Origin of the sequence: Mycobacterium sp. SMC-16, assembly GCF_046250085.1 — a bacterium.
GTDB classification, from domain to species: domain Bacteria; phylum Actinomycetota; class Actinomycetes; order Mycobacteriales; family Mycobacteriaceae; genus Mycobacterium; species Mycobacterium phocaicum.
Genome location: NZ_CP176427.1, coordinates 3,186,531 through 3,243,525 on the forward strand (window position 1 = coordinate 3,186,531; position 56,995 = coordinate 3,243,525).

Annotated in this window: 56 protein-coding genes and 2 pseudogenes (2 of these 58 only partly in view); 20 read left to right on the plus strand and 38 right to left on the minus strand. The window is 67.7% G+C overall.

What is annotated here, in order from left to right; translation table 11 throughout:
* The 4 genes from ACJEIK_RS15310 to mutA all read right to left on the minus strand — a co-directional run.
* On the minus strand, positions 1–502 hold the start of the coding sequence (locus tag ACJEIK_RS15310; RefSeq protein ID WP_061000834.1) for a serine hydrolase domain-containing protein. 791 nt of this gene lie to the left of the window's left edge; only the first 502 of its 1,293 coding nucleotides appear in the window; its start codon is at positions 500–502; its stop codon lies off the left edge, out of view.
* 356 nt (positions 503–858) lie between these two features.
* Entirely contained in the window at positions 859–1,833 is a 975-nt protein-coding gene (gene meaB, locus ACJEIK_RS15315) for a methylmalonyl Co-A mutase-associated GTPase MeaB (RefSeq protein WP_409429949.1), read from the minus strand.
* Between the two features lie 10 nt (positions 1,834–1,843).
* Complete coding sequence (gene scpA, locus ACJEIK_RS15320) at positions 1,844–4,093, minus strand: methylmalonyl-CoA mutase (RefSeq protein WP_409431703.1); 2,250 nt, start codon at positions 4,091–4,093, stop codon at positions 1,844–1,846.
* Between the two features lie 2 nt (positions 4,094–4,095).
* Positions 4,096–5,934, minus strand: coding sequence for a methylmalonyl-CoA mutase small subunit (gene mutA / locus ACJEIK_RS15325; protein WP_409429950.1), 1,839 nt, complete (start codon positions 5,932–5,934; stop codon positions 4,096–4,098).
* A 223-nt stretch (positions 5,935–6,157) separates the two neighbouring features.
* Here mutA and ACJEIK_RS15330 point away from each other — a divergent pair, with 223 nt between their 5' ends.
* Together ACJEIK_RS15330 and ACJEIK_RS15335 are read left to right on the plus strand one after the other, a co-directional pair.
* Positions 6,158–6,877: a TVP38/TMEM64 family protein gene (locus ACJEIK_RS15330; RefSeq protein WP_138249201.1), complete on the plus strand. Its 720-nt coding sequence runs from the start codon at positions 6,158–6,160 to the stop codon at positions 6,875–6,877.
* Entirely contained in the window at positions 6,874–7,344 is a 471-nt protein-coding gene (locus tag ACJEIK_RS15335; protein WP_409429951.1) for a nitroreductase family deazaflavin-dependent oxidoreductase, read from the plus strand. The genes ACJEIK_RS15330 and ACJEIK_RS15335 overlap by 4 nt, the downstream gene beginning before the upstream one ends.
* On the opposite strand, the gene ACJEIK_RS15340 is transcribed toward ACJEIK_RS15335, so the two are convergent.
* Genes ACJEIK_RS15340 through ACJEIK_RS15350 form a run of 3 tightly spaced genes read right to left on the minus strand, consistent with a single transcriptional unit; the run spans position 7,341 to position 9,343 of the window.
* Positions 7,341–7,703 carry a DoxX family protein gene (locus ACJEIK_RS15340; RefSeq protein ID WP_133427686.1) on the minus strand — a complete coding sequence of 121 codons (363 nt, stop codon included), beginning with the start codon at positions 7,701–7,703 and terminating at the stop codon, positions 7,341–7,343. The genes ACJEIK_RS15335 and ACJEIK_RS15340 overlap by 4 nt on opposite strands.
* Positions 7,704–7,705: 2 nt before the next feature.
* Complete coding sequence (locus ACJEIK_RS15345; protein WP_061000845.1) at positions 7,706–8,893, minus strand: SPFH domain-containing protein; 1,188 nt, start codon at positions 8,891–8,893, stop codon at positions 7,706–7,708.
* An 18-nt stretch (positions 8,894–8,911) separates the two neighbouring features.
* Positions 8,912–9,343, minus strand: a complete 432-nt coding sequence (locus ACJEIK_RS15350) for an NfeD family protein (protein ID WP_061000847.1) — start codon at positions 9,341–9,343, stop codon at positions 8,912–8,914.
* A 59-nt stretch (positions 9,344–9,402) separates the two neighbouring features.
* Here ACJEIK_RS15350 and ACJEIK_RS15355 point away from each other — a divergent pair, with 59 nt between their 5' ends.
* The gene (locus ACJEIK_RS15355; protein WP_138249199.1) at positions 9,403–10,239 is read left to right on the plus strand and encodes a hypothetical protein; all 837 of its coding nucleotides are present in this window, start codon (positions 9,403–9,405) and stop codon (positions 10,237–10,239) included.
* A 182-nt stretch (positions 10,240–10,421) separates the two neighbouring features.
* Here the strand turns inward: ACJEIK_RS15355 and ACJEIK_RS15360 are convergent, their stop codons facing one another.
* The 8 genes from ACJEIK_RS15360 to ACJEIK_RS15395 all read right to left on the minus strand — a co-directional run bounded on the left by ACJEIK_RS15360 (position 10,422) and on the right by ACJEIK_RS15395 (position 18,495).
* Complete coding sequence (locus tag ACJEIK_RS15360; RefSeq protein ID WP_409429952.1) at positions 10,422–11,423, minus strand: ferrochelatase; 1,002 nt, start codon at positions 11,421–11,423, stop codon at positions 10,422–10,424.
* 84 nt (positions 11,424–11,507) lie between these two features.
* A complete protein-coding gene (gene inhA, locus ACJEIK_RS15365) occupies positions 11,508–12,317 on the minus strand; it encodes an NADH-dependent enoyl-ACP reductase InhA (protein ID WP_061000853.1) in 810 nt (269 codons plus the stop codon).
* Between the two features lie 50 nt (positions 12,318–12,367).
* On the minus strand, positions 12,368–13,120 hold the full coding sequence (gene fabG1, locus ACJEIK_RS15370) for a 3-oxoacyl-ACP reductase FabG1 (RefSeq protein ID WP_409429953.1): 753 nt from the start codon (positions 13,118–13,120) through the stop codon (positions 12,368–12,370).
* A gap of 63 nt (positions 13,121–13,183) precedes the next feature.
* On the minus strand, positions 13,184–14,101 hold the full coding sequence (locus ACJEIK_RS15375) for a DUF58 domain-containing protein (RefSeq protein ID WP_029105019.1): 918 nt from the start codon (positions 14,099–14,101) through the stop codon (positions 13,184–13,186).
* Positions 14,102–14,154: 53 nt separating this feature from the next.
* Positions 14,155–15,303, minus strand: a complete 1,149-nt coding sequence (locus tag ACJEIK_RS15380; RefSeq protein WP_064858071.1) for an AAA family ATPase — start codon at positions 15,301–15,303, stop codon at positions 14,155–14,157.
* Positions 15,304–15,452: 149 nt separating this feature from the next.
* Entirely contained in the window at positions 15,453–16,175 is a 723-nt protein-coding gene (gene ripB, locus ACJEIK_RS15385; RefSeq protein WP_064981214.1) for an NlpC/P60 family peptidoglycan endopeptidase RipB, read from the minus strand.
* Between the two features lie 16 nt (positions 16,176–16,191).
* Entirely contained in the window at positions 16,192–17,625 is a 1,434-nt protein-coding gene (gene ripA / locus ACJEIK_RS15390) for an NlpC/P60 family peptidoglycan endopeptidase RipA (protein ID WP_409429954.1), read from the minus strand.
* Positions 17,626–17,862: 237 nt separating this feature from the next.
* Positions 17,863–18,495 carry a DUF6676 family protein gene (locus ACJEIK_RS15395; protein WP_064858073.1) on the minus strand — a complete coding sequence of 211 codons (633 nt, stop codon included), beginning with the start codon at positions 18,493–18,495 and terminating at the stop codon, positions 17,863–17,865.
* A 179-nt stretch (positions 18,496–18,674) separates the two neighbouring features.
* Between ACJEIK_RS15395 and acnA the strand changes: the two genes are divergently transcribed.
* Entirely contained in the window at positions 18,675–21,497 is a 2,823-nt protein-coding gene (gene acnA, locus ACJEIK_RS15400; RefSeq protein ID WP_061000864.1) for an aconitate hydratase AcnA, read from the plus strand.
* Between the two features lie 62 nt (positions 21,498–21,559).
* Entirely contained in the window at positions 21,560–22,126 is a 567-nt protein-coding gene (locus tag ACJEIK_RS15405; protein ID WP_061000866.1) for a TetR/AcrR family transcriptional regulator, read from the plus strand.
* A 13-nt stretch (positions 22,127–22,139) separates the two neighbouring features.
* Here the strand turns inward: ACJEIK_RS15405 and speB are convergent, their stop codons facing one another.
* Complete coding sequence (gene speB, locus ACJEIK_RS15410; protein WP_409429955.1) at positions 22,140–23,120, minus strand: agmatinase; 981 nt, start codon at positions 23,118–23,120, stop codon at positions 22,140–22,142.
* An 88-nt stretch (positions 23,121–23,208) separates the two neighbouring features.
* Here speB and ACJEIK_RS15415 point away from each other — a divergent pair, with 88 nt between their 5' ends.
* On the plus strand, positions 23,209–23,808 hold the full coding sequence (locus tag ACJEIK_RS15415; protein ID WP_064858075.1) for a helix-turn-helix domain-containing protein: 600 nt from the start codon (positions 23,209–23,211) through the stop codon (positions 23,806–23,808).
* On the opposite strand, the gene ACJEIK_RS15420 is transcribed toward ACJEIK_RS15415, so the two are convergent.
* A complete protein-coding gene (locus tag ACJEIK_RS15420) occupies positions 23,809–25,212 on the minus strand; it encodes a purine-cytosine permease family protein (RefSeq protein WP_064858107.1) in 1,404 nt (467 codons plus the stop codon).
* Positions 25,213–25,429: 217 nt separating this feature from the next.
* On the opposite strand from ACJEIK_RS15420, the gene ACJEIK_RS15425 reads away from it, so the two are divergent.
* Genes ACJEIK_RS15425 through ACJEIK_RS15435 form a run of 3 tightly spaced genes read left to right on the plus strand, consistent with a single transcriptional unit; the run spans position 25,430 to position 29,340 of the window.
* Complete coding sequence (locus ACJEIK_RS15425) at positions 25,430–26,827, plus strand: amino acid permease (RefSeq protein WP_409431704.1); 1,398 nt, start codon at positions 25,430–25,432, stop codon at positions 26,825–26,827.
* Positions 26,828–27,622, plus strand: coding sequence for a carbon-nitrogen hydrolase family protein (locus ACJEIK_RS15430; protein WP_064858076.1), 795 nt, complete (start codon positions 26,828–26,830; stop codon positions 27,620–27,622).
* On the plus strand, positions 27,619–29,340 hold the full coding sequence (locus ACJEIK_RS15435) for an NAD(P)/FAD-dependent oxidoreductase (RefSeq protein ID WP_110767044.1): 1,722 nt from the start codon (positions 27,619–27,621) through the stop codon (positions 29,338–29,340). The genes ACJEIK_RS15430 and ACJEIK_RS15435 overlap by 4 nt, the downstream gene beginning before the upstream one ends.
* Before the next feature lie 65 nt (positions 29,341–29,405).
* On the opposite strand, the gene ACJEIK_RS15440 is transcribed toward ACJEIK_RS15435, so the two are convergent.
* The 6 genes from ACJEIK_RS15440 to ACJEIK_RS15465 form a co-directional block, all read right to left on the minus strand.
* Positions 29,406–29,600, minus strand: a complete 195-nt coding sequence (locus ACJEIK_RS15440; RefSeq protein WP_029105025.1) for a helix-turn-helix domain-containing protein — start codon at positions 29,598–29,600, stop codon at positions 29,406–29,408.
* 96 nt (positions 29,601–29,696) lie between these two features.
* Positions 29,697–31,322 carry an ABC-F family ATP-binding cassette domain-containing protein gene (locus tag ACJEIK_RS15445; RefSeq protein WP_064858077.1) on the minus strand — a complete coding sequence of 542 codons (1,626 nt, stop codon included), beginning with the start codon at positions 31,320–31,322 and terminating at the stop codon, positions 29,697–29,699.
* A gap of 40 nt (positions 31,323–31,362) precedes the next feature.
* Positions 31,363–32,193 carry an enoyl-CoA hydratase gene (locus ACJEIK_RS15450; RefSeq protein ID WP_409429956.1) on the minus strand — a complete coding sequence of 277 codons (831 nt, stop codon included), beginning with the start codon at positions 32,191–32,193 and terminating at the stop codon, positions 31,363–31,365.
* Positions 32,194–32,240: 47 nt separating this feature from the next.
* Entirely contained in the window at positions 32,241–32,606 is a 366-nt protein-coding gene (gene trxA, locus ACJEIK_RS15455; RefSeq protein WP_061000880.1) for a thioredoxin, read from the minus strand.
* Positions 32,607–32,651: 45 nt separating this feature from the next.
* Positions 32,652–33,752: an NADH:flavin oxidoreductase gene (locus tag ACJEIK_RS15460; RefSeq protein WP_135355951.1), complete on the minus strand. Its 1,101-nt coding sequence runs from the start codon at positions 33,750–33,752 to the stop codon at positions 32,652–32,654.
* Positions 33,753–33,821: 69 nt separating this feature from the next.
* Positions 33,822–34,508, minus strand: coding sequence for a hypothetical protein (locus ACJEIK_RS15465; protein ID WP_061000884.1), 687 nt, complete (start codon positions 34,506–34,508; stop codon positions 33,822–33,824).
* Between the two features lie 206 nt (positions 34,509–34,714).
* Here ACJEIK_RS15465 and ACJEIK_RS15470 point away from each other — a divergent pair, with 206 nt between their 5' ends.
* Positions 34,715–35,170: a hypothetical protein gene (locus ACJEIK_RS15470; protein ID WP_064858081.1), complete on the plus strand. Its 456-nt coding sequence runs from the start codon at positions 34,715–34,717 to the stop codon at positions 35,168–35,170.
* A 6-nt stretch (positions 35,171–35,176) separates the two neighbouring features.
* Here the strand turns inward: ACJEIK_RS15470 and ACJEIK_RS15475 are convergent, their stop codons facing one another.
* The 7 genes and pseudogenes from ACJEIK_RS15475 to ACJEIK_RS15505 form a co-directional block, all read right to left on the minus strand.
* A complete protein-coding gene (locus ACJEIK_RS15475) occupies positions 35,177–35,551 on the minus strand; it encodes a metal-sulfur cluster assembly factor (RefSeq protein WP_061000889.1) in 375 nt (124 codons plus the stop codon).
* The gene (gene sufU, locus ACJEIK_RS15480) at positions 35,548–36,066 is read right to left on the minus strand and encodes a Fe-S cluster assembly sulfur transfer protein SufU (RefSeq protein ID WP_082761707.1); all 519 of its coding nucleotides are present in this window, start codon (positions 36,064–36,066) and stop codon (positions 35,548–35,550) included. Before sufU ends, ACJEIK_RS15475 begins: the two co-directional genes overlap by 4 nt.
* On the minus strand, positions 36,063–37,307 hold the full coding sequence (locus ACJEIK_RS15485) for a cysteine desulfurase (protein WP_061000893.1): 1,245 nt from the start codon (positions 37,305–37,307) through the stop codon (positions 36,063–36,065). Before ACJEIK_RS15485 ends, sufU begins: the two co-directional genes overlap by 4 nt.
* Position 37,308: 1 nt before the next feature.
* Positions 37,309–38,079, minus strand: coding sequence for a Fe-S cluster assembly ATPase SufC (gene sufC / locus ACJEIK_RS15490; protein WP_061000896.1), 771 nt, complete (start codon positions 38,077–38,079; stop codon positions 37,309–37,311).
* Positions 38,076–39,254: a Fe-S cluster assembly protein SufD gene (gene sufD / locus ACJEIK_RS15495; RefSeq protein WP_061000898.1), complete on the minus strand. Its 1,179-nt coding sequence runs from the start codon at positions 39,252–39,254 to the stop codon at positions 38,076–38,078. Before sufD ends, sufC begins: the two co-directional genes overlap by 4 nt.
* Positions 39,254–40,681 carry a Fe-S cluster assembly protein SufB gene (gene sufB / locus ACJEIK_RS15500; protein WP_061000900.1) on the minus strand — a complete coding sequence of 476 codons (1,428 nt, stop codon included), beginning with the start codon at positions 40,679–40,681 and terminating at the stop codon, positions 39,254–39,256. Before sufB ends, sufD begins: the two co-directional genes overlap by 1 nt.
* 600 nt (positions 40,682–41,281) lie before the next feature.
* Positions 41,282–41,482, minus strand: a pseudogene (locus ACJEIK_RS15505) (transcriptional regulator); the annotation flags it as partial.
* A gap of 43 nt (positions 41,483–41,525) precedes the next feature.
* Here ACJEIK_RS15505 and mptB point away from each other — a divergent pair.
* Genes mptB through ACJEIK_RS15520 form a run of 3 tightly spaced genes read left to right on the plus strand, consistent with a single transcriptional unit; the run spans position 41,526 to position 44,945 of the window.
* Complete coding sequence (mptB, locus tag ACJEIK_RS15510; protein WP_064858083.1) at positions 41,526–43,205, plus strand: polyprenol phosphomannose-dependent alpha 1,6 mannosyltransferase MptB; 1,680 nt, start codon at positions 41,526–41,528, stop codon at positions 43,203–43,205.
* Positions 43,196–44,131, plus strand: coding sequence for an ABC transporter ATP-binding protein (locus ACJEIK_RS15515; protein WP_110783723.1), 936 nt, complete (start codon positions 43,196–43,198; stop codon positions 44,129–44,131). The genes mptB and ACJEIK_RS15515 overlap by 10 nt, the downstream gene beginning before the upstream one ends.
* A 31-nt stretch (positions 44,132–44,162) precedes the next feature.
* Positions 44,163–44,945, plus strand: a complete 783-nt coding sequence (locus tag ACJEIK_RS15520) for an ABC transporter permease (protein WP_064858085.1) — start codon at positions 44,163–44,165, stop codon at positions 44,943–44,945.
* Between the two features lie 7 nt (positions 44,946–44,952).
* Here ACJEIK_RS15520 and ACJEIK_RS15525 read toward each other — a convergent pair whose 3' ends face one another.
* Positions 44,953–45,561, minus strand: a complete 609-nt coding sequence (locus tag ACJEIK_RS15525; RefSeq protein ID WP_064858086.1) for a hypothetical protein — start codon at positions 45,559–45,561, stop codon at positions 44,953–44,955.
* Positions 45,562–45,644: 83 nt separating this feature from the next.
* Here ACJEIK_RS15525 and ACJEIK_RS15530 point away from each other — a divergent pair, with 83 nt between their 5' ends.
* Complete coding sequence (locus ACJEIK_RS15530) at positions 45,645–46,226, plus strand: TetR/AcrR family transcriptional regulator (RefSeq protein ID WP_064858087.1); 582 nt, start codon at positions 45,645–45,647, stop codon at positions 46,224–46,226.
* Between the two features lie 20 nt (positions 46,227–46,246).
* Entirely contained in the window at positions 46,247–47,176 is a 930-nt protein-coding gene (locus ACJEIK_RS15535) for a heme A synthase (protein ID WP_209840990.1), read from the plus strand.
* Here ACJEIK_RS15535 and ACJEIK_RS15540 read toward each other — a convergent pair.
* The 4 genes from ACJEIK_RS15540 to ACJEIK_RS15555 all read right to left on the minus strand — a co-directional run bounded on the left by ACJEIK_RS15540 (position 47,166) and on the right by ACJEIK_RS15555 (position 49,840).
* A complete protein-coding gene (locus ACJEIK_RS15540) occupies positions 47,166–47,708 on the minus strand; it encodes a Uma2 family endonuclease (protein WP_064858089.1) in 543 nt (180 codons plus the stop codon). The two genes, ACJEIK_RS15535 and ACJEIK_RS15540, sit on opposite strands and share 11 nt — an antisense overlap.
* 142 nt (positions 47,709–47,850) lie before the next feature.
* Entirely contained in the window at positions 47,851–48,486 is a 636-nt protein-coding gene (locus tag ACJEIK_RS15545) for a hypothetical protein (RefSeq protein ID WP_234789582.1), read from the minus strand.
* Between the two features lie 161 nt (positions 48,487–48,647).
* Positions 48,648–49,361, minus strand: a complete 714-nt coding sequence (locus ACJEIK_RS15550) for a hypothetical protein (RefSeq protein WP_064858090.1) — start codon at positions 49,359–49,361, stop codon at positions 48,648–48,650.
* Positions 49,358–49,840, minus strand: coding sequence for a hypothetical protein (locus tag ACJEIK_RS15555; RefSeq protein ID WP_234789583.1), 483 nt, complete (start codon positions 49,838–49,840; stop codon positions 49,358–49,360). Before ACJEIK_RS15555 ends, ACJEIK_RS15550 begins: the two co-directional genes overlap by 4 nt.
* Before the next feature lie 88 nt (positions 49,841–49,928).
* Between ACJEIK_RS15555 and ACJEIK_RS15560 the strand changes: the two genes are divergently transcribed.
* Both ACJEIK_RS15560 and ACJEIK_RS15565 read left to right on the plus strand, forming a co-directional pair.
* Positions 49,929–50,180, plus strand: coding sequence for a type II toxin-antitoxin system Phd/YefM family antitoxin (locus tag ACJEIK_RS15560; RefSeq protein WP_064858092.1), 252 nt, complete (start codon positions 49,929–49,931; stop codon positions 50,178–50,180).
* Positions 50,177–50,569 (plus strand): type II toxin-antitoxin system VapC family toxin, encoded by a 393-nt coding sequence (locus ACJEIK_RS15565; protein WP_064858093.1) that lies wholly within the window; start codon positions 50,177–50,179, stop codon positions 50,567–50,569. Before ACJEIK_RS15560 ends, ACJEIK_RS15565 begins: the two co-directional genes overlap by 4 nt.
* On the opposite strand, the gene ACJEIK_RS15570 is transcribed toward ACJEIK_RS15565, so the two are convergent.
* Positions 50,570–51,499, minus strand: coding sequence for a RimK family alpha-L-glutamate ligase (locus ACJEIK_RS15570; RefSeq protein ID WP_135355946.1), 930 nt, complete (start codon positions 51,497–51,499; stop codon positions 50,570–50,572).
* Between the two features lie 18 nt (positions 51,500–51,517).
* On the opposite strand from ACJEIK_RS15570, the gene ACJEIK_RS15575 reads away from it, so the two are divergent.
* A complete protein-coding gene (locus ACJEIK_RS15575) occupies positions 51,518–52,492 on the plus strand; it encodes a quinone oxidoreductase family protein (RefSeq protein WP_406783666.1) in 975 nt (324 codons plus the stop codon).
* Here ACJEIK_RS15575 and ACJEIK_RS15580 read toward each other — a convergent pair.
* Positions 52,489–53,417 (minus strand): annotated as a pseudogene (locus ACJEIK_RS15580) (DUF1214 domain-containing protein). The gene ACJEIK_RS15575 and the pseudogene ACJEIK_RS15580 overlap by 4 nt on opposite strands.
* Before the next feature lie 38 nt (positions 53,418–53,455).
* Positions 53,456–54,352 (minus strand): heme o synthase, encoded by an 897-nt coding sequence (locus tag ACJEIK_RS15585; RefSeq protein WP_409431705.1) that lies wholly within the window; start codon positions 54,350–54,352, stop codon positions 53,456–53,458.
* Positions 54,353–54,698: 346 nt separating this feature from the next.
* Between ACJEIK_RS15585 and tkt the strand changes: the two genes are divergently transcribed.
* Together tkt and tal are read left to right on the plus strand one after the other, a co-directional pair.
* Positions 54,699–56,792: a transketolase gene (gene tkt, locus ACJEIK_RS15590; RefSeq protein WP_064858096.1), complete on the plus strand. Its 2,094-nt coding sequence runs from the start codon at positions 54,699–54,701 to the stop codon at positions 56,790–56,792.
* Between the two features lie 26 nt (positions 56,793–56,818).
* Positions 56,819–56,995: the beginning of a transaldolase gene (gene tal / locus ACJEIK_RS15595; protein WP_406783664.1), read on the plus strand. 933 nt of this gene lie beyond the right edge of the window; 177 of the gene's 1,110 nt are visible here — the first part of the coding sequence; its start codon is at positions 56,819–56,821; its stop codon lies beyond the right edge, outside the window.

The window sequence follows — 56,995 nt, forward strand, 5'->3', positions numbered from 1 at the left end:
TCATCGGCGCCGCCGCCAACCGCTGCTCCATGAGGCGGTGGTCCATCAGCTCGTCGCGCGTGGCGCCGTTGAGCTGCGACAGCCCGGCGCGGTGCCGCATGAGCTCGCGCACCGTCACGCCGGCCTTGCCGTTGGCCGCGAAGGCCGGCCAATACTCGGCGACGGGCACGTCGTAGCCGATCAGGCCCCGATCGGCCAGGCGGTGGATCACGGTCGAGGCCAACCCCTTGGTCGCCGAGAACACCATGGCGCCGGTGTCCGCGTCCCACCGCCGGGTGCCCCACCGGTCGGCCCACCCCGTCCACACGTCGACGACGGGAACGCCGTCGAGGTACACCGAGAGGGCGCCGCCGCCCAGGAATCGGCTGGGGAACATGGCGGAAAAGGCCCGCACCACAGTTGCGAAACTCGGGTCAGCGGCACCGTGAACACCCTGCGGAAGAGGTCCGCCGGCGGACCGGAGAGGCGCGACGTTGCGCTCCCGGCGAATTGCGTTGGTCATTACCAAATGATGACGTGCGCCTGCCGCAGATCATCTCCGACGTTATCAATCTGTTAGCTAAATAGTCTGGATACACAGGTTGGGCGTGTCCGGCATATCCACTTCAAGATCGCACTTACGCCGGCGTAAGCCGTTGCGGAGTCATCGCCATGATCGCGAATCCAGAGGTCAGACCCCCAACCCTGGCACTATTTCGATAGCCGAATGGCCATGATCGCGTTTCGCCCGCAACTCGGACCGGCGGCTGGTCCGTCCCGAATTTCGTTTCGCCAACGGCCCGCCCCAATACCCGGCGGGCCGGTTCCGATATTGCGCCGGCAAACTCGCCCGCAATCTCGGAACTGGCGCGGCCGGCGTCAGTTCGCGAGGTCGATGATGCGCTGTGCCGCCAGCGCCGGCGTCAGCTCACCCTCGCGCACCTGGCGTTCCACCTCGTCGCGATTCGCCTTGACCGCCGGATTCGAGAGCACCCGGTCGAGCACGGTGTCGCGCACCATGGTCCAGGTCCAGTCGACCTGCTGGGCTCGCCGCCGCGCCTCGAATTCGCCTGCGGCACTGAGTGTTTCACGATGTTTGAGCACGGTGTCCCACATCGCGGCAAGACCGTCGCCGGTCAGCGCGCTCATGGTGAGCACCGGCGGCCGCCACAGGGTGTCGCGCGGATAGATCAACCGGATCGCCCCGGACAGCTCCCGCGCCGCGGCCTTGGCTTCGACGGCGTGCTCGCCGTCGGCCTTGTTGACCACGATGACATCGGCGAGCTCCAGCACGCCCTTCTTGATGCCCTGCAGCTGGTCACCGGTGCGGGCCAGCGTCAGGAAGACGAAGGTGTCGACCATGTTGGCCACCGTCACCTCCGACTGGCCGACGCCGACGGTCTCGACCAGCACCACGTCGTAACCGGCCGCCTCGAGCAGCACGATGGTCTCGCGGGTGGCCTTGGCCACCCCGCCGAGCGTGCCCGATGTCGGCGACGGCCGGATGTAGGCCTCCGGCTGCACGGCCAGCTGCGCCATCCGGGTCTTGTCGCCGAGGATCGACCCACCGGTACGGGTCGACGACGGGTCGACGGCCAGCACCGCGACGCGGTGCCCCCGCTCGATCAGGTGCATACCGAGCGCTTCGATGGTCGTCGACTTGCCGACGCCGGGAACGCCGGTGATGCCGACGTGCAGCGCGCTACCGGCCTCCGGCGTGAGCTCGAGCAGCAACTGCTGCGCGGCATCACGATGGTCGGCCCGGGTGGACTCGACCAGCGTGATGGCGCGCGACAGCGCCGCCCGATCGCCGGCGCGGATCCTGGCTGCGAGTTCAGGCACCGGGGCCGTCATGCCCGCCCCCTCAGAGCTTGTAGCCCAGCCGCTCGGCGAGCTTGCCCAACAGGCCGATCGCGGCGTCGGCGATGACCGTCCCGGGCGGGAAGATCGCCGCGGCGCCCGCCTCGTACAGCTCGTCGAAGTCGCCCGGCGGAATCACGCCACCGACCACGACCATGATGTCCGGACGCCCCACCTCGGCCAGTGCGTCGCGCAGCGCGGGCACCAGCGTCAGGTGACCGGCCGCGAGCGACGACACTCCGACGACGTGCACGTCGTTGTCCGCCGCCTGCCGCGCCACCTCGTCGGGCGTGGAGAACAGCGAGCCGACGTCCACGTCGAAGCCGATGTCGGCGAACGCGGTGGCGATCACCTTCTGGCCGCGGTCGTGGCCGTCCTGGCCCATCTTGGCCACCAGGATGCGGGGGCGACGGCCGTCGGCCTCGGCGAACTTCTCGACCAATTCGGTTGCGGTGCTCACGTTTCCGGTCTTCCCCACCTCGTCGCGGTAGACGCCGGCGATGGTGCGGATCTCGGCCTGGTGCCGGCCGTACACCTTCTCCAGCGCGTCGGAGATCTCACCGACGGTGGCCTTGGCGCGGGCCGCGTTGATGGCCAGCGCCATCAGGTTGTTGCCCAGGCCGTCCTCGCCCGCAGTACCGGATTCGCCTGCCGCACGGGTCAGTTCGGCCAGCGCCGCCTGCGTGGCGGCCTCGTCGCGGTCGGCGCGCAGCTGCTCGAGCTTGGCGAGCTGCTCGGCCCGCACGCGGCTGTTCTCGACCTTGAGGACCTCGATCTCCTGGTCCTCGTCCACCTGGTACTTGTTGACGCCGATCACCGTCTGGGCGCCGGAGTCGATGCGGGCCTGGGTACGCGCCGCGGCCTCTTCGATGCGCAGCTTCGGGATGCCCTCGCCGATGGCCTGCGCCATGCCGCCGTGCTCGGCGACCTCCTTGATGTGGGCGCGGGCCTTCTCGGCGAGCTGGTGGGTGAGCCACTCGACGTAGTACGAACCGCCCCATGGATCGATGGGCCGCGTGGTGCCCGACTCCTGCTGCAGCAGCAGCTGGGTGTTGCGCGCGATGCGGGCCGAGAAGTCGGTGGGCAGCGCCAGCGCCTCGTCGAGGGCGTTGGTGTGCAGCGACTGCGTGTGGCCCTGCGTGGCGGCCATGGCCTCGATACAGGTGCGGGCCACGTTGTTGAACGGGTCCTGCGCCGTCAGCGACCAGCCCGAGGTCTGCGAGTGGGTCCGCAGCGACAGCGACTTGTCGCTCTTGGGGCCGAACTCGGCCACCAGCTCGCTCCACAACAGGCGGCCGGCGCGCAGCTTGGCCACCTCCATGAAGAAGTTCATGCCGATGCCCCAGAAGAAGGACAGGCGCGGCGCGAACTTGTCGATGTCGAGGCCGGCGTCCAGCCCGGCCTTGATGTACTCGACGCCGTCGGCCAGCGTGTAGGCCAGCTCCAAATCCGCTGTGGCACCGGCCTCTTGGATGTGGTAGCCCGAGATGGAGATCGAGTTGAACTTCGGCATCTTGGTGCTGGTGTAGCCGAAGATGTCCGAGATGATCCGCATCGACGACTTCGGCGGATAGATGTAGGTGTTGCGGACCATGAACTCTTTGAGGATGTCGTTCTGGATGGTCCCGGCCAGCTTCTCCGGCGGCACGCCCTGCTCTTCGGCGGCCACGACGTAGAGCGCGAGGATCGGCAGCACCGCGCCGTTCATCGTCATCGAGACGCTGACGCTGCCCAGGTCGATGCCGTCGAACAGCTGGCGCATGTCGAGGATGGAATCGATTGCGACACCGGCCATTCCGACGTCACCCTGTACGCGCGGGTGGTCCGAGTCGTAGCCGCGGTGGGTCGCCAGGTCGAAGGCCACCGACAGGCCCTTCTGGCCGGCGGCCAGGTTGCGGCGGTAGAACGCGTTGGACTCGGCCGCGGTGGAGAACCCGGCGTACTGCCGGATGGTCCACGGCTGGTTCACGTACATGGTGGGGTACGGCCCGCGGATGAACGGCGGGGTGCCCGGGAAGCTGTCCAGCGGGTAGCCCGCCCGCGTCGCGGCGTCCCGGTCTTCGGCGATGTACACCGGCTTGACGTCGATGCCCTCGGGCGTCGACCAGGTGAGCTGCTCGGCGGTGTAACCGTGCGCCTGCGCCGCGTCGGCCACGTGGGCGCCGACGGCCTCGGCGGTGGGCGCGGCGGGCGCTTCGCCCTGCAGCGGGACGTCGGCGAAACTGCCGATGGTGGTCACGTCGGAAGCGGTCATGGTCATGCCCCCAATCGGGTGAGCAGGGTCGAAAGCGCTTCGACGGCATCGATTTTCATGGTCAGGTATTCGTCGGGCTTGTCGGCCGCGTCGGCGACCGCCTTCTCCGGGCCGGCGAGATACACGTGCGCGACGCCGGCCGCCCGGGCGGCCTTGATGACATCGCTCGCCTCGTCGGCGTATCGAGCGTCGGTGCCGCAGACCACCGCGGCCACCTGGCCGGCGGCCGCGGCCGCAACGCCCTCTGCGGCGACGGTGCCGGGGTTGACGGCCTCGATGCCACCGGAAGCCAACAGGTTCGCGGCGAACGTGGTGCGAATGTTGTGCTCGGCCAGCGGGCCGACGGGCAGCAGCACGGCCTGCGGGCGCTTGCCCGTCTTGGCCAGGTAGGCGTCGGAGCGATTGCGCAGCGCCTCGAAGGCCGCGGCGTAGCGCACCACGCCCGGGAACGAATCCGTCTGCGCGAGCGGGGTTTCCGCCAGGTTCGGGAACTCATTGACGCCGGTGAGCGCCGTGCGGCGGTGCGCGATGTCATCGGCGCGACGGTCGGCGATCTCTGCGATCTGGGTGCGCAGCTGATCACGTGCCGCGACGAAACCGCCCAGCGACTCCAGCTCCTGGAACTTCGCCCAGGCCTGCTGCGCCAGCTGATCGGTGAGGTCCTCGACGAACCACGAGCCACCCGACGGGTCAACGACGCGGCCCAGGTGCGACTCCTCGAGCAGCAGCAGCTGGGTGTTGCGCGCCATGCGGCGGCTGAAAGTGACTGCGGTACCGGGCAATCCGCCGTCGATGGCGGCGTCGAACGTCTCGACCAGCACGGTGTCGGCGCCGCCGACGCCGGCGGCGAACGCGGCGAGGGTGGTGCGGAGCATGTTCACCCACGGGTCGCGCTGCGACATCATGGCCTTCGAGGTGACGGCGTGGATCGTGGCGGCGCTCGCATCGGGCGCACCGACGACCTCGGCCACCCGGGCCCAAAGCCTGCGCGCCGCACGGAGTTTGGCGATGGTGGCGAACTGGTCGTCGTCCGCGGCGAAGCGGAAGCTGAGCTGCCGCAGCGCGTCGGCGGTCGACAGCCCGCTCTCGGTCAGCAGCCGCAGGTAGGCGACGCCGGCGGCGAGGGCACCCGCCAGCTCCAGCGAGGCGCTCGCACCGAGGTTGTGCAGCGCGGCGGCGTCGACCGTAACGGCGCGCACTCCCCCCTCGTACCCGGTCAGCTTCGCGGCAGTGGCGACGACGTCGGCCTCGGCCGCGGCGGCACGACCCGACAGCGGCGCGGTCAGCGGGTCGGCGCCCAGGTCGATCGACAACCGGGCGCGCTGGTCGGCGTCGAACGGCTCGACCAGCGTCAGCAGCTGATCGGCGGCACCCGCCAGGTCCGCACCGGCATCGAGGAGCACCGGAACCAGATCCAGGAAGACGCCCTCGAACACGCGGTCCAGCTGGTCGACAGGTACGCCGTCAGCACCCACCCGGACCTCGACGGCACTGGTGCCGTCGGTGAGGGCGAGCAGGATGGCGCCGTTCACCGTGGCGACGTCGGCATCGCTGGCGATCGGGAAGGACTCGGTGACCTTCCATCCGGCGAGCACGTCCCGGTGGGCATCACCACCGCGGGTGAACGGCCAGTGCCCGGGCAGCGCGGGCTCGGCGAGTCCGTCCAGGCTGGTGTACAGCGGACGGACCGGGAAGCCGTCGTACGTGGGGGTATCGAGCAGACGCTCAGGGTCTGCCGGCAGATCCTCGACTGCCTTGCGGGTGCTCTTGGCGAGCACGCCGGCGACGTTCTCTTGCCACCGCGCGTAGCGGTCCCGAACGGTGGACGCGTCGACAGTCACCGGCGACTCCCAATCTTTCGGCCATCAGACATATGGCACTGCATGCAGAAATGCCTATCACACTTGATTTTCAGGCTAAATCACGCAGGTCGCTACTACCCAGTAGCTCCACCGCGCACCGGGCGCCCACGACTCTGACGGCAACCGGTCGGCGCAATCGACCGTCTCGTGGACCCGCTCCTGACAGCGATGATCGGGCGGTCGCCCCGTACCCTTGGAAAACGTGAACTCCGTTGTCAGCGCGCTGCGCACGGTCCTGTCTGCGGTGCAAGCCACTGCGGCGCAGATGCCGTTGCGACGGGCCGTGGGCATCGGAACGGCGATTGTGATTCTTGTCGCAATCGCCATCTGGGTGCCGTTGCCCAGCGCGGTACAGATGCGGGACTGGGCCGCCGCGGCCGGCCCGTGGTTCCCGCTGGCATTCCTGGTCGCACACACCGTCGTCACGGTGCTGCCGTTCCCCCGCACCGCCTTCACCCTCGCCGCGGGCCTGCTGTTCGGCTCCGCCCTCGGCGTCACGCTGGCCGTCATCGCCAGCACGCTGAGCGCGCTCATCGCGCTCTGGCTGGTCCGGGTGCTGGGCTGGCAGTTGAGCAAGCTCTCGCACAAGCACATCGACAGTCTCGACGCTCGGCTCAAGGAACGCGGGTGGGCGGCGATCCTGTCGATGCGCATGATCCCCGCGGTGCCGTTCTCGGTGCTCAACTACGCTGCCGGCGCCTCATCGGTCCGGGTGGTGCCGTATGCGTTCGCGACGTTCTTCGGGCTGCTGCCCGGCACCGCGGCCGTCGTCATCCTCGGCGACGCCCTCACCGGACAGATTCGGCCGTCGCTGCTGGTGGTGTCGGCCTGCACCGCGACCATCGGGATCTGCGGGCTGATCTACGAGATCCGGCTCCATCGCCGTGCGCACGCCGCCGCACTCGACAGCGTGGGCCCGTGACCGCAGTCGCCGGCCTCGGCGCCCGGATTCTGCGGAACCGCCACCTGGTGCGGGCGCCGATCTGGCTGTACCGCGCCCGACTGGGGGCGCTGCTGGGCCCGCGCATGCTGATGCTCGAACACCTCGGCCGCAGCTCCGGTCGGCGGCGCTACGTCGTCCTCGAAATCGTGGACCGACCGCGCGACGACTGCTTCGTGGTCGCCTCGGGTTTCGGGACCACGGCGCAGTGGTTCCGCAACGTCCGCGCCGAACCACAGGTCCGGGTCTGGATCGGCAGCCACGGCCCCGCACGTGCCACGGCACGCGTGCTCGAACAGGCCGAAGTCGACCGGACGCTCAGCGACTACCGGACCCGCCACCCCAAATACTGGGCGCAGTTCCGCCCGGTGCTCGAACAGACGCTGGGCCGGTCGATCGGCGACCGCGACGTCCCGCTGCCGATGGTCGAACTGCGGTTGCAGTCCTAACCTTCGCGCTCGGGCAGCCCCTTGGCCGTCATCGCGGTGAACAGCGCCAGGAACAGCACGGCCGGCGCGGCGTTCGCCGGCTTGTCGTGTGCCCTGACGTGCGCGCCGACGGCCAGCGTGAAGTACAGCGCCAGCATCGCGGTGGTCAGCCGGGCCAGCGCCGAATTGCGTTGTCCGGCAATCAGGCCCACAGCGGCCGCGGCCTTGGAGCCGACGAGAATCCAGCGGTACTCGAGCGGGAAGTGCACTCCGTTGAGCGCCTTCTCGATGGGTGCGACGGGCACGGCACACGCCGCGGCGTCACCGGCCATCAGCACCGCCAGGGCCGTGTAGGTCTTCGGGGAGGTCAGTGCGCTCATGGTCACCTCGAGTGTTGCCCGGCGGGCGGGTCGATTTCCGGGGTCTGCCGAGCCTCGAGCGGCTGCGTCTGCGGGGCGCCGTAACCCGGCTGCTGCACCGGCCGGCGGGCCTCGGCTTCGGCCTTCGCCACCGCTTGCGCGATGGCCGGGTCGGTCTGAGTGGAGAACCAGTCGGCGACCTCGTCGGCGTCGTCGTCGGCCCCCGCGGGCGTCGGCTCGACGGGCGACGGCGTGTAACGGAACACCCCGTCCTCGCCCGGTGCCCCGAGCAGTTTGGTGAAACCCTGTAGCGCGGAACCGAAGTCGCTGGGCACCACCCACACCTTGTTGGCCTCGCCCTTGGCCATCTGCGGCAGGGTCTGCAGGTACTGGTAGGCCAGCAGCTCGGGCGTGGGGCGGCCGGCCTTGATGGCCGCGAACGTCTTCTCGATGGCCTTGGCCTGCCCCTGGGCGTTCAGGTACTGGGCGGCGCGTTCACCCTGCGCCCGCAGGATGCGGGACTGCCGGTCCGCCTCGGCGGCCAGGATCGCCGCCTGCTTGGCGCCCTCGGCCGCCAGAATCTGCGACTGCTTCTGGCCCTCGGCCTGCTTGATCGACGCCTCCCGGGTGCCCTCGGCGGTCAGGATCATGGCGCGCTTCTCGCGGTCGGCGCGCATCTGCTTCTCCATCGAGTCCTGGATGGACGGCGGCGGATCGATGCTGCGCAGTTCGACGCGCGCGACGCGTAGGCCCCACCGGCCGGTGGCCTCGTCGAGCACGCCGCGCAGCTGGGCGTTGATCTGATCACGTGAGGTCAGCGTCTGCTCCAGCGTCATGCCGCCGACGACGTTGCGCAGCGTCGTGGTGGTCAACTGCTCGACGCCGACGATGTAGTTGCTGATCTGGTACACCGCGGCCTGCGGGCTGGTCACCTGGAAGTAGACGACGGTGTCGATGTTGACCGTCAGGTTGTCCTCGGTGATCACCGGCTGCGGCGGGAACGACACCACCCGCTCACGCAGATCCACGCGGGCCCGGATCTTGTCGATGAACGGCAGCAGCAGCGTCAGCTGCCCCGAGACGGTCTTGCTGTAGCGGCCCAGCCGCTCGATGACGGCCGCTTCCGCCTGCGGGATCAGCGCCACCGATTTGACCACCACCACGATGGCAAACGCCACCAGGATCAGCAGAAGGACAAGTGCACCAGTCAATTTCAGCTCCCCTTGCGTTCAGATGGCCCGGAAGACCACCGCGGTCGCGCCGTCGATCCGCATCACGGTGACGTGATCGCCGGGCTCGAAGACATCGTCGTCGGCCATCGGGCGCGCCGTCCAGATTTCGCCGTCGAGTTTTACCTGCCCTTCATGGCGGGTCACCCGTTCCAGCACCAGCGCCGACTTGCCTTCCAGGGCCTTCACCGGTTCGGGCAGGCCCGCAGCACCCAGCCGTTTGCGCAGCGCCGGCCGCACCAGGACCAGCAGCAGCACCGACACGATGAGGAAGGAGACGCCGTCGGCCCAGATGGGCCAGTCGGTGGCCCAGCTCAGACCTGCTGTCGCCAGGGCACCGCCGGACAGCATGAGCAGGAACATGTCACCGGTCAGCGCTTCGGCACCGGCAAGCCCGATCGCCACGATGAGCCACAGCAACGGCACCGGCATGCGACCAGAGTAGCGCCTTGCAGGCTTAATCGGCCGGAGCGTTTTACACTGCGTGCATCATGTGGTGTCCAAGTGTTTCGCTGACGGTGTGGGCCAATGCCTGGCATGCCGGCCTGGCCGCACCCGACGATGTCCTCGATGCGCTATCGCCGTGGGCGCCAAGGCATTCCATCGCCGCGTACGACGCCGTGGCGGCCAGCCGCACGGGCCTGCCGTGGCCCGACCTGACCAACTACGGCGGCGTCACGTTGCTGCAGACGCTGCGGCACGCGGCCGGCGCCGCGCGCTCGGAGCCGGCACTGAACCTGGTACTGCCCGTACCCGGGGACGTCCGGGGCCTGACCCCGGGTACCCAGTTCCAGCAGGACGCCGTCGACGTGGGCGAAGCCGTCGTCGTCACCTCCAACTACGGCGAGGCCGTCGGGCTGGTCCCCGATTTCGAATACGAGGACGACACCGACGACGCCGAGGTCAAGGCCCTGTCGTGGACGGTGTACTCACTGCCCAGCGCACCCGTGGCCGGGCACTTCGACCTCGGCGAAGAGGAGTACCGGCTGCGTGACGCGGTCCGGTCCGCGGCCGACGCCCTCGGCCGCCTGCGTGCCGAACCCGGTTCGGACATCGAGGATCCGCGCGAGATGGTCGAGCAGCTGCTCGAGGCCGGGCATCTGCACAAACTGCCGGACCACGCCCCCACCCGTGCGGTGCGGGTACTCGAGACCGCGGCCCACATCGACGCGATCATCACGGTCAGCGCCGGGCTGGCGCCCATCGGCCTGCAGAGCGCCTCGGAGATGCAGATCGCCACCGAGGCCATGCGGCCGCTGACCGACATCGTGCGGTCCGCCCGCCTGGCCGCCGTGACGGCGATCCTGCACTCCGCCTGGGAGCGCTAGGCGTCCCCTACTGGCACCGGCCGTGGCCGCGGCGTGTCGCCGGAAATCATGTGCATCGACTGTGCGCCGTCGCTGAATTTGTTCGAGAACCGAACAGCCACTGCGCACAATCAATTCGGCTCAAGTTGACCTACGCCGAGCGTGGGCCCTCGCACAGTTTCATGTCAGTTCGCGAGAGAAACTCACGAGCCGGGACACTGCGGCGAGCAGGGTGCGCCGTTGATGCTGCAGCCGTAACCGGGCACGGGATCGTCACCGTCTACCCGAGCCGGCTCGGCGCTCGTGCGCAACTCCTCGATCAGCGCTGCCGCCAGCTTCGCGTAACGCCGGTCGGCATTGGGAGTTGCGGTGCGCACCAACGTGATTCCGGCCTCGGCGGCCTGTTGGGCGAGCTCGTTGTCCAGGTCCCACACCACCTCGATGTGGTCGGCGACGAATCCGATGGGACATACCACGACAGCGCTGGCGCCCGCGTCCCCGAGCGCGGCGAGATGGTCGCCGACGTCCGGTTCCAGCCACGGCACCTGTGGCGGGCCGGACCGAGACTGCCACACCAGGTCGTAGTCGCCCACTCCGACGGCCTGAGCGACCAGACGCGCCGCATACGCCACCTGCCGGCTGTACAGCCGCGGTCCGTACCGTTCGTCGGCGGCCAGCGGTATGGAGTGCGCCGTGAACACCAGGCGCGCGCCCGAAGGCGCGGCATGCAAGGCCTGCGAGACGAATTCGGCGTACATCTCGACGAAAAGCGGATGGTCGAAGTACTGCCTCACCTTCACCAGCTCCGGCGCCTGCGGTCCCGCCGCAGCCCTGCCGCGGGCGATGTCCTCGACATATTGCCGACAGCTCGAGTAGCCGCCCCACGCCGACGTCGTGAACACCGCTGCCCGGCGAACTCCGTTGTCCCGCATGGCGATGACGGTGTCCTCGACGTACGGCTCCCAGTTGCGGTTGCCGAAATACACCGGCAGATCCGGCATCGCCGCCTCAAGCTCCGAGATCAACGCGCGGTTGATGCCGTTGATCGGCGACACGCCACCGAAATGCAGGTAGTGCTCGGCCACTTCGTCGAGCCGCGCCGGCGGGATGTTGCGTCCACGGGTGACGTTCTCCAGGAACGGGCGGACGTCCTCCGGACCCTCGGGTCCGCCGAACGACAACAGCATCAGTGCGTCGAAATCCACGGGTTTGTCCCCTCCTCAGACGCGAAACGGCGTCCCGGCAGTCGAAACCTGCTGGAACGCCGTTTCGGCGGAAAACAAATCGAATCAGAGCAGCTGGGTGCTTGCGCCACCGTCGGCGTAGATGATCGAGCCGGTGGTCGCGGGCAACCATTCGGACAGCAGCGCACACACGGTCTTGGCGACCGGCGTCGGGTCCTTCATGTTCCAGCCGATCGGCGCACGCTGGTCCCAGCCCTCTTCGAGCAGCTGCATCTGCTGGCCGGCCTCGTCGCCCAGCGCGCCGCCGACGATGGCGCTCATGGCCAGGGTCCGGATGGGGCCTGCCGCAACGAGATTGGAGCGCACGCCGTACTTGCCCGCTTCGCGCGCGACGAACCGGTTGACCGACTCGAGCGCGCTCTTGGCGACCGTCATCCAGTTGTAGGCGGGCATGGCGCGGGTCGGGTCGAAGTCCATGCCGACGATGCCGCCGCCTTCGTTCATGATCGGCAGCAGCGCCTTGGCCAGCGAGGCGTACGAGTAGGCCGAGATGTGGATGCCCTTGGCGACGTCCTCGTAGGGCGCGTCGAAGAACGGGTTGATGCCCATGCCGCTCTGCGGCATGAAGCCGATGGAGTGGACGACGCCGTCGAGCTTGTTGCCCGCGCCGATCACCTCGGTGACACGCTCACCGAGCGAGGCCAGGTGCTCCTCGTTCTGCACGTCGAGCTCCAGCAGCGGTGCCGGGTTGGGCAGCCGGTCGGCGATGCGCTGGATGAGCTTCATCCGGTCGAAGCCGGTGAGCACCAGCTCGGCGCCCTGCTCCTGGGCGACCTTCGCGATGTGGAACGCGATGGACGAGTCGGTGATGATCCCGGTGACCAGGATCCGCTTGCCTTCGAGCAAACCTGCCATTGTGCTGACTCCTTTTAAACGAAAGTTCGGGTAAGCCAAAGAGTTTCGGGTCAGTGACCCATGCCCATGCCGCCATCGACCGGGATGACCGCACCGGCGATGTAGCCGGCGTCCTCGGAGGCCAGGAAGCTCACCGCACCGGCGACGTCTTCGGCGGTGCCGACGCGCTTGGCCGGGATGAACTCCAGCGCGCCTTCCTGGATGCGCTCGTCGAGGGCCCGCGTCATCTCGGTGTCGATGTAACCGGGGGCGACGACGTTGGCGGTGACGCCGGCCTTGGAGAGCTCGCGCGAGATGGAGCGCGCCATGCCGATCAGGCCGGCCTTTGCGGCGGCGTAGTTGGCCTGGTTGCCGATGCCCCACATGCCCGAGACCGAGCCGATGTAGATGATGCGGCCGAAACGCTTGCGCTGCATGCTGCGTGACGCGCGCTGCGTCACCCGGAACGCGCCGGTGAGGTTGGCGTTGATGACCTCGGTGAACCGCTCCTCGGTCATGCGCATCAGGAACGCGTCCTTCGAGATGCCGGCGTTGGACACCAGCACCTCGACCGGGCCCTGGTGCTCCTCGACCTCTTTGAACGCGCGGTCGATGGCCTCGGTGTCGGTGACGTCACACTCGACGCCGAACAGACCCTCGGGGGCACCGGAACCGCGGTGGGTCACCGCGACCTTGTGTCCGTCCGCGGCCAGGCGCTGCGCGATGGCCAGGCCGATACCCCGGTTACCACCGGTGACCAGCACGGAACGGGAAACGAAGGCCGGACGGCCGGGAGCAGCCTCAGTGGCAGCACTGTCACTCATGCTGGTCAACTTATCGCCTCGGCCGGTGCACGCCTAAATCGGCACGCCCGGAACGGTTGACAGCTACCGGGCCGCCATGGCGCCGCGGCGACGGTTCGCCACGAACCGGACGACGTCGGCGATCCAGTCGCGGTCGGTGCGCAGCGTCAGCAGCGGGGCATCACATCGACGCAGCGTGCGGGCCACTTCGTCGCGGTGCGCCTGGGCGGCGCGGGCGAAGTCGTCCCGAAGTTGCTCGTCGATGGTGAATTCCTTGGTGATGCCGGACTCGGCGTCCTGCAACACCACGTCCCCGACCGCCGGCAGCTCCACGTCACGCGGGTCGATGATCTCGATGCCCAGCACCTCGTGCCGGCCCGCGATGGCCCGCAGCGGGCGCATCCAGTTGATCGGGCCGAGGAAGTCACTGATGATCACCGCCATGCCGCGGCGCCGCTCCGGGCGGCGCAGGGCGTCGATGGCCGCGGCCAGGTCACCGCGGACCCCCGCCGGGGCCTTGGGTGTGGTGGCGATGGCGCGCAGCAGCTCCTGCTCGTGCAGCCGGCCGGAGAGTGCGGGTACCCGGCGGACGGTGTCGCCGTTCGAGATGACGGCGCCCAGCCGGTTGCCGCCGCCGCTGTTGAGGAACGCGATGGAGGCCGCCGCGGCGACCGCCAGATCACGCTTCTCACAGCCCGCGGTGCCGAAATCCAGGCTCGCCGACATGTCGACGACGAGCCAGGTCTCCAGCTCCCGGTCCGCGATCATCTGCCGCACGTGCGGGTGCGTCGTGCGGGCCGTGACGGACCAGTCCATCCGGCGGACGTCGTCGCCGGGCTGGTAGAGCCGCGACTCCCCCGGCTCCGAGCCGGGCCCGGGGATCAGGCCCTGGTGGTCGCCGTGGAGGACACCGTCCAGCTTGCGCCGGACGGTGAGCTCCAGCTTGCGCAGTGCGGCCGACAGTTCGGGATCCCGAATCTGGCCGCGCTGCAGTGACGGCAGATCGACGGACCGGCCGGTCTGTGGCGAAGCCGAACGATCAGACCCGGAGGCGGTCACCGACCAGAGACCCCAGCTGCGCCGGCCATCACGGGCGGAACCGAATGTCCTTGCTGCGGAATGGCATTCACCTGCGGCAGCGCGACAGTCTGCAGGATGCGGTTGACGACGGTCTCGGCGGAGATCTCGTCGGCGAGCGCGTCGTAGGTGAGCACGAGGCGGTGCCGCAGCACATCCGGGATGACCTCGACGACGTCCTGCGGGATGACGTAGTCGCGGCCGCGCACCAGCGCGAGCGCACGCGAGGCGCTGATGATGCCGAGCGAGGCACGCGGCGAGGCGCCGTAGGCGATCCACGCCTTGGCGTCGGGCATGCCGAACTTCTCCGGCTCACGAGTGGCGGTCACGATGCGGACCACGTAGTCGACGAGGGCGTGGTGCACGAAGGTGTTGGCGGCCACGTCCTGCAGGCGCAGCAGGTCCTCGGTGGTGAGGATCTGCTTGGGCTCCGGCGGCTTGACGCCCATCCGGTAGATGATCTCGCGCTCTTCCTCGGGCGACGGATAGCCGACGTTGAGCTTGAACAGGAAGCGGTCGCGCTGCGCCTCGGGCAGCTGGTACACGCCCTCCTGCTCGATCGGGTTCTGGGTCGCCATGACCAGGAAGGGGCTGGGCAGCGGGAAGGTCTTGCCGCCGATGGAGATCTTGCGTTCGGCCATGACCTCCAGCAGCGCCGACTGCACCTTGGCGGGCGCGCGGTTGATCTCGTCGGCGAGCAGGAAGTTCACCATGACCGGGCCGAGCTCGATGTCGAACTCTTCCTTGCCGACGCGGTAGATGCGGGTACCGACGATGTCGGTGGGCACCAGGTCAGGGGTGAACTGGATACGGGCGAACGAGCCGCCGACGACCTTGGCGAAGGTCTCGACGGCGAGGGTCTTGGCGACACCCGGCACACCTTCGAGCAGGACGTGGCCCTTGGCCAGCAGGCCGACCAGCATCCGCTCGACCAGCTGGTCCTGGCCGACGATGATCCGCTTGACCTCGAAGATGGCGCGCTCGAGGGTGTGCACCTCGGACTGCAACGACGCGCTGACGGGCTGCTGCGCGGCGGGGGCGGCGTGCGCCCCGGGCGGGTAACCCTGCGTGGGTGCCGGGCCTGGGTAGCCTCCGGCGCCGTCGGGCGGCCCACTCGGTGACGTCATCTAGCTTCCTCCCACAATTGTTTCGGCCGGGTGTCCGGCACAAAATCGCTGGTCTAGCGGGTAGCCGCCAATATAGCGGCGCGCCCGGACTCAACTATTCCAGGCGGCTGCGTATCCGTCGACGTTGCCACGACGGACTTAGGTGATTATCAGGTCTCGATGATGCGCGACAGGTGCGGCGACATGCCGGCCGTCCGGACCGGACTGACCGTCACCTTGCCGGCACTGCCGGACGCCTCGAGCATCTTTCCGTTGCCGAGGTAGATCGTGACGTGCTGGCTGCCGCCCGGGCCGTAGAAGATCAGGTCGCCACGCTTGGCCTGTGACGGCGGGATCGCGCGGCCGGTGTTGTACTGGTCGCCCGAGTACTTGGGAATCTGGACGCCGACGCCGGCGTAGGCGTAGCGCGTGAAACCCGAACAGTCGTAGCCGATCTTGCCGGCGTCGTAGTCGACGCCGGGACCCGGACCGGTCAGGGTGCCGCCACCCCACGAGTACGGGACACCCATCTGGGAGCCGCCGCGCCGGATGACGTATTCGATGGCCTGCTTCCCGCCGACCCGGCCGCCGGGCATCATCGTGGCGCTGCCGCCGCCACCGCCGCTGGGCTTGCCGCCCAGGCCGAGGCTGGACAGGAAGCTCTGGCCGAGGTTCTGGGTGGTCTGCAGGGCGAGCTGGCTGGCCTGGAAGGTCGCGTTGGCGATGGCCACCGGGTCACCGGGGGCGCCGGAGCTGGCCCGCATGGGCAGTGTCGGGTCCCACCCGCCGTCGGGCTCGGCAACTGCACTCGGCGCAGGCCCGAACGCGAGCGCCAGCGCCAGCGCGCCCACGCCCGCGAGGAGGTCTCTCCGGTGAAATTCCTTGCCCTGCAATGCAATAACCCCTGTATCAGTATTCGATGTAGCGGATCACGTACGGCGTCATGCCGCTGGTTCGCACCGGCGACACCTTGACGTTGGAACCGGTGTAGGGCGCTTCGAGCATCTGCCCGTTGCCGAGGTACAGGGTCACGTGCTGGCTGCCACCCGGGCCGTAGAAGATGACGTCCCCGCGGCGGGCCTGCGAGGTCGGGATCTTGCGGCCCGCCTCATATTGGTTGCCGGAGTAGTGCGGCAGTTTGATGCCGACTCCGGCGAAGGCGTAGAGGATCAGACCCGAGCAGTCGAAGCCGACGGTGCCAGCACCCGAGTCGATGCCCGTGCTGGGACCGGCGGCGGTGCCGCCGCCCCAGGAGTACGGGACGCCGATCTGCGACATGGCGCGCTTGATCACGTATTCCGAGGCCTGCTTGCCGTAGACGCGCGGGATGGCGCCGTTGGTGTAGCCCGACTTGGTGACGGTGGCGGGCACCAGGCCGAGTTTCTGCAGGAAGCTGTGGCCCATCTGCTGGGTGACCTGCGCCGACGTCGCGGTCATGCCGAGCACGTTGTTGATGACGGCGATCGGGTCACCGGGGATGTTGGCGCTCGGGATCTTGGGCAGGGTGGGGTCCCAGCCGCCGTCGTCCCACTTGCGGGGGCCGGCCGCGGCGGGCGCGCCGTCCCAGTTGGCGGCATACCGGCCGGGGTCGGCCGCGGGAGTTCCGGACGCGGGGGCGCTCGCCGCCCATTGCGTGCGCGCCGCGCTGAGCTTGGCCTGCGCCGCGTCGCGCTGGCTGACCAGCTGGTCCAGCTGCGTCTGCTGGTCGGCGAACGTGGTCCGGGCGTCGGTCAGGGCCCTGACGGCGTCGTCCTGCCTGGCCTGGGCATCTTTGACGGCCTGGTCGGCCTTCTGCTTCGCGAGCCGGGCCGCGGATTCGCGGTTGGCCAGTTCGGTCCGGGTGCGCTGCAGGTCGGCGATGGCCTCCTGCGAGCTGATGGTCAGCGCCTGGCCGGTGGCGGCGGTGTTGATCATCTCGCCGGGATCGGTCGCGGTCAGGTAATTGACCGAGGGCCCGTTGATGTAGGCGGCCTCGGCGTACTTGTCGAAATGCGCCTGGGCGGCCGCGATGGCCGCATTCGCGTCCTTGAGTCCGCTCTGGCTGGTGTCGATCTCCTGCTGTGCCGTCGCGGCGTTGTCGCGGGCGGTCTGCACGTCGGCGATGGCCTTGTTGACCGATTCCTGCCGGGTCTGGATGGCGGCGCCGAGGTCCTGCAGCTTCTGGTTGGCGTTGGCGAGATCCGTTACCAGGGATGCGATCTCACTGCCGCCGGGTTGGGCCGACGCGATACCGGATGCGAACACGGACGCGGTCATGACACCGAATACCAGTGACCCGGTACCGACGCGACTGCCCAGCCGGGTGGCCAGCCCACCGGTGAAGGGGCGAATGCTGCGTCCCATTGACTCAGGTCTCCTAAGGCTCCAGCGCGCTGGTGCCCGCGTAAGGCAGAAGCGGGCTCGATCCGTTGGTCCCGTAAGTCGCAGAAATCACAATTAATCACAACTGCAACATGCGGTACCAACTGCACCGTACGTCACAGGTTGCACAAATGAAACGTTGATAACAAACCACACCGTTGTAATTGAAAAAGGTGTGACCGAATAGTGATATTCGAATTCGCGGCGGCCCGCGCCCAGCTACTGAGATGCGGGCGCGACGGCGTCCTGCGGCGCGGCCGCGGCGGCCGACTTTCGGGCGCGGACCTGCAGGAACCGGGTACCCACAGCAGCTGCTACCACCCCGAGGATGACCACCAGGGTGAACGACGTCCAGGGAAATATCGGCGTTTCCAGCTGACTCACAAAATTCTTCGAGTTCTGCACAACGCTCGGCGTCTTCGCGAGGTCCTGACCGGCTTCCAACAGCGACCGGTCATAAGTCGGGCTGACCGAGCCGGCGAAACCCGGACTGAGGGTCAGCACCGTCGACTCGGGATACACATGGCCGACGTCCGCGGCGATGTCACGCAACGGGGTGTCGATACCCGGACTCGTGGGCAACACCACGATCTTGAGGTCGATGCCCTTGGCGTGCGCGTCGGCGACAACCTGACGCAACGCGGCGGCCTCCTGCGCGGCCTCGGCGGCCTGCTTCGCCTCCTGCGGCGTGGCCGGCGCCTTCGCCGGCGGCGCGATGCCCGGCGCACTGACCCCACCGTCACGCACCTGTGTGATCACCGTCGCCATGCACACGTCGACGGGCGTCTTGGCCGGATCCTGACCGACCGTCGCGCACACGTCCGGCGGAATGAACGCCGGCAGAAACGGCATCGCCGCAAAAGTTGTCACGCGGCAAACGGTACTGGAATTTCGCCGAACTCCCTGACGGCACACCCACAACCCGACAAGACTGTAGCCACCCCCTGGGCGCTCATAGGACAAGCGTACTGTTAGGGTAGCAACGCGCCGCTGACACAGCCCGTCGCGGCGAGATCTAGCAGGGAGTTGATGTGAGCAGCAATTCATTTGGAGCCCGTGACACGCTCGTTGTCGGGGAAAACAGCTACGAGATTTTCCGCCTCGACGCGGTTCCGGGTACCGAGAAGCTTCCCTACAGCCTCAAGGTGCTTGCGGAGAACCTGCTGCGCACCGAAGACGGCGCCAACATCACCAAGGACCACATCCTGGCCCTGGCCAACTGGGATCCGTCGGCCGAGCCGAGCATCGAAATCCAGTTCACCCCCGCCCGCGTGATCATGCAGGACTTCACCGGCGTGCCCTGCGTCGTCGACCTGGCCACCATGCGTGAGGCCGTCACCGCCCTCGGCGGCGACCCCAACAAGGTCAACCCGCTCTCTCCCGCCGAGATGGTCATCGACCACTCCGTCATCCTCGACGTGTTCGGCACCGCCGACGCCTACGAGAAGAACGTCGCCCTCGAGTACGAGCGCAACGCCGAGCGTTATCAGTTCCTGCGCTGGGGCCAGGGCGCCTTCGACGACTTCAAGGTCGTCCCGCCGGGCACCGGCATCGTCCACCAGGTCAACATCGAGTACCTCGCCCGCACCGTGATGGTCCGCAACGGCCAGGCCTACCCCGACACCTGTGTGGGTACCGACAGCCACACCACCATGGAGAACGGCCTGGGCGTGCTGGGCTGGGGCGTCGGCGGTATCGAGGCCGAGGCCGCCATGCTGGGCCAGCCCGTCTCGATGCTGATCCCCCGCGTCGTCGGCTTCAAGCTGACCGGTGAAATCCAGCCGGGCGTGACCGCCACCGACGTGGTGCTGACCGTCACCGACATGCTGCGCAAGCACGGCGTCGTCGGCAAGTTCGTCGAGTTCTACGGCAAGGGCGTCGCCGAGGTGCCGCTGGCCAACCGCGCCACGCTGGGCAACATGAGCCCCGAGTTCGGCTCGACCTGTGCGATCTTCCCGATCGACGAAGAGACCATCAACTACCTGCGCCTGACCGGCCGCACCGACGAGCAGCTGGCGCTGGTCGAGGCCTACGCCAAGACCCAGGGCATGTGGCACGACGCCGACCGCGAGCCGGCCTTCTCGGAGTACCTCGAGCTGGACCTGTCGACGGTCGTGCCGTCGATCGCCGGCCCGAAGCGCCCGCAGGACCGAATCCTGTTGTCGGAGAGCAAGATCGCCTTCCGCAAGGACATCCACAACTACGTGGAGGAGCAGCACCCGGCCGACCACACCAAGCTCGACGAGGCCGTCGAGGAGTCGTTCCCGGCTTCCGACCCTGCCGCCCTGTCCTTCGCGGACGACGGCGCCGTCGACGTCCAGTCCGCCGCCAACGGCTCCGAGGGCCGCCCGAGCAAGCCCATCCGCGTCAAGGGCGAGCGCGGCGAGTTCATCCTCGACCACGGCGCCGTCGCGGTCGCGGGTATCACCTCCTGCACCAACACCTCCAACCCGTCGGTCATGATCGGTGCCGCCCTGCTGGCCCGCAACGCCGTCGAGAAGGGCCTGTCCAGCAAGCCGTGGGTCAAGACCAACATGGCCCCGGGCTCGCAGGTCGTCACCGACTACTACGAGAAGGCCGGCCTGTGGCCCTACCTGGAGAAGCTGGGCTTCTACCTGGGTGGCTACGGCTGCACCACGTGCATCGGCAACACCGGCCCGCTGCCGGAGGAGATCTCCAAGGCCGTCAACGAAGAGGACCTGACCGTCACCGCGGTGCTGTCGGGTAACCGCAACTTCGAGGGCCGCATCTCCCCCGACGTCAAGATGAACTACCTGGCCTCGCCGCCGCTGGTCATCGCCTACGCCCTCGCCGGCACCATGGACTTCGACTTCGAGACGGACTCCCTGGGCAAGGACACCGACGGCAACGACGTCTTCCTGCGCGACATCTGGCCGTCGGCCCAGGAGATCGACGACACCATCAAGAGCGCCATCAGCCAGGACATGTTCCGCAAGTCCTACGCCGACGTGTTCAAGGGCGACGACAACTGGCGCAACCTGCCGACCCCGGACGGCGACACCTTCGCCTGGGACGACGCCTCGACCTACGTCCGCAAGGCGCCGTACTTCGACGGCATGGAGATGGAGCCCGCGCCCGTCACGGACATCAAGGGCGCCCGCGTCATGGCGCTGCTGGGTGACTCGGTGACCACCGACCACATCAGCCCGGCCGGCCCGATCAAGCCGGGTACCCCGGCCGCGGACTACCTGGACGCGCACGGTGTGGCCCGCAAGGACTACAACTCGCTGGGCAGCCGTCGTGGCAACCACGAGGTCATGGTCCGCGGCACCTTCGCCAACATCCGCCTGCAGAACCGCATCCTGGACACCATCGGCCTCGAGGGCACGCAGGGTGGCTACACCCGCGACTTCACCCAGGAGGGTGGCCCGCAGGAGTTCATCTACAACGCGTGCATGAACTACCAGAAGGCCGGCATCCCGCTGGTCGTGCTGGGCGGCAAGGAATACGGTTCGGGCTCCTCGCGTGACTGGGCCGCCAAGGGCACCACGCTGCTGGGCGTCAAGGCCGTCATCACCGAGTCGTTCGAGCGCATCCACCGGTCGAACCTGATCGGCATGGGCGTCATCCCGCTGCAGTTCCCGGCCGGCGAGAGCGCCAAGTCGCTGGGCCTGGACGGCACCGAGACCTTCGACATCACCGGCATCGAGGAGCTCAACGCCGGCAAGACGCCGAAGACGGTGCACGTCTCCGCCACCAAGGAGGACGGCACCAAGGTCGAGTTCGAGGCCGTGGTCCGGATCGACACCCCCGGTGAGGCCGACTACTACCGCAACGGCGGCATCCTGCAGTACGTGCTGCGCAACATGCTGCGGTCGGGTAGCGAGGCCTGACAACTGGCTGATTCGGTTGGGCAGCCTCCGGGCTGCCCAACCGAACGCCGGTAGGAGTCCTGGTGCCCAAAGTCAGCGACGATCATCTCGCCGCCCGTCGAGCGCAGATCCTCGACGGCGCCCGACGCTGTTTTTCCGAGTTCGGGTACGAAGGTGCGACGGTGCGGCTTCTCGAAGAAGCCACCGCGATGTCGCGCGGCGCGATCTTCCACCATTTCCGCGACAAGGACGCGCTGTTCTTCGCGCTCGCCGAGGAAGACGGCGAGCGGATGGCCGAGACCGTCGAGAAGGACGGCCTCGTGCAGGTCATGCGGAACATGCTGGCCAAGCCGGAGAACTACCAGTGGCTGGGCACCCGGCTGGAGATCGCCCGCCGGCTGCGCACCGACGCCGAGTTCCGCGCCGAGTGGCAGCAGCGCTACGAGGAACTCAACCAGGCCACCATCGCGCGCCTGGAGCGCAAGAAGGCCGCCGGCACGCTGCGTGACGACGTGCCCACCGAAGTGCTGCACATCTATCTCGACCTGGTGCTCGACGGCCTCATCGCGCGGCTGGCCTCAGGGCAGACCGGCGAGGATCTGGCGGCCGTCCTCGACATCGTCGAGGCATCGGTCCGCCGAAAGCCCTAGCGGCTCAACCCTTTCAGCGGTTCGCGCTCATCACCGACAGCAGCTCGTAGCCGACGTGCGCGGCGGCGATTCCCGTCAGCTCGGCGTGGTCGTACGCCGGGGACACCTCGACGATGTCGGCGCCCACCACGTTCAGACCGGTCAGCGAACGCAGCGAATGCAGCAGTTCGCGCGACGTCAGTCCCCCGGCTTCCGGCGTCCCGGTGCCGGGCGCGTGCGCCGGATCGAGCACGTCGATATCCACCGAGACGTAGACCGGACCGCCCGCCAGCCGCTTGACCATGCGCTCCCGGACGCTCGCGAGGCCGTCGACCTGGTAGTCGTCGGACCGGATCACCTGGAAGCCCAGGACTGCGTCGTCCTCGAGGTCCTTCTTGCTGTACAGCGGGCCACGGATACCCATGTGCAGCGAGCGCTCCATGTCGATGAGGCCCTCTTCGCTGGCCCGCCGGAACGGCGTGCCGTGTGTATAGGCGGCGCCGAAGTAGGTGTCCCAGGTGTCGAGGTGGGCGTCGAAATGCAGCACGGCGATGGGGCCGTGGTCGCGGTGCAGTGACCGCAGGATCGGCAGCGCGATGGTGTGGTCACCGCCGAGTGTGAGCACGGCGCTGCCGTCCTTGCGCAGCGCGGTCACCTCGGTGTCGATGGTCTCGATGGCCTCGTTGATGTTGAACGGGTTGACGCCGATGTCGCCGGCGTCGGCGACCTGCTGATTGGCGAACGGTGACACGTCGAGCGCCTGGTTGTAGGGCCGCAGCAGCTTGGACGCGGCGCGGATGTGGCCCGGGCCGAAGCGCGCGCCCGGGCGGTAGGACACGCCGGTGTCGAACGGGACGCCGAGGATCGTGACGTCGGGCGCGGACACCTGGTCCAGGCGCGGCACCCGGGCGAACGTGGCCGGCTCGGCGTAGCGCGGGAACCGGCTCGCATCGACCTGGCCGATGATCTCGCGGCCGTCGGGCGCGGTGGTCGTGATGTACCGGTCGAAGCTCATCAGTTCTCCAAAGTCGTGGCGTGTGGCTTGGGTCTCATTGTTTCCGGCAGTAGAATTATTGTCAACCTTTGTTTCCTAGGAGGAAATCGTGGGCGGTTCGCCGGCAACGCAACTAACGATCGCTGCCCGGTTGAAGGCCGCCCGCAGCGCCAAGCGCATGACCCTCGACGAGCTCGCCGCCGCCAGCGGCGTGACCAAGGGCTACCTGTCAAAGGTCGAACGCGGCCAGTCCAACGCGTCCGTCGCCGCACTCATCCGCATCTGCGACGCACTCGAACTCCAGGTCGGTTCCCTGTTCGACGAGACCCCCGTCGGCGAGGTGGTCCGCGCCGGCGAATACCCGCCCATCGAGTTCGGCGGCACCCGGATGACCGAATTCCAGCTGACACCGACGGGCGAGCGCCGATTCCAGGTCCTGCTGAGCGACATCGCGCCCGGCGGCGGCAGCGGGAGCGACACCTATTCGCTGCCGGCCGAGGTGGAGTTCGCCATGGTCACCGAAGGCCGGCTGCACATCGACTTCGTCGAGGGCAACGGCAGCCGCATCACCCTCGATGCGGGCGACGCCCTGACCTTCGAAGCCGACCGTCCGCACGCCTTCCACGCCGACGCGCAGTCCGGCGCGAAGGTGTTATGGGTGCTGACCCCGGCGCTGACGCAGCGGCGGCTGGCCGAGGCCGCCGAATAGCTAGGCGGCAGTCAGCTCCTGGCGGCTGCGCTCGACGGCGGCATGCTCGGGCGCCAGGTCCACGCCACGGGTCAGGACGTAGTACACCAGCCCGGACACCGCGAGGCCGACGATGAACGAGATGTCCACTCCCCCAAGCAGCTTGGCGATCGGACCTTCGTGGAAGTGCAGTGAGACAAAGGGCACCATCGACACCATGCCGATGAGGTACGCCGCCAGTCCGCGCCACGACCACCGGCCGTAGATCCCGTCCGGCCGGAAGATGTCGACTATCGAATAGTGGCCGCGCCGAACGAAATAGAAGTCGACCAGATTGACGGCCGTCCACGGGATCAGGAAGTACAGCATCAGCAGCACGAACGTGTTGAACGACTCGAGGTAACCCTCGGGCAGCGACAGCGCGACGACGAACGCGACCAACGACGTCAGCGCGATGCCGAGCACCCGCAGGCGCACGGTCGGCGTGATCGGCCGGAAGGCGTCCAATGCGCTCATGCTCGTCAGGCTCGCACCGTAGGCGTTGACGGACATGATGGTCACCAGCGCGATCGACGCCACCACGACGGTGAAAGTGCCGAAGCCAGGCAGCAATTGGTTGCCGACGGTCTGGATCGAGACGATCGCGTCCGGCGTCGGCAGCGCCGACGCCAGCACCGCGCCGAGCGACATCAGCCACACCGACGAACCCGCGGCACCCAGGTAGGTCCACCAGATGACGTGCTTGGCCGAGGTGTTCTCCGGCAGGTACCGCGAGTAGTCGGAGACGTACACCGCATACGAAATCTGATATCCGGCCGCCGCGGCGAACTGCATGAGGAACACCGTCAGCGAGAACTTGCCACCGTCGGGAACCGCCGCATCGAGGTGCAGGGTCGACAACGCATAGACGGTGAGCACGCCGAACACGACGATCAGCAGGTACGTCAGCCACCGCTGCACGACCATCATCAGGTCGAAGCCGACGACGGCGATGACGATGGCCGCGACCATCAACCCGAGATACCAGAGCCAGTTCGGGCCCGCGAAAACCGTCTTGAAGCCCGACGTGGCGAGGATGGTGTTGAAGACGTTGAAGCCGATGTACACGAAGATGACGGCGACGAACGGGACCAGCGCGCCACGCGAGCCGAACTGCGCACGCGACTGGATCATCTGCGGCAGACCCATCGTCGGACCCTGGTTGGCGTGGAAGCACATGAAGAGCGTCCCGAAGCAGGCGCCGGCCACCGCGGCCAGCACCGACCATCCGGCGGACAGTCCGTTGGCCGGACCGAGGAAGCCCGTGACCATAGTGGTCAGCACGAAGTTCCCGGTGAACCAGAACGGCGCCTGATGGTGCACCTTGCCCCTGCGTTCCCCTGTCGGAATCCAGTCGATGGAGCGGGTCTCGATTGCGCCTGCCATGGCATCCCCTTTGATGTGGCTCAGATCACTGGCCTCAGAGTAGGCATTCATCGTCGCCAAAGGCAACAATTGTTTCCTAGCTCACTCCACATGTTGACAGATGGGAGTGACGTACCGCACTCTGTTACGCGAGTCACAAATCTCGTGGCGCGCCCTCCTCTCCACGGAGCTCCCCTTGGCCATCACCGAGGCCCCACGGCCGGGCATCCTGCGCGCCATGAGCGCACAAAAATCCGTCGACGACATCGTCGCCGCCAACGAAACCCCGGACGGCCCCCACCTCAAGCGCTCGATGGGCTTCATCCATCTGACCGCCCTGTCCATCGGCGCGACGCTCGGCACCGGAATCTTCGTCATCCTCGGCGCCGCGGTGCCGAAAGCCGGTCCGGCGGTCCTGCTGTCGTTCATCCTCGCCGCCGTCACCGCGCTGTTCTCGGCGCTGTCCTACGCCGAACTGGCGGGCACCATCCCCGTCTCCGGCAGCTCCTACTCCTACGCGTACGCCACCTTGGGTGAGTTCTGGGCCTGGGTGTGCGGCTGGTGCCTCATGCTCGAATACGGAGTCTCGGTCGCCGCCGTCGCCGTCGGCTGGGGCGGCTACATCAACACGCTGCTCCACCAGCTGTTCGGCATCGAGCTGCCCGCCGCTGTCACGGGCGCACCCGGTGAGGGCGGCGTCATCAACCTGCCGGCCATCACGATCGTGGTCCTCGCCTCGATCCTGCTGCTGCGGGGCGCGTCCGAGTCGGCCGTCGTCAACACCGCGATGGTCGTCCTCAAATGCGTCGTGCTGGTGTTCTTCTGCGCCGTCGCGTTCACCGCGTTCAAGGCCGGCAACCTCACGCCGTTCATGCCGCTGGGCTTCCTCGGCGTCTCCGCCGCCGCCTCCCAGGTCTTCTTCTCGTACATCGGCTTCGACGCGGCATCCACCGCGGGCAACGAGGCCAAGGACCCGAAGCGGGACCTGCCGCGCGCCATCATGGCCTCATTGCTGATCGTCACGGTGCTGTACCTCGCCGTCGCGCTGGCCGCCCTCGGCGCGATGAGCTGGACCAAGTTCAGCGCCGACGAAGGCGCCACCCTGGCCGTCGCCCTCAGCGGCATCACCAGCAGCAACGTGCCGGCCATCATCCTGTCGATCGGCGCCGTCATCGCCATCGCCAGCGTCGTCCTCGCCGTCCAGTACGGGCAGACCCGCATCCTGTACACCATGGCCGTCGACGGCCTGGTGCCCGCGCTGTTCGCCAAGATCAACCCACGGACCTTCGTGCCGACGTGGAACATCGTGATCTGCGGTGTCGTCGTGTCGCTGCTGGCCGGTTTCGTGTCGCTGGGTGAGCTGGCCAACGCCACCTCGATCGGCTGCCTCTTCGCCTTCGCGCTGGTCAACGTCGCCGTCATCATCCTGCGGCGCACGCGCCCCGATCTGCATCGCACGTTCCGCCTGCGGCTGTTCCCCGTCGCACCGGTGCTGGGTTTCCTGTTCTGCTGTTACCTGATGTGGGCCCTGCCCGTCGCGACGTGGATCGCGTTCGGCATCTGGGGTGCCCTCGGCCTGGCGGTGTACTTCGGCTACAGCATCCGCAAGTCGAAGCTGCGCGTGGACGCCGCGTAGATGATCACCGTCGGCATGTTCCAAGGCCCGCAGGAATCCGGGACCGTCGCCGAGAATCTCAAGGCCATCGCCGCGGCGGCCCGGCGGGCCGCCGACGCCGGCTGCCGGATCCTCGTCACGCCCGAGATGTCGGCCACGGGTTACAACATCGGCACCGAGATCGCCGCCCGCGCCGAGTCCGCCGACGGCCCGATCTTCCAGGCGGTCCGGAACATCGCGCGCGACAACGGGATCGCCGTCGTCTACGGGTATCCCGAGGTCACGGAAGGCATGCCATACAACAGCGTCCAGGTCGTCGACCGGGACGGCGCAGCCCTGGCCAACTACCGCAAGACCCACCTGTATGGCTTCGACCGCGAGTTCTTCACCCCGGGCGCCGACTGGGTCGCGCAGTTCGAACTCGACGGCGTCACCTGCGGACTGCTGATCTGCTATGACATCGAATTCCCGGAGAACGCCCGCGCGCACGCCGACGCCGGCACCCAGTGGCTCGTCGTCCCCACCGGGCTCATGGAGCCGTGGAGTTTCGTTGCGACGCATATCGTTCCGGCGCGCGCCTACGAGAGCCAGCTGTTCCTGTCGTACGTCAACCGCACGGGCTTCGAGAACGGCCTCGAGTACTGCGGACTGAGCTGCACCATCGCGCCCGACACGACCGAACTGTGTCGCGCCGGCCGGACCGAGGACCTCCTCGTCACCCACATCGATCCCGCCGTGGTGGCCGTGTCCCGCGCCGTCAACACCCATCTCGGCGATCGCCGCCGAGATCTCTACCAGGAGAACCAGACCCGATGACCGTCCCCCAGCCCATCGAAGAGACGCAGCTGTCGGAGACCGGACCGCGGTCGTCCGACAAGCCGATCACCATGTTCGGTCCCGACTTCCCGTTCGCGTACGACGACTACGTGTCCTCCGCCGACGGCCTCGGCGAGATCCCGGCCGACCGCCACGGCACCGAGGTCGCGATCGTCGGCGCCGGTTGCGCGGGCCTCACCGCCGCCTACGAACTCATGAAGATGGGCCTGAAACCCGTTGTGTACGAGGCGGATCAGATCGGCGGCCGGATGCGGTCCATCCCGTTCGAGCACGCCCCGGACGCGGTCGCCGAGATGGGCGCCATGCGCTTCCCACCCACGTCGACGACGCTGTACCAGTACTTCGACAAGGTCGGCATCGAGACCATCGAATTCCCGAACCCGCTGGGCCCCGCGACGCCCAGCACCGTTGTCGACCTCAAGGGCCAGACGTACTACGCCGAGAAGCTCGCCGACCTGCCGCAGGCCTTCACCGACGTCGCCGACGCCTGGCGCAAGACGCTCGAGGACGGCGCCGACCTGCACGCGATCCAGAACGCCATCCGCGAACGCGACACCCAGGCCCTGAAGTCCGCGTGGGGCAAGCTCGTTCGCGAACTCGACGACGAGACGTTCTGGGGCTTTCTGACCAAGTCGCACCACTTCAAGTCGTTCGAGCTGCGCGAGATCTTCGGCAAGGTCGGCTTCGGCACGGGCGGCTGGGACACCGACTACCCGAGCTCGATGCTCGAAATCCTGCGCGTGGTGCTCACCGAGGCCGACGACAACCACCGCGGCGTGGTCGGCGGTTCGCAGCAACTGCCGCTGCGGTTGTGGAAGCGTTCCCCGCAGCGCCTCGCCCACTGGCCCGCCGGTACCTCGCTCGAATCGCTGCACGGCGGCCGGACCCGCGGCGCCGTCACCGACATCCGGCGCATGCACCCGAACCGCTACACCATCACCGACGCCGACGGCGAGACGCGCACCTACGACGCCGTCATCGTCACCGCCCAATCGTGGATGCTGCTCAACAACATTCGCTGCGACGACGACCTGTTCCCGTCCAACGTGTGGTCGGCCATCGAGCAGACGCACTACATGGGTTCGTCCAAGGTGTTCATACTGGTCGACCGCCCGTTCTGGAAGGACAAGGACGCTCAGGGCCGCGACGTCATGTCGATGACTCTGACCGACCGGATGAGCCGCGGCACCTATCTGCTCGACCAGGGGCTCGACGCCGACGGCAACGAGAAGCCCGGCGTCATCTGCCTGTCGTACACCTGGGAGGACGACTCCCGGAAGATCGTGCCGCTGGGCGCCACCGAGCGCATGGATCTGATGCTCAAGTCGCTGCAGGCGATCTACCCGAACGTGGACATCCGCAGCCACATCATCGAGACGCCCAAGACGGTCTCATGGGAGACCGAGCGCAACTTCATGGGTGCATTCAAGGCGAACCTGCCGGGCCACTACCGCTACCAGGAGCTGCTGTACACGCACTTCATGCAGCGTGACCTCGACGCGCGCCATCGCGGCATCTACCTGGCGGGCGACGACATCTCGTGGACGGCGGGCTGGGCAGAGGGCGCGATCACCACGGCGCTCAACGCGGTGTGGGCCGTGATGGACCAGTTCGGCGGGTCGACCTCGCCCACCAACCCCGGTCCGGGCGACGTCTTCGACATGATCGCCCCGGTCCGGCTGACCGACGAAATCTAAGGAGCACCAACGGGTTACGCCGCGACTGTCCGGTCACGGCGAAAGGGGCTGGGCCGCAGGGTCGTTCAGGCGATCTTGCGGCTGCGGTGGTTCGGGCCGCCGCGGCTGCGCATCACCGCGCCGGACTGCACCAGCATGCTGTGCACCGACCCATAGGATTTTCCGGACGTGGCCACCAATGACCTGATACTGGCGCCGCTCTCGTAGGCGTTACGCAGCTGGGTCATCATCTGGTCGCGAGATGCCTTGGATTGCCTCATCGCCGGTCCCCTGACTCTCCCCCGGCGGTATACCGGGCTGACGGGAATCAGCGTAAGAACAGCGCTCGCTCGGCGCGGGCGATTCGGTGAATCAGGTCAGGCCAATTCGATGAGATCGCGGTAGGTGTCCGACCAGAAGTCCTCGGTGGCGTCGGGCAGCAGCAGCACGCGCTGCGGATTGAGCGCTTCGGCCGCGCCCGGATCGTGCGTCACGAGCACCACCGAACCGGCGTAACTGCGCAGCGCGTCGAGCACCTGCTCGCGCGACGCCGGATCGAGGTTGTTGGTCGGCTCGTCGAGCAGCAGCACGTTGGCAGTCGAGGCGACCAGGCCGGCCAGCGCCAACCGGGTCTTCTCACCACCGGACAGCGTGCCGGCGGGCTGATCCAGCTGCGGGCCCGTGAACATGAACGCGCCCAGCAGGCCACGCAGATCCTGTTCCCCGGTGTCTGGGGCGGCGTGCCGGATGTTCTCCCACACCGTCGCGGCGTTGTCGAGGGTGTCGTGCTCCTGCGCGAAGTACCCGATCTTGAGGCCGTAGCCCGGTTCGATGCCGCCGGCGTCGGCGGTCTCCACCCCGGCCAGCAGGCGCAACAGCGTCGTCTTACCGGCGCCGTTGAGGCCGAGGACCACGACCCGCGAACCCCGGTCGATCGCGAGGTCCACGCCGGTGAAGATCTCCAGCGAGCCGTAGGTCTTGGTCAGGCCCTTGACGATCAGCGGGGTCTTGCCGCACGGCGCCGGCGTCGGGAACTTGATCTTGGCGACCTTGTCGGCCACCCGCTCGGCGTCGAGCTCGGCGATCATGCGCTCGGCGCGGCGCAGCATGTTCTGTGCGGCAACGGCTTTGGTGGCCTTGGCGCCCATCTTGGCGGCCTGCGCCCGCAGCGCACCCGCCTTCTTCTCGGCGTTGGCGCGCTCACGGCGCCGGCGCTGCTCGTCGGTGGCGCGGGCGTCGAGGTACTTCTGCCAGCCCATGTTGTAGACATCGGCCTCGCCGCGCACGGCGTCGAGGAACCACACCCGGTTCACCACGTCCGCGAGCAGTTCGACGTCGTGGCTGATCACCACGAGACCGCCGGTATGGCTCTGCAGGAACGTGCGCAGCCAACCGATGGAGTCGGCGTCGAGGTGGTTGGTCGGCTCGTCCAGCAGCAGCGTGGTGTTGGAACCGGAGCCCTCCGATGCCGCGAACAGGATGCGGGCCAGTTCGATACGGCGACGCTGACCACCGGACAGGGTCCGCAGCGGCTGCGTCAGCACCCGGTCCGGCAGGCCCAGGCTGGCGCAGATGCGGCCGGCGTCGCTCTCGGCGGCGTATCCACCGAGGGCCGAAAACCGTTCCTCCAGAACGCCGTACCGGCGCACCGCCTTGTCGCGGGCGGCCTCGTCGACGACGTCGGCCATGATGGCCTGCTGCTTCTCCAGATCGGCCAGCAGCGTGTCCAGGCCGCGGGCCGAGAGCACCCGGTCGCGGGCCAGGACGTCCAGATCGCCTTCCTTCGGATCCTGCGGCAGGTAACCGACCTCGCCGATGCGCTCGACCGTCCCGGCATACGGCTGGCCTTCACCGGCCAGGATGCGCAGCGTCGTGGTCTTGCCGGCACCGTTGCGGCCGACCAGACCGATCCGGTCGCCCGGCTGGATCCGCAGCGCGGAACCCTCGAAGGCCAGCAGCGTGCGCGCTCCGGCGCGGACCTCCAGGTCCGTTGCGGTGATCACGCTGCTGCCTCCTTAGCTGTGCCGGGCGGTCCGTGCCGGCTTACTTGTCGTCCGTGAAGACCGCGGGTCGTTTCTCGGCGCGCGCGGCAACCGCCTCTTCGAAGTTGGCGGTGAGCAGTCGGATGAAGAGCTGACCCAGGCCTTCGGCCTGCATATGGCTCTCCAGACTACCGGCGTCCAGTCCACTCCAGAGAGTCCGCTTGGTCAATTCAATTCCCGGGCGGGAGAACGAGCCGATGCGCTCGGCCATGTCGAAGCAGGTTTGCAGGAGCTGATCGTCGGCGACGGTCCGCGACACCAGACCGATCCGCTCGGCCTCGGCCGAGTCGATGTCCCGGCCGGTGAGCATCACCTCGAACGCCCGCGACGTGCCGATGGCCCGCGGCAGCAGATAGGACAGGCCCAATTCGCTGGCCGTCAGACCGTTGTTGATGCCCGCCGCCCGGAAGTAGGCGCCCTCGCCGGCGACGCGGATGTCGCACGCCAGCGCGAGGCACAGGCCACCGCCGATCGCCGCTCCGTTGACCGCCGCGATCACCGGTTGGTGCAGCTTGCGCAGGGCGAGGATGACGTCGTCGAGCACTTCCATGGACCGCAGCGCGAACGTCGGCCGGGTGAGCCCGGCGACGTGCGGCACCGAACCGGCCGACCTGTGGTCGGCACCAGAGGAGAAACCCCGCCCAGCACCGGTGAGAACCACCGCGCGGACGTCGTTGTCGTGGCTGATCTCGTCGAGCGCCGCCTTCAGCGGGACCATGACATCGAACGCCATGGAGTTCATCCGCTCGGGGCGGTTCAGGGTGACCAGCGCGACGCCGGGTCGCGGGTGGTCGACGAGTACCAGTGGGTTCTGTTCGGTCACGCCCTGCACGCTAGCGGGTGCGCAATGTCACACCCGCCGGCAGTGCTCGGCCGCGCTCAGACGTCGGTGCCGTCGCCCTTTTCGGCCATCGCGGCGTCGATGTCGAATTCCTTGATCTGGCTGATGACCTCGTCGAGCTGATTGGCCGCCAGCATGCCCGAGTGCCGGAACACCAGCTGGCCCTTCTTGAAGGCCATCAGGGTCGGGATGGCCTGGATCTCGGCCGCGGAGGCCAGCGCCTGCTCGGCCTCGGTGTCGACCTTGGCGTGGAAGACGTCGGGGTGCTTCTCGGACGATGCGGTGAACGTCGGAGCGAACGCCCGGCACGGCCCGCACCATGACGCCCAGAAGTCCACCAGCACGATGTCGTTGTCGCTGATGATGCCGTTGAATTCGGCGGCGGTGATGTCCTTGGTGCTCACGCTTCTCCCAACATTGCGGTGTACCTGCTTGTTCCCAGTATCTGGTCAGCTCAATCGTGCCAGCGCACTGGCCGCGTCGTAGCCATTGAACCCGTCCAGGGTGCCGCTGCGCAGGCGGTTCACCCAACCGGGATCGGCCAGCAGCGCCCGCCCGATCGCGACCATGTCGAACTCGCCGGCGTCGAACTGCTCCACCAACTGGTCCACCGGTCCCGGCTCGATGACCTGGCCGGGCTTCTCGGACCGGAACGCGGTCTGCAGGCCCACCGAACCGACGGCGATGACGGGCGTCCCGGTGACCTTCTTGGTCCAGCCGGCCAGCGTCAGGGCCGGGTCGGCGTCGGGGAACGCCGGCACATAGTGGCGACGGGTCGAGGGATGCAGCGCATCGACACCGGCGTCGACCAACGGCGCCAGCAGTTCCTGCAGCTGCATCGGGTCGTCGACCAGCGTGGCGTTGTAGTCGGTGCCCTTCCACTGCGAGAAGCGGTAGATGATCGGGTAGTCCGGGCCGACCGCCGCACGCACCGCCGCGACGACCTCGGCCGGGAAGCGGGTGCGATTCTGCACCGATCCCCCGTATTCGTCGGTACGCAGATTCGTTCTCGTCCACAGGAATTGGTCGAGCAGGTAGCCGTGGGCGCCGTGCAGTTCGACGGCGTCGAAGCCGACCTCCTTGGCGTTGCGTGCCGCCTCGGCGTACCACTGCGCGACGGCGGGCAGCTCGTCGGCCGCCAGGGCACGGCCGATCTGCTCGCCCAGTCCGTTCACTCCCGACGGACTGACCGGCGCCACCCCGTCGCGGTCACCACGCTCGGCGCCCTGGTGCCACAACTGGGCGGCGATGGTCGCACCGTGGCGGTGCACCGCGCTGGTGACGTTGCGCCAGCCGTCGAGCGCCGCCGCGCCCACGAGCGTCGGGATGTCCGGCGAGCCGGCGGCCGACGGGTCACCCACCCGCACGCCTTCGGTGATGATCAGGCCGACGCCGCCGGCAGCCCGACGCGCGTAGTACTCCGCCACGTCGGGCCCCGGCACGCCTCCGGGCGACGCCTGCCTGGTCATGGGCGCCATCGCGAACCGGTTGGGTACGGTCAGGTTCCGCAGGGCCAGTGGGGCGAAGAGTCCAGATGCATCGACGGTCATGAGCCTATGCAACACCGTGACGGCTCAACCGATTCCGCCGGTGCCCGGCTGCCGGTCAGTTGTCTGCTGTCATGCCGATGACGGCAGCTCGTGTGCGCGGCGTGCTTCGAACCGCCAGATCGCCTGGTGCAGCGCATCGGCGTGCCAGCCGGCCGCATCGGCAACGGCGGCGAGCAGGCCCGCGGTGTCGATCGGGCCGTCGCGACCGATTTCGCGCGCGACGTATCCCGCGACGCTCGGATCCGTGCCGGGCAGTTCCGCCAGCATCAGCAGGAAGCGCCAGGTGAAGCCCGAGCGCTGACCGGGTATCGCGCACCACGCCCGCTTGGCCTCCTTCGCCAACTCGGGGTCCGCGGCGATCACCCGCAGGTCTTCGGTGGTGCTGATCCCCAGTGCGACAAAGGCTTGCGCGACCTCCGTCAGCGCCACCGAGCGCAGCGGTGCGTCTTTCCTGGTGGATGTCGGCCGCCGATTACCGATCTGGGCGGCCCACTGCTCCGAACCACCCAGTGCCTCGACGTTCGCGAGCAGTTCGGGTGCGCCGTCGGTGTCGGCGTCACCGCCTTGCCCGGCCCGGTAGCTGCGGTACCGCTCGACGATCTTGTCGACGGTGAGGTGCCGGGCGCCTGCGGCGTAGATGGCATCGATGATGCAGAGCGCCAGGGAATTCGGATAGCCGACGGGCGCCGGCCAGCCGGCCGGATCGTCGAGGTCACGTTCGCACGCGGCCCGCAGCCGTTCGATGTCAGCGTTCATGGTGTTTGCCTTCCGGTCGCAGCGGACCTGATTGGTCCTGTTGCGCTGGAAGCTAGAGAAGGCATCCGACAAGAAACGCCTGGCGCGGGTCCGGAACCCGGAGTTATCCACAGCCGCCGGTTTCCGAAATGTAGGGAATTCCCTTATATGCCCGGCGGTCTCGCCGCCTTAGCGTCGAGTTCATCAGCCGGCAGAGAGGGACCGACATGTTCGTATCCACCCGGCGCTGCGGCGGCGTCGCCATGGCGTTGATCGGCAGCATCGGCACCGCGGGCATCGCGCTGGCACCAGCTGCGGCGGCCGACGTGGTCGAGGAATACGTCCGGGGCTACTGTTCGCCGCCGAACGGTCAGGACTGCAACGCCAGGCCGTCGATCCACTTCGATGCCCACATCGCCGAGAAGGTGCTGGCATCGTTCACCAATGACGCCAACGGGTGCTCGGACATCGTCGTGCGCTTCTACCTCGATGGACGCCAGATCGCCGCACCCGCGATCGCGCGACCCGGCAGCACAGTCACCGCCCCGCCGGCCTACACCAAGACAGCGGGCGGCCACGACTTGAGCGTCGGAGCCACCGGGGTGAAGGGCGGCTGCAACGTCGGCACGCTCGAAGCGTTCGGCGGCACCTTGTCTGCCAACGTGATCGAACTACGTCAGTAGCGGGAATCAGACGGTGAAGCCGAGCGCCCGCAGCTGCTCGCGGCCGTCGTCGGTGATCTTGTCCGGGCCCCACGGCGGGTTCCACACCCAGTTCAGCTTGAGGTCGCTGACGAGGCCGGCACCGACCAGGGCGGTCCGGGACTGGTCCTCGATCACGTCGGTCAGCGGACAGGCCGCCGATGTCAGCGTCATGTCCAGCTTCACCACGGTGCCTTCGTCGCCCTCTTCGAGCGTCATGCCGTAGACGAGCCCCAGGTCGACGACGTTGATGCCGAGCTCGGGGTCGACGACGTCGCGCATGGCCTCCTCGACGGCGTCGAGCAGTTCGGGATCGTCGACCACGTTTGCCGCGGTGGTGGCCTCGGGGGTGCCTTCAGTCATCGCTTGTCCTCCGCAGTTGTGCCGGCCGTTGCCAGCGCCGTGTCCGATGCACTCGCCAACGCGAGCGCCGTGTCTTTGGCGCTCGCCTCGGCGAGCGCGGCCTTGAATGCAGTCCAGCCCAGCAGCGCGCATTTCACCCGTGCCGGGTACTTGGCGACACCGGCGAACGCGATGCCGTCACCCAACACATCTTCGTCCCCCTCGACGTTGCCGCGGGAGGAAATCATCTCGGTGAACGCGCCGACGGTCTTGAGCGCCTCGTCGACGCTCTGGCCGATCACCTGGTCGGTGAGCACCGACGTCGACGCCTGGCTGATCGAGCAGCCCTGCCCGTCGTACGAGATGTCGGCGATGGTCTCGCCGTCGTCGGACAGCGTCACCCGCAACGTCACCTCGTCACCGCACGTCGGGTTGACGTGGTGCACCTGCGCGCCGAACGGTTCACGCAGCCCGCGGTGATGCGGGTGCTTGTAGTGGTCCAGGATCACTTCCTGGTACATCTGTTCCATTCTCATGAGAAGAACTCCACAGCGCGTTTGACGCCCGCGACCAATCGGTCCACTTCGTCGAGCGTGTTGTAGACCGCGAACGACGCGCGCGCCGTCGCGGCGATGCCGAACCGCCGGTGCAACGGCGCCGCGCAGTGATGCCCGACCCGGACCGCGATGCCTTCGTCGTCGAGGATCTGGCCGACATCGTGCGCATGCACGCCGTCCAACACGAAGCTCACGGGCGAGCCGCGGTGCTCGGTCGTGGTCGGCCCGATGATCCGCACCTGCGGAATCTGGGTCAGCCCGGCCAGCGTCGCGGCCACCAACTCGGCCTCGTGCGCCTCGACGGCAGCCATCCCGATGGCGTCGAGATACCGTGCGGCAGCGGCCAATCCGACAACCTGGGAGGTCATCGGGGTGCCGGCCTCGAAGCGCTGCGGCGCGGCCGCGTAGGTCGCCGACTCCATGGTGACGGTCTCGATCATGGACCCGCCGGTGAGGAACGGCGGCAGCGCGTTGAGCAGTGCCCGGCGTCCGTACAACACACCGATGCCGGTGGGGCCCAGCATCTTGTGGCCCGAGAACGCCGCGAAATCGACGTCGAGAGCGTGGAAGTCGATGGGCTGGTGCGGCACCGACTGGCAGGCGTCCAGCACGGTCAGCGCGCCGACAGCCTTGGCCCGACGCACGATCTCCGCGACCGGCGCGATGGCACCCGTGACGTTCGAATGATGGGTGAAAGCAACCACTTGCACCCGGTCGTCGAGCTGCAGCGAATCCAGGTCGATGCGGCCGTCGTCGGTCACGGAGTACCAGCGCAGTTCGGCACCGGTGCGGCGGGCCAGTTCCTGCCACGGGATCAGGTTTGCGTGATGCTCCAGCTCCGTGGTGACGATGACGTCGCCGGGACCGATGGCGCGGTCGAACCGGTTGTCCCCCACCGCATACGACACCAGGTTCAGCGCCTCGGTGGCGTTCTTGGTGAACACCAGCTCGTCGTCGTCGGCACCGACGAACGCCGCGATGTCGGCACGGCCCTGCTCGTAGGCGTCGGTCGACTCCTCCATCAGCTGGTGCGCACCACGGTGCACGGCGCCGTTGGACGTCGTCAGGAACTCCCGCTCGGCATCGAGAACCTGCAGCGGCTTCTGCGACGTGGCCCCGGAATCCAGGTACGCCAACTGATTCCCGCCGCGCATGACGCGGCCGAGAATCGGGAAGTCGGCCCTGATTCGCGTCAGGTCGAGATCAACTGACGCCGTCATCTCACGCCTCGGCAGCAGCCGCGGTGGTGTAGCGCTCGTAGCCGTTCTCTTCGAGCTCGTCGGCCAGCTCCGGACCACCGGAGGTGATGATGCGGCCGTCGAAGAAGACGTGCACGAACTGCGGACGGATGTAGCGCAGGATGCGGGTGTAGTGCGTGATCAGCAGGACGCCGCCGTGCTCGGCCTCGGCGTACCGGTTGACGCCCTCGGACACGACGCGCAGCGCGTCGACGTCGAGGCCCGAGTCGGTCTCGTCGAGGATGGCGATCTTCGGCTTCAGCAGACCCAGCTGCAGGATTTCGTGGCGCTTCTTCTCACCACCGGAGAAACCTTCGTTGACGCTGCGCTCGCCGAACGCCGGGTCGATGTCCAGCTCCGACATCGCGGTCTTGACCTCTTTGACCCAGTGGCGCAGCTTCGGTGCCTCGCCGCGGACCGCGGTCGCCGCGGTACGCAGGAAGTTCGACATCGAGACGCCGGGCACCTCGACGGGGTATTGCATGGCCAGGAAGAGGCCCGCGCGGGCGCGCTCGTCGACGCTCATCTCCAGCACGTCCTCGCCGTCCAGGGTGATGGAGCCGGAGGTGACGGTGTACTTGGGGTGGCCGGCGATGGCGTACGACAGCGTCGACTTGCCAGAACCGTTGGGGCCCATGACCGCGTGGGTCTCGCCCGACTTCACGGTCAGGTTGACGCCCTTGAGGATCGGGACGTCGGCGCCGTCGGGCGCGGTGACCGAGACGTGCAGGTCCTTGATTTCCAGTGTGGTCATGAGTTGTTGCGTCCTTCAGTCAGTTCAAGTTCGTGTTCGATGGCGGCGGTGAGGCGTTCGCGGACTTCCGGCACGGCGATCTTCTGGATGATCTCGCCGAAGAAGCCGCGGACAACCAGGCGGCGGGCCTGGTCCTCGGGGATGCCGCGGGCCTGCAGGTAGAACAGCTGCTCGTCGTCGAAACGTCCGGTGGCACTGGCGTGTCCGGCGCCGACGATCTCGCCGGTCTCGATCTCCAGGTTGGGCACCGAGTCGGCGCGGGCGCCGTCGGTGAGCACCAGGTTGCGGTTCACCTCGAAGGTGTCGGTACCGGTGGCGGCGGCGCGGATCAGCACGTCGCCGATCCACACGGTGTGGGCGTCGGCCTTCTTCGAATCCGGATCCCCTTGCAGCGCACCCTTGTACAGCACGTTGGAGCGGCAGTTGGGCACCGCGTGGTCGACCAGCAGGCGCGACTCGAAGTGCTGCCCCTCGTCGGCGAAGTACAGACCCAGCATCTCGGCGTCGCCGCCGGGACCCAGGTAGCGGGTCCGCGAGGTCAGCCGCACGACGTCGCCGCCGAGAGTGACCGCGACGTGCCGCAGCACGGCGTCCTTGCCCAGCGTGGCGTGGTGGGTGCTGATGTTCACCGCGTCGTCGGCCCAGTCGGCGATCGACACGACGGTCAACCGGGCCGCGTCACCGACGACGAATTCGATGTTGTCGGCGTAGGTTCCGCTGCCGCTCTGGTCGATGACCACGACGGCCTCGCCCAGCTCGGCGACCCGCAGCTGCAGATGGCCGTACGCGGTCTTGCCCTCACCCGGTCCGGCGATGGCGATCTCGATGGGCTCGGCGACCTGGACGTCGCGACCGACCGACACGATCGTGGCTTCGTCGAACGACGAATACGCCTGTGCGGCAACGCGGTCCGCGGGCACGCCGCCCTGACCGAGCCGCTCGTCGTCGCGGCCGACGGTCTCGACCGTGACGCCGTCACGCTCGGAAACCTCGACGCGCGCGGCGCCGGTGGCCTCGGCCGACCCGTCGTGCAGCCCGTGCAGACGCTTCAGCGGGGTGAACCGCCACAGCTCGTCACGGCCGCCGGGAACCTCGAAAGCGTTGACGTCGTAGGACGTGAACAGCTCACCCTTGTTGGCGACGATGCCTTCCGTCGCCTCAGTCAAATTACTCACTAACCGACAGCGCCTTCCATCTGCAGCTCGATCAGCCGGTTCAGCTCGAGCGCGTATTCCATTGGCAGTTCCTTGGCGATGGGCTCGACGAAGCCGCGCACCACCATCGCCATGGCCTCGTCCTCGGTCAGGCCGCGGCTCATCAGATAGAACATCTGATCCTCGCTGACCTTCGAGACCGTGGCCTCGTGACCCATCGTGACGTCGTCCTCACGAATGTCGACGTACGGGTAGGTGTCGGAGCGGCTCACGTTGTCGACAAGCAGCGCATCGCATTTCACGCTCGACTTGGAGCCGTGCGCGCCCTTGTTGACCTGGATCAGACCGCGGTACGACGACCGGCCACCACCGCGCGCCACCGACTTCGAGACGATGTTGCTCGACGTGTTCGGCGCCAGGTGCACCATCTTGGCACCGGTGTCCTGGTGCTGGCCTTCGCCCGCGAACGCCACCGAGAGCACCTCACCCTTGGCGTGCTCGCCGGTCATCCAGACCGCCGGGTACTTCATGGTGACCTTGGAACCGATGTTGCCGTCGATCCACTCCATGGTCGCGCCGGCCTCGGCGCGGGCCCGCTTGGTGACCAGGTTGTAGACGTTGTTCGACCAGTTCTGGATGGTCGTGTACCGAACGCGCGCACCGGGTTTCACCACGATCTCGACGACGGCCGAGTGCAGTGAGTCCGACTTGTAGATCGGCGCGGTACAACCCTCCACGTAGTGCACGTAGGAGCCCTCGTCGGCGATGATCAGCGTCCGCTCGAACTGGCCCATGTTCTCGGTGTTGATCCGGAAGTAGGCCTGCAGCGGGATGTCGACGTGCACGCCCGGCGGCACGTAGATGAACGAGCCGCCCGACCACACCGCGGAGTTCAGCGCGGAAAACTTGTTGTCACCGGACGGGATCACGGTGCCGAAGTACTGCTTGAACAGCTCCGGGTGCTCGCGCAGGCCCGAGTCGGTGTCCAGGAAGATGACGCCCAGCGCCTCGAGGTCCTCGCGGATCTGGTGGTACACGACCTCGGACTCGTACTGCGCGGCGACACCGGCGACCAGGCGCTGCTTCTCGGCCTCCGGGATACCCAGGCGGTCGTAGGTGTTCTTGATGTCCTCGGGCAGTTCCTCCCAGGACGTGGCCTGCTTCTCGGTGGACCGCACGAAGTACTTGATGTTGTCGAAGTCGATGCCCTCGAGGTCGCTGCCCCACCGCGGCATGGGCTTCTTGTCGAAGATGCGCAGCGCCTTGAGCCGGAAGTCGAGCATCCACTCGGGTTCGTTCTTCTTCGACGAGATGTCGCGCACGACAGCCTCGTTCAACCCACGGGTCGCCGCGGCTCCTGCGACATCGCTGTCAGCCCAGCCGTAGCCGTACGTGCCCAGGGAGGCAATGGTCTCCTCCTGGGTCAACTGTTCCGGGGTGGTCGTCATTGCGACACTCCTTCTTCTTGGGTCGCGGGGTTGGATCGAGTGGACTGCGTGCTCGGGGATGACGGGAACGTGCGTCGTACAGGCGCAATCCCCGTTGACGATGGTGGCCAGGCGCTGCACGTGCGTACCGAGCACCTCGGCGAACGCTTCGCGCTCGGCGTCGCACAGCTCGGGGAACTCTTCGGCGACGTGCGAGACCGGACAGTGGTGCTGGCAGATCTGCACCCCGCCGATGGGGCCCGTCACCGGCGTCGTCGTGGTGGCGTAGCCGGCCTTCGTCAGCGCCGTTGCCACCTGATCCGCGGTATCGGTGATGTCGTCGGTGGCGGTGACGCCGGACAGGATCGAGTCGATGCGACGACGCGCGAACGTCCGGATGGCGTCGTCACCGCCGATCTCGCGCAGCTGACGCATGGCGGCCGCGGCGAGGTCGTCGTAGGTGTGGCCGAGCTTGGCGCGCCCGGCGGCGGTGAGGCGGTAGCGCTTGGCGGGGCGGCCACGGCCGTTGTGCTGCCACGCGGCGGCGGCACTGGATTCGGCGTCGCCGGCCTCGATGAGCGCGTCGAGATGACGCCGCACGCCGGCCGCGGAGATGCCGAGCTGCTCGCCGATCTGGCTCGCGGTCACGGCGCCTTCCAGCAGCAACTGCACGATCGCCGAGCGGGTGTGACCATCAGAAACAGCCGTTGCCGACGCCACCGCGGTCGCGGTGCCGACAGCTTCGGGAGCTCCGGACGGCAATTTCACAACACCATTGTGACGGAATTCAGAAACCGAATCTAGGAAGGTAACCCTTATCACCGAGTTGGCGGGGGCCAAACAGGCCTACGGCTAATCTGCTCTGATGCCCGACCGCCTTCAGCACCTGAGCACGGCCGTCGCGCACTGGCATGCCGACGAGCCGTCCGTCGGCTCCCCGCTCAACGCGTCCGAGATCGCCTCCCTGCGCCGGACCCGCCGGTTCGGGGCAACCGGAACGGTACTGATGGCCATCGGCGCGCTCGGCGCCGGCGCCCGGCCCGTCGTGCAGGACCCGACGTTCGGGGTGCGCCTGCTGAACCTGCCGTCCCGCATCCAGACCGTCTCGCTGACCATGACCACGACCGGCGCCGTCATGATGGCGCTGGCCTGGCTGATGCTGGGCCGCTACACGCTGGGCAAACGCCGCATGTCGCGCAGTCAGCTGGACCAGACGCTGCTGCTCTGGGCGCTGCCGCTGCTGATCGCGCCGCCGATGTACAGCAAGGACGTCTACTCCTATCTGGCGCAGAGCCAGATCGCGAGCATCGGGCTGGACCCCTACCGCGTCGGCCCGGCGACCGGTCTCGGGCTCGGCCACGTCTTCACCCTGACGGTGCCCAGCCTGTGGCGGGAAACGCCGGCGCCCTACGGACCGCTGTTCCTGTGGATCGGGCGCGGTATCTCGGAGCTCACCGGCGACAACATCGTCGCCGGCGTGCTCTCGCACCGGCTGGTCGTGCTGCTCGGGGTCGCGGCCACGGTGTGGGCAACGCCACGGCTGGCGCGCCGCTGCGGTGTCGCCGAAGTCAGCGCACTGTGGCTGGGACCGTGTAATCCCCTGCTCTTCATGCACCTCATCGCGGGCATCCACAACGAGGCGCCGATGCTCGGACTGATGCTCGCCGGCACCGAATTCGCCATGCGCGGCATCGATTCCGCCCGCCCGTTCCTCCCACGGCCCCTGCGCTGGCCACGGCACCGCGATGACTGGGCCGCCTGGTACCCACTGGCGATGCTGCTCACCGGCACGGTGCTGATCGCCATGTCGTCGCAGATCAAGCTGCCGTCCCTGCTCGCACTGGGTTTCGTGGCGATGGCCCTCGCGCGCCGGCTCGGCGGGACGGTCAAGGCGTTCTTCCAGGCCTGCGTGCCGCTGGGCACCGTCGCGCTCGCGGTCATGGCGCTCATCGGCTGGGCCAGCGGCCTGGGCTTCGGCTGGCTGTTCACCCTCGGCACCGCCAACGTGGTGCGGTCCTGGATGTCGCCGCCGACGCTGGTCGCGCTCGGTACCGGACAGGTCGGCATCCTGCTGGGCCTGGGCGATCACACCACCGCGGTCCTCGGGCTGACCCGTGGGATCGGCGTCTTCGTCATCGGCGTGCTGGTGAGCTGGCTGCTGCTGTCGGTGCTGCGGGGGCGGCTGCACCCACTGGGCGGCCTCGGCGTCGCCATGGGCGCGACGGTGCTGCTGTTCCCCGTCGTACAGCCCTGGTACCTGCTGTGGGCGATCATCCCGCTGGCCTGCTGGGCCACCCGGCCGGGCTTCCGCGGCACGACCATCGTGGTGACGTTCGTCGTCGGCGTCTTCGGCCCGACGGCCAACGGCGACCGGTTCGCGCTCTTCCAGATCCTCGACGCGACCCTGGCCAGCACCGTCATCGTCCTGCTGCTGATCGCCGTGACGCGGGGTCGGCTGCCCTGGCGCGGATTGCCGGAATCCGACAACGGTGACGCCCCTGGTAGCGCCGCTGCCAGGTCCGACGCTTACGCTGAATCCCCGTGAGTTCCGGTGAGACGCCCGTATTGCTGCGCGGCGTCAGCAAGCGCTACGGCGATATCCAGGCCGTGAACAATCTGGATCTGGAGGTGCGGCGCGCCGAGGTGCTGGCCCTGCTCGGACCCAACGGGGCCGGTAAGACCACCACCGTCGAGATGTGTGAAGGCTTCAACAAACCCGACTCGGGCAGCATCTCGATCCTGGGCCTGGACCCGACGGCCGACAACGCCAAGCTGCGCGCCCGCATCGGCGTGATGCTGCAGGGCGGCGGCGGCTACCCGGCCGCGAAAGCCGGCGAGATGCTGAACCTCGTCGCGGCGTATTCGGCCAATCCGCTCGACCCGCAGTGGCTGATGGACACCCTCGGCCTGACCGAAGCCGCGCGCACCACCTACCGCCGGCTGTCCGGCGGGCAGCAGCAGCGCCTGGCGCTGGCGTGCGCCATCGTCGGACGCCCTGAGCTGGTGTTCCTCGACGAGCCCACCGCCGGTATGGACGCCCACGCCCGAATCGTGGTGTGGGAGTTGATCGAAGGCCTGCGCCGCGACGGTGTCACCGTCGTGCTCACCACACATCAGCTCACCGAGGCCGAGGAACTGGCCGACCGCATCGTGATCATCGACCACGGCGCCGCGGTCGCCGCCGGTACACCCGCCGACCTGATGCGGGGCGGCGCCGAGAACCAGTTGCGTTTCTCGGCCCCGCCCAAACTGGACCTGTCGCTGTTGATCTCCGCGCTGCCGGAGGACTACCGCGCCACGGAAGCCGCCGCCGGCGAGTACCTGGTGGAAGGCCACATCGACCCGCAGGTACTGGCCACCGTCACCGCGTGGGCCGCGCGCCTGAACGTACTGGCCACCGACATGCGCGTCGAGCAGCGCAGCCTCGAGGACGTCTTCCTCGATCTGACCGGACGGGAGCTGCGGTCATGAGTGGCCAGCGAGTAGCGAAGGCGGATCGCGCATGAGTACAGCGACAAATCGGTTCGCCCCGGGAACGTTCACCCCGGACCCGCGGCCCGCAGCCATCCCCGCGATGCTCGCGGCGCAGTACAGCCTGGAGCTCAAGCTGCTGCTGCGCAACGGCGAGCAACTGCTGTTGACCATGTTCATCCCGATCACCCTGTTGGTCGGGCTCACCCTGCTGCCGCTGGGCTCGCTGGGCGACCACCGCCCGGGGACGTTCACCCCGCCGATCATGGCGCTGGCGGTGATCTCGACAGCCTTCACCGGCCAGGCCATCGCCGTCGCCTTCGACCGGCGTTACGGCGCGCTCAAACGCCTCGGCGCCACCGCGTTGCCGGTGTGGGGCATCATCGCCGGTAAGTCGCTCGCCGTGGTCACGACGGTGTTCCTGCAGTCAATCCTGTTGGGCGGCATCGGCATTGCGCTGGGCTGGCGGCCGAGCCCGCTGAGCCTGCTGCTGGGCGCGGTGGTCATCGCGCTCGGCACCGCCTCGTTCGCAGCCCTGGGCCTGCTGCTTGGCGGAACGCTGAAGGCCGAGATCGTGCTGGCCCTGGCGAACCTGCTGTGGTTCATCCTGGCCGGGCTCGGCGCCCTGACCATCGAGCACCGCGTCGTCCCCGAAGCGCTGCGCTGGGTGGCGCGACTGACGCCGTCGGGCGCGCTCACCGAATCACTGACCCAGGCGATGACGCTGTCGGTCGACTGGTTCGGCATTGCGGTGCTGGCCGCGTGGGGCGTGCTCGCCGGACTGGCCGCGCTGCGCTGGTTCCGGTTCAGCTGACCGCTGTTCAGACCACCGCGGCCAACTCCGGCAGCAGGAATTCCAGCTGACCGACCTCTTCGATGTTGTGCTTCACCCAGGCACGCACCATGTCGTCGGGGAACCGCCGGAGCAGCAGCCGGTTGACCGGCGCCATGAGCGCCGACCGCGCACCGACGTCGAGAACGCTGACATAGTGCGCCCCTTCGGTGCCCGCTGACCAGGTGTGTTCAAGGCTGAACACGATGACGCCGGCCACCCGCTGTACCAACCGGATGCCGGTCTCGTCGAGCTTTTCCACCGTGTCCACCACGTCGACGCGGTACTCCGGCCGGCCGCCGAACGCCTCGACGATGCGAAACCGGGCACCTTCGGCCGCGCCACCAGTTCTGGCCGGGCGGGCCAGTTCCCACCGGATGTGGTCGACGGGATGCCACGCCAGGTACCGGTCGATGATCTGGTCGCCGTAGCGCATGGTGCCGCCGAGGTGCGTGAACCAATCGAGGAGCATCGGCGGCGTCACCCCAGGTAGCGGCCGATGTTCGATGGTCACCCGCCGCCGGCCGTGGGGTGCGCCGAAGTAGCGGACGGTCGCGGTGTCGACGGACCGCAGCGGATACAGGATCGGTCGGCTCATAGCTCCTCCAAGATACGGTTCCGTTTCTTGATCACTACGCTAAACTGGCCAGTTAAGATACGCAAGCGTTTCTTCGAGGAGGTCTGATGCGACGACGCGGCGACGAGCTCGATGCGGCGATCCGCGCCGCGGTCATGACACTGCTCACCGAGCAGGGACCGGCCGGCGTGACGATGGAGGCTGTCGCCACCGCGGCCCGGACCAGCAAGCCCGTGCTGTACCGGCGCTGGCCCGACGGCGCCGCACTGCTGCGAGACACCTTGCTGCGCAACGCAAAAGCTGCGATACCGCACACCGACACCGGCAGCTACCGCGGTGACATGCTGGCGGTACTGCGCGGCTGGGCCGCGGTGTTCACCGGACCTCAGGCCGCCACCATGCGCGCGGTGGTCGCGGCCATGACACGGGACGACGAACTCGCCGCCGCGTTCCGGGCCGACGTGATTGGCTGGCGCAAGGAAGAGATGGCCGATCTCCTGGCGCGCGGAGTCGCCCGCGGCGACGTCCGGGCCGACGTACCCGTGGAGATCGCCCGCGAACTCGGCCAGAGCGTCCTGTGGCACCGACTCCTGATCACCGGCGACCCCATCACCGACGACCTCGTCGTCGACCTCGTCGATCAGGTGCTGGTGCCGTTCGTCGCCCCTACTACGCCACGTAGTTAACGCTGATCTACCATCAGCCTGTGCTCGACAAGCTGCCCATCCCCTCGCTTCGGGTCCAGCGGCTCATCGCGTTCCTGGTCATCCTGACCCAGGGCGGCATCGCCGTCACCGGGGCCATCGTCCGCGTGACGGCATCCGGACTGGGCTGCCCGACCTGGCCACAGTGCTTCCCCGGCAGCTTCGTGCCGGTGCCCCACGCCGAGGTACCCGTCGTGCACCAGGCGGTCGAGTTCACCAATCGGATGTTCACGTTCGGTGTGGTGTTGACCGCCGCGCTGGCGGTGCTGGCCGTCATCCGCGCCGGCCGCCGCCGCGAGGTCAAGTTCTACGCCTGGCTGATGCCCGCATCGACGGTGGTGCAGGCAATCATCGGCGGCATCACGGTCCGTACCGGGCTGCTGTGGTGGACCGTCGCCGTCCACCTCCTGGTGTCCATGGTGATGGTCTGGCTGGCGGTGCTGCTCTACGTCAAGATCGGCGAACCCGATTCGGGCACCGACCAACTCGTCGTACCGCGGCCGCTGCGCTGGTTCACGGCCCTGACCGCCGTCACGTTGTCCGCGGTGTTGGTGACCGGCACGCTGGTGACCGGCGCCGGACCCCATGCCGGCGACAAGAGCGCCCTTCAACCGGTCAAGCGCCTGCAGGTCGAGATCACCGATCTGGCGCACCTTCACTCGTCGCTGCTGGTGGCCTACCTGAGCTTCGTCATCGGGCTGGGCTTCGCCCTGCTGGCGGTGCGCGCCCCCAAACCCGTCCTGCTGCGGCTGGCGGTCCTGGCCGGGCTGGTGCTCGCGCAGGGCGCGGTCGGCGCGGTCCAGTTCTACACCGGCGTACCCGCGGTTCTCGTCGCCATCCACGTCGCGGGCGCCGGCGCCTGCACCGCGGCTACTGCGGCGCTATGGGCGTCGATGCGGTCGCGTTGCGCCCCAAGCTCCGCTAATCAGTGAGATTCGCGGGGTCGAATTCCACACTGAAGGGCTCGGCAAGGTGTGCCGGTTCCCCGGGCGCAATCGTGCCCTTCATGACGTACTGACCGTCGGTGAGCGCGCGAACTTCGACCGTTCCGTCGCCCTCAATCCGCCAGTAGTTTGGGATTCCCGCTTCGGCGTACTTGATGACCTTCAGACTCCGGTCGACGAGTTCAGTTGAGCGCGAAGCAATCTCGACCACCAGTGCAACGTCGGACGACTCGCGCCATTCGACTCCGCGGGCGGCATCAGGCTTGAGGACAACCAGATCTGGGATGAAATTTCCACCCGGGACGCGGACACCGACTTCGTACAGCACCCGCCAGCCGACCGGAGCCGCACTCCGCAGGATGAAGTACAAATTGCCACCTATCCCCTGGTGACTGTCCAACGGCGGCGGCGTCACGAGCAGGCTCCCATCGACGATCTCGTAGCGGTGCCCGTCCGCAGGTAGATCGTTGAGATCGGATTCGGACCAGTAGTCGGGGAACTTCAGAATCGGCTGCGCCATGGCACCCCCTTTCGATCGCGACGGTAAACCTGACCACTGACAACTTTAGGCGTAGCCCCGACTTGCAGGCGCTAGCACTGGCAACTCCGGACAGTAGGCAACGACAGTGCATCACCGGTGTGCCCCGATTCAGAACAGTGGGCTAGGCCGATACAGCTTCCAGCGCCTGTCGGTACTTGCGTTCAAGGCGTTCACGAGTCGCCGAATCCAAGCCAGCTAGACGGACAGGGTCAGAGTTGTCGGCGATGTCGGCGAGCTTTACACGGCGTGCCAGGTCATTACCGCGGACCCGTCGGTAGTAGTCGGCTGGGGCTTCGCCTACGCGGCGGGTGATCGCATCGACAGCTGCGACGATGTGCGGCGCGAATTCGTCGCCTAGATCGGACAGTTCGATGCTGGTGTCCTCGACGACGTCGTGCAGCCATGCCACTGTCTCAGCGTCGTGGTCGTCGGACACTTGTGCGGCGACACGGGACACGTGCCCGATGTACGGCTGCCCGGCCTTGTCAGATTGGTGGGAGTGTTCGCGGTGAGCGATCGCTTTCGCCGCTTCGAGTGCGGTCATGCGGATGCGGTTCGCAGCTACGCGTCGCCTCAGCGCGTCGCACACCTGCATTGCCTCAGCCTCGGAAACAGGCTGTGCATCACCGGCCTGCCGAGGAAGGTCCGCGGCGATCCAGCCTCTGATCGGGTTGAACGTCTCGATCCACGGGGCGACAGGGCCATCACCCAATCGCCACACCGCGTAATCACCGTCAGCCAAGTACTTGTAGGCCATCGTGCCTCCGTTCTCCAAGGGGTGGGGAGGAACATCGCAGGCAGTCCTCGTGGGTGCAGTCCGGTCGGATGCTGCGGCCCTCCAGTCTCGCTCGCTTCACACAGTCGCGGGTGTACCGGGCATACCCATCAAACCACGCTGCGAGTTCTTCGGACGCGTAGTTACGGACCTGCAGCTCCGTCATTCGCAGAACTCTTCCGAGGATTCGAATGCCCGGGGGTGACAGTTCCGTCCGCGGGTTCGGCGTCGCAGATCGCGGCGGTGCCGGCGGCGGTCGTCGTCGCAGTGTAGGTGTCGAACCCGGGACGGGCGGGTCGACGTTCTGGCAATGAGTGCTCGCGGTTGGCCAAAGCCTTCTCACGAATGACATCCCCCAGCGTGTCCCACGCGCACTGTTGTGCACCGAGGGCGATGAGCGGTCCGAGCCGAATCGTCTTCTGTGTCACTGCTTTTTGATTGAGGATGCTCGTCGCCAGGACATGGAACGCCCATTGTGTGACATCGAGCGGATTGATGTCGTCGCGCTTCGTGCCGTTGAGCAAGCAGAAGACATACACGTCGGCGCTTCGCTCCGCGTTAGCGGCATAGGTGTTGGTACGGGCGTCCCACCACTTCGCGGGGCCGATGTTGAACGAGATCATCGAAGACAGGTCTTGATCTTGATGCCACGATTGGACGTAGGCAGCCGATTTCACCTCCACGCCAATACCGTCGACTTCGAGGTCGTGCTTATCCCATTCGACACGCGTGATTTTCTTGGTGTCGATGCCGAGCGCTCTCGCAACGATGTACTCGGCCAGGACGCCGCGGGTCGTGTTTGCCAGCAGGTCGTGGTAAGCCCACGCGTAAAATTCCTGTTTGTCCAGGTGCGTCATCGTCGCCCTTTCAGTGCATGATCCGTTCCCTTGCCCAGCACCGTCGTCACCTTGTGCCGGTCGATGTCATCCAGGGTCAGCACTGCCTCGGGTCGAGTGATTCGCTTCAAATCGTCGGCTGACGGCTCCGGCACCAACAGCGCTGTTTCGCGCGCCTCATAAATGTCGATGTTCGTGTGTACCCACCGAACCTCGGTGAGCTGGTGGTCGACGCTGACGAACCAGTTGGCGATGAAAACCTGCAGACGCGGGATCAATGTCCACACCTTGCGCCGGGCCAACGCCGAGCCATTCGGCCGAGTGAACGCCAGCCACGCGAGCGCACCACTGTCGGCGTCGGTGAGCTTCCAGAACGCGCGGCCGTTGGGAGCGATGATGTTCGGCCCGTTGGCGGCAAGTCTGTGCCCAATGTGGGAGGCCAGGCCTCGGTAGTCCGGAATGCCGCGGTCATGGTCGTCACGCGGCTCGTCATACGGCACAGACCACATCTAAATGAATACCGCATGGTGCTACAGCGATGACACGCTAACCTAGATGATTGTAGATATGATATCTACAATCATCGTCATGAAGTCGATCACCGTCGCCGAGCTGCGGCAGAACCCGACCGCGGCGCTCGAAGACGTTGCCGCCGGCGAAACCTACGTGGTCACTCGGCACCGGCACCCCGTCGCCCGCCTGGTTCCGGTGGATTCGGAGTCGTCGGGAATCATTCCGCCGCGCAATCCGGCCGCTCCGCGTCTCGCCGAGCGACATCTGCCCCGAAAGTCCGCCAAGCAGATCGACGCGCTCCTTGCCGAAATGGCATCGGATCGTTGACGCGCTACTACCTCGACACGTCCGTCGCCGTCTACGCGATCGAAGGTCACCGACGTGCGGTGGCTTGGTTCGACGCGGCCACCGAACAGCACGAGGTGGTGTCGTCGCGCATCCTGCAAACCGAGCTCACGCGAGTCCTGCGTCGGCAGCAGCGCCCAGTGCTCGAGCGTGACTACCTGTTGGACAAGATCGCCACCGCGCCGCTGAGTGAGTCCGTCCTCACGACAGCCGAATCGATCACTGAGCACGTCAAGACCCTCGATGCGATTCACCTGGCCACCGCCCTGAGCCTGGGCAGTGGCACGGTCATGGTCAGTCATGACGCCGGCGTGCTGCGGGTGGCTGCTGCCCTGGGACTGCGCACAGTCGATCCCGTCGCCGAGACGTAACTACGGCGACAGCGGACCGAGCCCCAGCCGCTCCAGAGCCGACTCGACACCGAGAGCGAATTGCCGTTGCGCCAGAGCACGTTCGGGCTCGGCCAGCTGTCGCCAACCCAGCCCCGGTTCGACGAGTTCGAGTTCCAGTAGCTGCGAATCCCGGCGGTCCCCGATGACGTCCACCCGGGCGTACAGGAACTCCGTCGGCTCGATGCCGAGATGCGCTGCCGCCGCAGCCAGCGTGGCGTAACCGACATCCCACAGTTCGAAGTCCGGGTCGGCCGGCTGCAGCTGCTCCTCGGCGTACGTGCCGGATTCGTGCATCTCCAGACTGCCGCCGGCGGGCGGCAACATCGGCCCCTTGACGAAGGCGTGCGACTGCTTGCCGGCCAGGAACACCAGCGCGGTCTCCCCCGCCTCGATGCGCTCGTCGTAGGGCTGGATGAGCGCCGTGCGGCCATCGGCCTGCAACGCAGCAGCGTGCGCAGCGGCCGCATGCGCATCCGTGAAACGTTGCGCGCCAACCGAACCCGCACCCACCGCGGGCTTGACCACGACCTCACCGCGGGGCACCGACACCGACTCCCCCGGCGCGAAGAAACCACTGGGGACGGTCGGCACCCCGGCCGCAGCCAGATCGGCCAGATACCGCTTGTCGGAGTTCCACGCCACCACGGCAGGCGCGTTCAGCAGATTGCGCACCTGCTTGGTCCACGCCAGAAACTCGTCGTGCCGCTCGGTGTAGTCCCACGTGGCCCGCAGGATCACCAGATCGGCCCGCAGCGTGGCCGGGTCGTCCCACGCCAGCCAGTGGGCGTGCAGACCGCGGTCTCGCAGCGCGCCGACCAGACCGTCGTCGTCCCCGTCGCCTTCGACGAGGGCCTCACACCCTGCCAAGACGACACGGGGATGCCGGATGTCGGGCCTCGCGAGCTTCACGTTGGAATGATAGGTGCCATGCACGCCATCGAAGTCGCCGAACTCGGCGGTCCGGAAGTCCTGTCCCTCGTCGAACGTCCCGAGCCCACCCCGGGGCCGGGTGAGGTCCTGATCAAGGCCGAGGCCATCGGCGTCAACTTCATCGACACGTATTTCCGCTCCGGGCTGTACCAGCGTGAGGTCCCCTACATCCCGGGCGACGAGGTCTGCGGCACCATCACCGCGGTCGGTGACGACGTGGCAGCGCTGGCTGTCGGCGACCGGGTCGTCACGGCCGCCGCGCACGGGACCTACTCCGAATACTGCGTCGCACCAGCCGATTACGTGGCGTACGTGCCCGAGGGCGTGGAGCCCGACGTCGCCGCCGCGTCTCTGCTCAAGGGTATGACGGCGCACTACCTCATCAAGTCGACCTATCCGGTGCAGCAGGGCGACACCGTGCTGCTGCACGCCGGCGCCGGCGGCGTCGGACTGATCCTGACGCAGTGGGCCACCAGCATGGCGGTGCGCGTCATCACCACCGTCTCCAACAACGACAAGGCCGAGTTGTCCCGGCAGGCGGGCGCCGTCGAGGTGCTGGACTATCCCGACGATCCCGCCGAGTTCGGTGCCAAGATCCGCGAGCTCACCGGAGGCGAGGGCGTCGCCGCCGTGTACGACGGGGTCGGCGCCGCCACGTTCGACGCCAGCCTGGCCAGCCTCGCGGTGCGCGGCACCCTGGCCTTGTTCGGCGCCTCCAGCGGGCCGGTGCCGCCGTTCGATCTGCAACAACTCAACCGCGGGGGCTCGCTTTTCGTCACCCGGCCGAGCCTGACGCACTACACCCGCACCGCCGACGAGTTCTCTTGGCGGGCAGGTGAACTGCTACAGGCCATCGCCGACGGCACCATCAACGTGACGGTGAGTCAGCGCTACCCCCTGGCTGACGCCGCCCGCGCACACGCCGACCTGCAGTCCCGCCTGACCGTCGGCTCGGTGGTGCTGGTGCCTTAAACCGGCTCCGCCGCCGGGAACGTCCAACTGCCGTCGAGAATCTCGGGGCGGGGCCGGTACAGCCGCACGGTGTAGTTCCAGCCCGGGGTGATCGGCAGCAGATTGTCGGCTCCCGTGCCACCGAACTGGATAGTCGTCGAACCGTCGGGGTCTTTGGTCGCGGTGATGTTGTTCAGCGAGTAGGCGTTCTGCTCATTGGCGGTGAAGTAGCCGTCCTTGTTGTAGACCGTCACCGACCAGAAGCCGTCCACCGGAACGTCTTTGACGGTGAGCCGGTGCACAGTGGTGCCGTCGTTCTGCGACGGCACCACGGTCAGGTAGAACGCGTCGCGCTCCGGATTGCCGCCCCAGGCGTTCGCCGACCCGATCAGGTGCCGCACGGGATCCGTCTCAGCGGCGGTGCCGAACATGTTCTTGGTGTCGGGCAGCGTGGTGGCAAGGGTGACCAGCGCGTCGCGCACGGTCTTCTGGCTGACAGCATCCCAGTCCGGCGCCGAGAAGTATCCTGGCGCATACTGCGTCACCGTGACGGCGTCCTGCAGCACGTGCACGGCCGCCAGGTCCGCGGCGTCGTTGGGATCGACCAGCGTCCGGATCGCGGCCATGACGTAGCGCGTCCCCACCTGGTCGCGGCTCAGGGTCACCGTCGCCGGCGCGTAGGCGACCTCGGTGGTGTAGTGGTCCTCGCTGATGACCTGGAGCGACATGAACCGGCCCGCGCTGTCCGGCAGAGTGACAGTGACGGCCCGGCGTCGAGGTCGAACACCGCGGCCGAGTAGAGGGTGTCGCGGTTCTGCCGGATGACGATCTGGCGGTCGATCGCGCTCAGTTCGCGGTTGTGGAAGAAGGCGCCGAAGCCGTTGTCGCGGACGATGCCGCCGAAGTACAGATCCGATTCGGCGCGGGCGAAGTTGTCAGGGCTCACCAGTTGGGGCATGACCCCAAGCTAGCGGCCGGCGCGGCTCAGTGGCCGAAGACCATCGGCAGCGCGAGGGCCGAGTCGACCGCCAGTGCGCAGAACACCACAGCCAGGTAATTGTTCGACTGCAGGAACAAGCGCAGCGGCTTCACCGGCTCGCCGCGCTTCACGCCGGAGTACAGCTGGTGCGCCATCACCAGGAACCACACGCCGGCGACGAGCGCCACGGCCGCGTACAGCCAGCCGGTGGCCAGCGCCAGCGCCAGCGTCGTCACAACGGTCGCCCAGGTGTAGATGAGGATCTGCTTGGTGACCTCGCGCTCGGTGGCAACCACAGGCAGCATCGGAACCCCGGCCGCCTCGTAGTCCTCCTTGTAGCGCATGGCCAGCGCCCAGGTGTGCGGCGGCGTCCAGAAGAAGATGATCAGGAACATCACCAGCGCCGGCCACTGAATGGTGCCGGTCACCGCCGACCAGCCGATCATCACCGGCATGCAGCCGGCAGCGCCGCCCCACACCACGTTCTGGGAGGTGCGGCGCTTCAGCAGCAGCGTGTAGACGAAGACGTAGAAGGCGATGGTCGCCAGCGCCAGAAGGCCCGACAGCAGGTTCGAGGAACGCCACAGCCACAGGAACGACGTGACGGTCAGCACCAGGCCGAAGATCAGCGCGTTCCGGGTGGGGACCGTCGCCCGGGCCAGCGGCCGGCGGGCGGTGCGCTTCATCACCTTGTCGATATCGGCGTCGGCGACACAGTTCAGGGTGTTGGCACCGGCCGCGGCGAGCAAGCCGCCGACCAGGGTGTTCAGGATCAGCAGCGGTTTGATCGGGCCCTGGCTGGCCACCACGTCGAAGCGGTGGGCAAGCAGCATCGCCGGAATGGTGGTCACCAGCAGCAGCTCGATGACGCGCGGCTTGGTGAGGGCGATGTAGGCCAGCAACGTGTCCCGAACCCGGTTCGGGGACTTGGTGACGGACTCGTCAGACGCCGCAGCTCCGGGACCGAAACCGTGCGCCCCGTGGACAGAACGGCGCTCGCGAATGCTCACGCAGATATCTCCTCGGAAGTCACGGCCGCGCAGCCTCTACTACAGACGATGGTAGACCGCGCACCTGAGTGCTCGACACCGCAGGGTGGTTTCAGGTGAACAGAAACCCAATCGCGGACAGGCCAAAGGTGAAGCGGTCTGCACCGCGCGAGCGGCGCGCATTAGGGTAGTCATGCAGCTCGCTTGCAATTTGCCGCGACCCAGTCTTTCCCGAAGTACCCGAAGCAGGAGTGCGCCCGTGACCACAGTCGAAGAGATTTCCGAACTCACCCGCCCGCACCACCCGGACGACTGGACCGAGCTGGACTCGGCCGCCGTCGACACCGTACGAGTGCTGGCCGCGGATGCGGTTCAGAAGGTCGGTAACGGCCATCCCGGAACCGCCATGAGTCTCGCCCCGCTGGCCTACACCCTGTTCCAGCGCCAGATGCGTCATGACCCGTCCGACACCCACTGGATCGGCCGTGACCGCTTCGTGCTGTCGTGTGGGCACTCCAGCCTGACGCTGTACCTGCAGCTGTACATGGGCGGCTTCGGCCTCGAGCTGGCCGACATCGAGGCACTGCGCACCTGGGGCTCGCTGACCCCGGGCCACCCCGAGTACGGCCACACCAAGGGCGTCGAGATCACCACCGGCCCCCTGGGCCAGGGCCTGGCCTCATCGGTCGGCATGGCGATGGCGGCGCGCTACGAGCGCGGACTCTTCGATCCCGACGCCGCGCCCGGTGAGAGCCCGTTCGACCACTTCATCTACGTCATCGCATCGGACGGTGACATCGAAGAGGGCGTGACCAGCGAGGCGTCGTCGCTCGCCGGTACCCAGCAGCTCGGCAACCTGATCGTGCTGTGGGACAACAACAAGATCTCCATCGAGCACGACACCAACATCGCGCTGTCCGAGGACACCTGCGCGCGCTACCGCGCCTACGGCTGGCACGTCCAGGAGGTCGACGGCGGTGAGAACGTGGTCGCGATCGAGGAGGCTCTGGCCGCCGCACGCGCGGTGACCGACCGGCCGTCGTTCATCTCGGTGCGCACCATCATCGGCTACCCGGCGCCCACCAAGATGAACACCGGTGGGGTGCACGGTTCGGCACTGGGCGCCGACGAGGTCGCCGCCACCAAGAAGGTGCTGGGATTCGACCCGGACAAGAGCTTCGAGGTGAAGCCCGAGGTCATCGACCACACCCGTGAGCTGGTCGCCCGCGGCAAGAAGGCGCACGACGAGTGGCAGGTCGCGTTCGACGCCTGGGCTGCCAAGGAGCCCGAGCGCAAGAAGCTGCTGGACCGCCTGGAGGCCGGCGAACTGCCCGAGGGCTGGGACGCCGACCTGACGTACTGGGAGCCGGGCAGCAAGGCCGTCGCGACGCGTGCCGCGTTCGGCAAGGTGCTCAACGACGTGGCCGGCAAGCTGCCCGAATTGTGGGGTGGCTCAGCCGATCTCGCGGGCAGCAACAACACCACCATCAACGGGGTGAAGTCGTTCGGCCCGCCGTCGATCTCCACCGAGGACTACACCGCCGACTGGTACGGCCGCGTGCTGCACTTCGGCATCCGCGAACACGCCATGGGCTCGATCCTCAACGGCATCGTGCTGCACGGCCCGACGCGTCCGTTCGCGGGCACCTTCCTGCAGTTCGCCGACTACATGCGTCCGGCGGTGCGGTTGGCCGCGCTGATGAACATCGACCCGATCTACATCTGGACCCACGACTCCATCGGTCTTGGTGAGGACGGTCCGACGCACCAGCCGATCGAGCACCTGGCCGCGCTGCGCGCGATCCCGAACCTGTCGGTGGTTCGTCCCGCCGACCCGAACGAGACCGCGTACACCTGGCGCACCATCCTGCAGCGCACCCACGGCAACAACCCGACCGGTTTCATCCTGACGCGCCAGGGGGTACCTGTCCTCGAGGGCACCGACGCCGAGGGCGCTGCCCGTGGTGGCTACGTGCTCGGCGGCGGTAACCCGGCCGACGACGCCGACGTCATCATCATCGCGACCGGCTCCGAGGTGCAGCTGGCCGTCGAGGCACAGAAGCTGTTGGCGGACAAGGACATCGTCGCCTACGTGGTGTCGATGCCGTGTCTGGAATGGTTCGAGGCGCAGCCCAAGGAGTACCGCGACGCGGTGCTGCCGCCCGACGTCTCGGCACGTGTTGCGGTCGAGGCCGGCATCGCGCAGCCTTGGCACAAGCTGGTCGGTGACACCGGCGAGATCATCTCGATCGAGCACTACGGCGCATCGGCCGACGACAAGACCCTGTTCCGGGAGTTCGGCTTCACCGCTGAGGCCGTCGTCGCCGCCGCAGAACGCTCGTTGGACAACTGACAACCAATTTCAGAAAGAGCACCCTCATGACTCAGAACCCGAACCTCGCGGCGCTGAGCGCCGCCGGTGTCTCCGTGTGGCTCGACGACCTGTCGCGTGAGCGGCTGCAGTCGGGGAACCTCACCGAGCTGATCAACACCCGCAGCGTCGTGGGCGTCACCACCAACCCGTCGATCTTCCAGGCCGCGCTGTCGAAGGGCACG

Coding starts and splice junctions, on each gene's coding strand:
- ACJEIK_RS15440 (WP_029105025.1), bottom strand. CDS start 29,600: ATGAGGCAATCCAAGGCATCTCGCGACCAGATGATGACCCAGCTGCGT.
- mptB (WP_064858083.1), top strand. CDS start 41,526: ATGCCCGACCGCCTTCAGCACCTGAGCACGGCCGTCGCGCACTGGCAT.
- fabG1 (WP_409429953.1), bottom strand. CDS start 13,120: ATGAGTGACAGTGCTGCCACTGAGGCTGCTCCCGGCCGTCCGGCCTTC.
- ACJEIK_RS15380 (WP_064858071.1), bottom strand. CDS start 15,303: ATGACGTCACCGAGTGGGCCGCCCGACGGCGCCGGAGGCTACCCAGGC.
- ACJEIK_RS15540 (WP_064858089.1), bottom strand. CDS start 47,708: ATGGCGCAGCCGATTCTGAAGTTCCCCGACTACTGGTCCGAATCCGAT.
- ACJEIK_RS15430 (WP_064858076.1), top strand. CDS start 26,828: ATGATCACCGTCGGCATGTTCCAAGGCCCGCAGGAATCCGGGACCGTC.
- ACJEIK_RS15575 (WP_406783666.1), top strand. CDS start 51,518: ATGCACGCCATCGAAGTCGCCGAACTCGGCGGTCCGGAAGTCCTGTCC.
- ACJEIK_RS15485 (WP_061000893.1), bottom strand. CDS start 37,307: ATGACGGCGTCAGTTGATCTCGACCTGACGCGAATCAGGGCCGACTTC.
- ACJEIK_RS15520 (WP_064858085.1), top strand. CDS start 44,163: ATGAGTACAGCGACAAATCGGTTCGCCCCGGGAACGTTCACCCCGGAC.
- ACJEIK_RS15435 (WP_110767044.1), top strand. CDS start 27,619: ATGACCGTCCCCCAGCCCATCGAAGAGACGCAGCTGTCGGAGACCGGA.
- inhA (WP_061000853.1), bottom strand. CDS start 12,317: ATGGCAGGTTTGCTCGAAGGCAAGCGGATCCTGGTCACCGGGATCATC.
- ACJEIK_RS15340 (WP_133427686.1), bottom strand. CDS start 7,703: ATGAGCGCACTGACCTCCCCGAAGACCTACACGGCCCTGGCGGTGCTG.
- meaB (WP_409429949.1), bottom strand. CDS start 1,833: ATGACGGCCCCGGTGCCTGAACTCGCAGCCAGGATCCGCGCCGGCGAT.
- sufU (WP_082761707.1), bottom strand. CDS start 36,066: ATGAGAATGGAACAGATGTACCAGGAAGTGATCCTGGACCACTACAAG.
- sufC (WP_061000896.1), bottom strand. CDS start 38,079: ATGACCACACTGGAAATCAAGGACCTGCACGTCTCGGTCACCGCGCCC.
- ACJEIK_RS15420 (WP_064858107.1), bottom strand. CDS start 25,212: ATGGCAGGCGCAATCGAGACCCGCTCCATCGACTGGATTCCGACAGGG.
- speB (WP_409429955.1), bottom strand. CDS start 23,120: ATGAGCTTCGACCGGTACATCACGACCACCGCGCCCGACGGCCGCGAG.
- ACJEIK_RS15465 (WP_061000884.1), bottom strand. CDS start 34,508: ATGAACGCTGACATCGAACGGCTGCGGGCCGCGTGCGAACGTGACCTC.
- ACJEIK_RS15460 (WP_135355951.1), bottom strand. CDS start 33,752: ATGACCGTCGATGCATCTGGACTCTTCGCCCCACTGGCCCTGCGGAAC.
- ACJEIK_RS15395 (WP_064858073.1), bottom strand. CDS start 18,495: ATGCCGTTTCTGCCGGCGTTCATTCCGCCGGACGTGTGCGCGACGGTC.
- ACJEIK_RS15545 (WP_234789582.1), bottom strand. CDS start 48,486: ATGGCCTACAAGTACTTGGCTGACGGTGATTACGCGGTGTGGCGATTG.
- ACJEIK_RS15525 (WP_064858086.1), bottom strand. CDS start 45,561: ATGAGCCGACCGATCCTGTATCCGCTGCGGTCCGTCGACACCGCGACC.
- ripA (WP_409429954.1), bottom strand. CDS start 17,625: ATGGGACGCAGCATTCGCCCCTTCACCGGTGGGCTGGCCACCCGGCTG.
- ACJEIK_RS15425 (WP_409431704.1), top strand. CDS start 25,430: ATGAGCGCACAAAAATCCGTCGACGACATCGTCGCCGCCAACGAAACC.
- ACJEIK_RS15350 (WP_061000847.1), bottom strand. CDS start 9,343: ATGCCGGTGCCGTTGCTGTGGCTCATCGTGGCGATCGGGCTTGCCGGT.
- ACJEIK_RS15475 (WP_061000889.1), bottom strand. CDS start 35,551: ATGACTGAAGGCACCCCCGAGGCCACCACCGCGGCAAACGTGGTCGAC.
- sufB (WP_061000900.1), bottom strand. CDS start 40,681: ATGACGACCACCCCGGAACAGTTGACCCAGGAGGAGACCATTGCCTCC.
- ACJEIK_RS15560 (WP_064858092.1), top strand. CDS start 49,929: ATGAAGTCGATCACCGTCGCCGAGCTGCGGCAGAACCCGACCGCGGCG.
- scpA (WP_409431703.1), bottom strand. CDS start 4,093: ATGACCGCTTCCGACGTGACCACCATCGGCAGTTTCGCCGACGTCCCG.
- ACJEIK_RS15470 (WP_064858081.1), top strand. CDS start 34,715: ATGTTCGTATCCACCCGGCGCTGCGGCGGCGTCGCCATGGCGTTGATC.
- ACJEIK_RS15550 (WP_064858090.1), bottom strand. CDS start 49,361: ATGACGCACCTGGACAAACAGGAATTTTACGCGTGGGCTTACCACGAC.
- ACJEIK_RS15355 (WP_138249199.1), top strand. CDS start 9,403: ATGTGGTGTCCAAGTGTTTCGCTGACGGTGTGGGCCAATGCCTGGCAT.